52 protein-coding genes are annotated in these 49,456 nt (G+C 54.0%); 22 read left to right on the top strand and 30 right to left on the bottom strand.

The window, feature by feature from the left end:
- The 5 genes from NAZ64_RS21370 to rplU form a co-directional block, all read right to left on the bottom strand.
- On the bottom strand, window positions 1-196 hold a 196-nt coding region (locus NAZ64_RS21370; protein ID WP_483641030.1), incomplete at its 3' end, for a hypothetical protein.
- A gap of 12 nt (window positions 197-208) precedes the next feature.
- Complete coding sequence (gene cgtA / locus NAZ64_RS21365; protein WP_000673556.1) at window positions 209-1,381, bottom strand: Obg family GTPase CgtA; 1,173 nt, start codon at window positions 1,379-1,381, stop codon at window positions 209-211.
- Between the two features lie 15 nt (window positions 1,382-1,396).
- Window positions 1,397-2,362, bottom strand: coding sequence for a DMT family transporter (locus NAZ64_RS21360; RefSeq protein ID WP_000813052.1), 966 nt, complete (start codon window positions 2,360-2,362; stop codon window positions 1,397-1,399).
- A 129-nt stretch (window positions 2,363-2,491) separates the two neighbouring features.
- Window positions 2,492-2,749 (bottom strand): 50S ribosomal protein L27, encoded by a 258-nt coding sequence (rpmA, locus tag NAZ64_RS21355; RefSeq protein ID WP_000940593.1) that lies wholly within the window; start codon window positions 2,747-2,749, stop codon window positions 2,492-2,494.
- A 19-nt stretch (window positions 2,750-2,768) separates the two neighbouring features.
- Window positions 2,769-3,080: a 50S ribosomal protein L21 gene (gene rplU, locus NAZ64_RS21350; protein ID WP_000271396.1), complete on the bottom strand. Its 312-nt coding sequence runs from the start codon at window positions 3,078-3,080 to the stop codon at window positions 2,769-2,771.
- 257 nt (window positions 3,081-3,337) lie between these two features.
- On the opposite strand from rplU, the gene ispB reads away from it, so the two are divergent.
- The gene (gene ispB / locus NAZ64_RS21345; protein ID WP_001047354.1) at window positions 3,338-4,309 is read left to right on the top strand and encodes an octaprenyl diphosphate synthase; all 972 of its coding nucleotides are present in this window, start codon (window positions 3,338-3,340) and stop codon (window positions 4,307-4,309) included.
- 232 nt (window positions 4,310-4,541) lie between these two features.
- A complete protein-coding gene (sfsB, locus tag NAZ64_RS21340) occupies window positions 4,542-4,829 on the top strand; it encodes a DNA-binding transcriptional regulator SfsB (protein WP_000444168.1) in 288 nt (95 codons plus the stop codon).
- Between the two features lie 57 nt (window positions 4,830-4,886).
- Here sfsB and murA read toward each other — a convergent pair whose 3' ends face one another.
- The 7 genes from murA to mlaF all read right to left on the bottom strand — a co-directional run bounded on the left by murA (window position 4,887) and on the right by mlaF (window position 9,750).
- Window positions 4,887-6,146 carry a UDP-N-acetylglucosamine 1-carboxyvinyltransferase gene (gene murA / locus NAZ64_RS21335; protein WP_000357288.1) on the bottom strand — a complete coding sequence of 420 codons (1,260 nt, stop codon included), beginning with the start codon at window positions 6,144-6,146 and terminating at the stop codon, window positions 4,887-4,889.
- 53 nt (window positions 6,147-6,199) lie between these two features.
- A complete protein-coding gene (gene ibaG, locus NAZ64_RS21330) occupies window positions 6,200-6,454 on the bottom strand; it encodes a BolA family iron metabolism protein IbaG (protein ID WP_001518349.1) in 255 nt (84 codons plus the stop codon).
- Window positions 6,455-6,641: 187 nt separating this feature from the next.
- A complete protein-coding gene (gene mlaB, locus NAZ64_RS21325) occupies window positions 6,642-6,938 on the bottom strand; it encodes a lipid asymmetry maintenance protein MlaB (RefSeq protein WP_000188844.1) in 297 nt (98 codons plus the stop codon).
- Window positions 6,938-7,573 carry a phospholipid-binding protein MlaC gene (mlaC, locus tag NAZ64_RS21320; RefSeq protein ID WP_000476475.1) on the bottom strand — a complete coding sequence of 212 codons (636 nt, stop codon included), beginning with the start codon at window positions 7,571-7,573 and terminating at the stop codon, window positions 6,938-6,940. The genes mlaB and mlaC overlap by 1 nt, the downstream gene beginning before the upstream one ends.
- Window positions 7,574-7,591: 18 nt before the next feature.
- The gene (mlaD, locus tag NAZ64_RS21315) at window positions 7,592-8,143 is read right to left on the bottom strand and encodes an outer membrane lipid asymmetry maintenance protein MlaD (protein ID WP_001193591.1); all 552 of its coding nucleotides are present in this window, start codon (window positions 8,141-8,143) and stop codon (window positions 7,592-7,594) included.
- A 4-nt stretch (window positions 8,144-8,147) separates the two neighbouring features.
- On the bottom strand, window positions 8,148-8,930 hold the full coding sequence (gene mlaE / locus NAZ64_RS21310; protein WP_000925786.1) for a lipid asymmetry maintenance ABC transporter permease subunit MlaE: 783 nt from the start codon (window positions 8,928-8,930) through the stop codon (window positions 8,148-8,150).
- A gap of 7 nt (window positions 8,931-8,937) precedes the next feature.
- A complete protein-coding gene (mlaF, locus tag NAZ64_RS21305) occupies window positions 8,938-9,750 on the bottom strand; it encodes a phospholipid ABC transporter ATP-binding protein MlaF (RefSeq protein ID WP_000531566.1) in 813 nt (270 codons plus the stop codon).
- A gap of 212 nt (window positions 9,751-9,962) precedes the next feature.
- Here mlaF and NAZ64_RS21300 point away from each other — a divergent pair, with 212 nt between their 5' ends.
- The 12 genes from NAZ64_RS21300 (at window position 9,963) to yrbL (ending at window position 18,804) form a co-directional block, all read left to right on the top strand.
- Window positions 9,963-10,940 carry a calcium/sodium antiporter gene (locus NAZ64_RS21300; protein WP_000922742.1) on the top strand — a complete coding sequence of 326 codons (978 nt, stop codon included), beginning with the start codon at window positions 9,963-9,965 and terminating at the stop codon, window positions 10,938-10,940.
- Between the two features lie 13 nt (window positions 10,941-10,953).
- Window positions 10,954-11,940 (top strand): arabinose-5-phosphate isomerase KdsD, encoded by a 987-nt coding sequence (kdsD, locus tag NAZ64_RS21295; RefSeq protein ID WP_000018619.1) that lies wholly within the window; start codon window positions 10,954-10,956, stop codon window positions 11,938-11,940.
- A gap of 20 nt (window positions 11,941-11,960) precedes the next feature.
- On the top strand, window positions 11,961-12,527 hold the full coding sequence (kdsC, locus tag NAZ64_RS21290) for a 3-deoxy-manno-octulosonate-8-phosphatase KdsC (RefSeq protein WP_000030029.1): 567 nt from the start codon (window positions 11,961-11,963) through the stop codon (window positions 12,525-12,527).
- Window positions 12,524-13,099: an LPS export ABC transporter periplasmic protein LptC gene (gene lptC / locus NAZ64_RS21285; RefSeq protein WP_000047845.1), complete on the top strand. Its 576-nt coding sequence runs from the start codon at window positions 12,524-12,526 to the stop codon at window positions 13,097-13,099. Before kdsC ends, lptC begins: the two co-directional genes overlap by 4 nt.
- Window positions 13,068-13,622 (top strand): lipopolysaccharide ABC transporter substrate-binding protein LptA, encoded by a 555-nt coding sequence (gene lptA / locus NAZ64_RS21280; RefSeq protein WP_000669770.1) that lies wholly within the window; start codon window positions 13,068-13,070, stop codon window positions 13,620-13,622. Before lptC ends, lptA begins: the two co-directional genes overlap by 32 nt.
- Window positions 13,623-13,628: 6 nt before the next feature.
- Window positions 13,629-14,354: an LPS export ABC transporter ATP-binding protein gene (lptB, locus tag NAZ64_RS21275; protein ID WP_000224104.1), complete on the top strand. Its 726-nt coding sequence runs from the start codon at window positions 13,629-13,631 to the stop codon at window positions 14,352-14,354.
- Between the two features lie 47 nt (window positions 14,355-14,401).
- Window positions 14,402-15,835: an RNA polymerase factor sigma-54 gene (gene rpoN, locus NAZ64_RS21270; protein ID WP_000809020.1), complete on the top strand. Its 1,434-nt coding sequence runs from the start codon at window positions 14,402-14,404 to the stop codon at window positions 15,833-15,835.
- A gap of 22 nt (window positions 15,836-15,857) precedes the next feature.
- A complete protein-coding gene (gene hpf, locus NAZ64_RS21265) occupies window positions 15,858-16,145 on the top strand; it encodes a ribosome hibernation promoting factor (protein WP_001176589.1) in 288 nt (95 codons plus the stop codon).
- A 117-nt stretch (window positions 16,146-16,262) separates the two neighbouring features.
- Window positions 16,263-16,754, top strand: coding sequence for a PTS IIA-like nitrogen regulatory protein PtsN (gene ptsN, locus NAZ64_RS21260; RefSeq protein WP_000609332.1), 492 nt, complete (start codon window positions 16,263-16,265; stop codon window positions 16,752-16,754).
- A gap of 45 nt (window positions 16,755-16,799) precedes the next feature.
- Window positions 16,800-17,654: an RNase adapter RapZ gene (gene rapZ / locus NAZ64_RS21255; protein ID WP_000243749.1), complete on the top strand. Its 855-nt coding sequence runs from the start codon at window positions 16,800-16,802 to the stop codon at window positions 17,652-17,654.
- A complete protein-coding gene (gene npr / locus NAZ64_RS21250) occupies window positions 17,651-17,923 on the top strand; it encodes a PTS phosphocarrier protein NPr (RefSeq protein WP_000216797.1) in 273 nt (90 codons plus the stop codon). Before rapZ ends, npr begins: the two co-directional genes overlap by 4 nt.
- Window positions 17,924-18,171: 248 nt before the next feature.
- Window positions 18,172-18,804: a PhoP regulatory network protein YrbL gene (gene yrbL / locus NAZ64_RS21245; protein ID WP_220569608.1), complete on the top strand. Its 633-nt coding sequence runs from the start codon at window positions 18,172-18,174 to the stop codon at window positions 18,802-18,804.
- Window positions 18,805-18,878: 74 nt separating this feature from the next.
- Here the strand turns inward: yrbL and mtgA are convergent, their stop codons facing one another.
- From mtgA to mnmL, 4 genes are all read right to left on the bottom strand, one after another.
- Window positions 18,879-19,607, bottom strand: coding sequence for a monofunctional biosynthetic peptidoglycan transglycosylase (gene mtgA / locus NAZ64_RS21240; RefSeq protein ID WP_220569607.1), 729 nt, complete (start codon window positions 19,605-19,607; stop codon window positions 18,879-18,881).
- Window positions 19,604-20,257 carry an isoprenoid biosynthesis glyoxalase ElbB gene (gene elbB / locus NAZ64_RS21235; protein ID WP_000719811.1) on the bottom strand — a complete coding sequence of 218 codons (654 nt, stop codon included), beginning with the start codon at window positions 20,255-20,257 and terminating at the stop codon, window positions 19,604-19,606. Before elbB ends, mtgA begins: the two co-directional genes overlap by 4 nt.
- A gap of 226 nt (window positions 20,258-20,483) precedes the next feature.
- Entirely contained in the window at window positions 20,484-22,820 is a 2,337-nt protein-coding gene (arcB, locus tag NAZ64_RS21230; protein ID WP_000809819.1) for an aerobic respiration two-component sensor histidine kinase ArcB, read from the bottom strand.
- A gap of 93 nt (window positions 22,821-22,913) precedes the next feature.
- Window positions 22,914-23,843 (bottom strand): tRNA modification radical SAM protein MnmL/YtqA, encoded by a 930-nt coding sequence (gene mnmL, locus NAZ64_RS21225; protein ID WP_220569606.1) that lies wholly within the window; start codon window positions 23,841-23,843, stop codon window positions 22,914-22,916.
- A 671-nt stretch (window positions 23,844-24,514) separates the two neighbouring features.
- Between mnmL and gltB the strand changes: the two genes are divergently transcribed.
- From gltB to NAZ64_RS21200, 5 genes are all read left to right on the top strand, one after another.
- Window positions 24,515-28,975: a glutamate synthase large subunit gene (gene gltB, locus NAZ64_RS21220; protein ID WP_023214002.1), complete on the top strand. Its 4,461-nt coding sequence runs from the start codon at window positions 24,515-24,517 to the stop codon at window positions 28,973-28,975.
- Window positions 28,976-28,984: 9 nt separating this feature from the next.
- The gene (gltD, locus tag NAZ64_RS21215) at window positions 28,985-30,403 is read left to right on the top strand and encodes a glutamate synthase subunit GltD (protein ID WP_000081633.1); all 1,419 of its coding nucleotides are present in this window, start codon (window positions 28,985-28,987) and stop codon (window positions 30,401-30,403) included.
- A gap of 207 nt (window positions 30,404-30,610) precedes the next feature.
- On the top strand, window positions 30,611-31,714 hold the full coding sequence (locus NAZ64_RS21210; protein WP_115285636.1) for a PDDEXK nuclease domain-containing protein: 1,104 nt from the start codon (window positions 30,611-30,613) through the stop codon (window positions 31,712-31,714).
- A 115-nt stretch (window positions 31,715-31,829) separates the two neighbouring features.
- A complete protein-coding gene (gene codB / locus NAZ64_RS21205; RefSeq protein WP_000076263.1) occupies window positions 31,830-33,083 on the top strand; it encodes a cytosine permease in 1,254 nt (417 codons plus the stop codon).
- Complete coding sequence (locus NAZ64_RS21200) at window positions 33,070-34,350, top strand: cytosine deaminase (RefSeq protein WP_483641029.1); 1,281 nt, start codon at window positions 33,070-33,072, stop codon at window positions 34,348-34,350. Before codB ends, NAZ64_RS21200 begins: the two co-directional genes overlap by 14 nt.
- An 81-nt stretch (window positions 34,351-34,431) precedes the next feature.
- Here NAZ64_RS21200 and nanQ read toward each other — a convergent pair whose 3' ends face one another.
- From nanQ to zapE, 12 genes are all read right to left on the bottom strand, one after another.
- Window positions 34,432-34,899, bottom strand: a complete 468-nt coding sequence (nanQ, locus tag NAZ64_RS21195; protein WP_115285635.1) for an N-acetylneuraminate anomerase — start codon at window positions 34,897-34,899, stop codon at window positions 34,432-34,434.
- Complete coding sequence (nanK, locus tag NAZ64_RS21190; RefSeq protein WP_079826531.1) at window positions 34,896-35,771, bottom strand: N-acetylmannosamine kinase; 876 nt, start codon at window positions 35,769-35,771, stop codon at window positions 34,896-34,898. The genes nanQ and nanK overlap by 4 nt, the downstream gene beginning before the upstream one ends.
- Window positions 35,768-36,457: an N-acetylmannosamine-6-phosphate 2-epimerase gene (locus tag NAZ64_RS21185; protein ID WP_115285633.1), complete on the bottom strand. Its 690-nt coding sequence runs from the start codon at window positions 36,455-36,457 to the stop codon at window positions 35,768-35,770. The genes nanK and NAZ64_RS21185 overlap by 4 nt, the downstream gene beginning before the upstream one ends.
- 46 nt (window positions 36,458-36,503) lie before the next feature.
- A complete protein-coding gene (nanT, locus tag NAZ64_RS21180) occupies window positions 36,504-37,994 on the bottom strand; it encodes a sialic acid transporter NanT (protein ID WP_000108071.1) in 1,491 nt (496 codons plus the stop codon).
- 115 nt (window positions 37,995-38,109) lie between these two features.
- A complete protein-coding gene (nanA, locus tag NAZ64_RS21175) occupies window positions 38,110-39,003 on the bottom strand; it encodes an N-acetylneuraminate lyase (RefSeq protein WP_001029667.1) in 894 nt (297 codons plus the stop codon).
- 134 nt (window positions 39,004-39,137) lie between these two features.
- Window positions 39,138-39,929 carry a transcriptional regulator NanR gene (gene nanR, locus NAZ64_RS21170; RefSeq protein ID WP_000382926.1) on the bottom strand — a complete coding sequence of 264 codons (792 nt, stop codon included), beginning with the start codon at window positions 39,927-39,929 and terminating at the stop codon, window positions 39,138-39,140.
- 108 nt (window positions 39,930-40,037) lie between these two features.
- Window positions 40,038-40,538, bottom strand: a complete 501-nt coding sequence (sspB, locus tag NAZ64_RS21165; RefSeq protein WP_000366112.1) for a ClpXP protease specificity-enhancing factor — start codon at window positions 40,536-40,538, stop codon at window positions 40,038-40,040.
- A 5-nt stretch (window positions 40,539-40,543) separates the two neighbouring features.
- On the bottom strand, window positions 40,544-41,182 hold the full coding sequence (gene sspA, locus NAZ64_RS21160; RefSeq protein ID WP_000257298.1) for a stringent starvation protein SspA: 639 nt from the start codon (window positions 41,180-41,182) through the stop codon (window positions 40,544-40,546).
- A 262-nt stretch (window positions 41,183-41,444) separates the two neighbouring features.
- Window positions 41,445-42,197 carry a DUF695 domain-containing protein gene (locus NAZ64_RS21155; protein ID WP_077948637.1) on the bottom strand — a complete coding sequence of 251 codons (753 nt, stop codon included), beginning with the start codon at window positions 42,195-42,197 and terminating at the stop codon, window positions 41,445-41,447.
- A 199-nt stretch (window positions 42,198-42,396) separates the two neighbouring features.
- Window positions 42,397-42,789, bottom strand: a complete 393-nt coding sequence (gene rpsI / locus NAZ64_RS21150; protein ID WP_000829815.1) for a 30S ribosomal protein S9 — start codon at window positions 42,787-42,789, stop codon at window positions 42,397-42,399.
- A gap of 15 nt (window positions 42,790-42,804) precedes the next feature.
- Window positions 42,805-43,233 (bottom strand): 50S ribosomal protein L13, encoded by a 429-nt coding sequence (gene rplM, locus NAZ64_RS21145; protein ID WP_000847559.1) that lies wholly within the window; start codon window positions 43,231-43,233, stop codon window positions 42,805-42,807.
- Between the two features lie 301 nt (window positions 43,234-43,534).
- Window positions 43,535-44,659, bottom strand: a complete 1,125-nt coding sequence (gene zapE / locus NAZ64_RS21140; RefSeq protein ID WP_024797488.1) for a cell division protein ZapE — start codon at window positions 44,657-44,659, stop codon at window positions 43,535-43,537.
- A gap of 192 nt (window positions 44,660-44,851) precedes the next feature.
- Here zapE and zapG point away from each other — a divergent pair, with 192 nt between their 5' ends.
- The 3 genes from zapG (at window position 44,852) to degS (ending at window position 47,937) form a co-directional block, all read left to right on the top strand.
- Entirely contained in the window at window positions 44,852-45,250 is a 399-nt protein-coding gene (zapG, locus tag NAZ64_RS21135) for a Z-ring associated protein ZapG (RefSeq protein WP_001519074.1), read from the top strand.
- 156 nt (window positions 45,251-45,406) lie between these two features.
- Window positions 45,407-46,774 (top strand): serine endoprotease DegQ, encoded by a 1,368-nt coding sequence (gene degQ / locus NAZ64_RS21130; RefSeq protein WP_023217459.1) that lies wholly within the window; start codon window positions 45,407-45,409, stop codon window positions 46,772-46,774.
- A 92-nt stretch (window positions 46,775-46,866) separates the two neighbouring features.
- Window positions 46,867-47,937, top strand: coding sequence for an outer membrane-stress sensor serine endopeptidase DegS (degS, locus tag NAZ64_RS21125; RefSeq protein ID WP_000497705.1), 1,071 nt, complete (start codon window positions 46,867-46,869; stop codon window positions 47,935-47,937).
- A 33-nt stretch (window positions 47,938-47,970) separates the two neighbouring features.
- On the opposite strand, the gene NAZ64_RS21120 is transcribed toward degS, so the two are convergent.
- Both NAZ64_RS21120 and NAZ64_RS21115 read right to left on the bottom strand, forming a co-directional pair.
- The gene (locus NAZ64_RS21120) at window positions 47,971-48,702 is read right to left on the bottom strand and encodes a triphosphoribosyl-dephospho-CoA synthase (RefSeq protein ID WP_220569605.1); all 732 of its coding nucleotides are present in this window, start codon (window positions 48,700-48,702) and stop codon (window positions 47,971-47,973) included.
- 19 nt (window positions 48,703-48,721) lie between these two features.
- On the bottom strand, window positions 48,722-49,456 hold a 735-nt coding region (locus NAZ64_RS21115), incomplete at its 5' end, for a sodium ion-translocating decarboxylase subunit beta (protein ID WP_483641028.1).

Here is a 49,456-nt window from a genome sequence, read left to right as displayed (position 1 = left end):
CTTTTGATTTCTTGTTGAACTTTTGCAGTTGCCAGACCGCAAGATGTTTTAACAAATCAAAAGGGGTTTTAATAACTAGCTTAAAGCTGAAAGCTTTCCGGAACCCCCAGCCTAGCTGGGGGTTTTCCATAGACAATAAAACGGGCCGCAAATGCGGCCCGTTGGCTTTTGTAGGCCGGATAAGCGTAAGCGCCATCCGACTACGAGATTAACGTTTGTAGATGAACTCGACGCCTTCTTCGTCGTCTTCATCCCAGTCGTCATCCCAGTCATCGTCTGCGTCTTCTTCCACTTCAGCCAACTGCTGGCGATGATAATCGTCCCACATGAACTCGACTTTTTCCGGCTGTTTTGCTTCTTCAGCCTGCGCGATCGGATTCTCGATGATAAAGGTCATCACATCCCAGCAGAGATCTTTCACCCCCAGCTGACTGGCGGCGGAAATCAGATAGTATTTCCCTTCCCAGCCCAACGCTTCGGCGATCGCTTTCGCTTTCTCTTCCGCTTCGGTTTTATCCATCAGATCGATCTTGTTGAACACTAACCAGCGCGGTTTAGCCGCCAGATCCTGGCTGTATTTTTCCAGTTCGCCAATAATGATACGGGCGTTTTCCACCGGATCGGAACCGTCGATCGGATCGATATCAATGAGGTGCAGCAGTACGCGGCAACGTTCGAGGTGCTTCAGGAAGCGAATCCCCAGGCCCGCGCCTTCCGCCGCGCCTTCGATCAACCCCGGAATGTCAGCCACCACAAAACTCTTTTCGCTGTCCATACGTACCACGCCCAGGCTCGGCACCAGCGTGGTAAACGGATAGTCCGCGACTTTCGGTTTTGCTGCCGATACCGCGCGAATGAACGTTGATTTACCGGCGTTTGGCATCCCCAGCATCCCGACATCCGCCAGCAGCATCAGTTCCAGCAGCAGGTCGCGCTTATCGCCCGGCGTACCATTGGTTTTCTGGCGCGGCGTACGGTTAACCGAGGATTTAAAACGGGTATTGCCTAACCCATGCCAGCCGCCCTTCGCGACCAACAGACGCTGACCGTGTTTGGTCATGTCGCCCATCGTTTCACCGGTTCCCTGGTCGATAACGCGCGTACCGACCGGCACTTTAATGGTCACGTCTTTACCGCGTTTACCGGTACAGTCGCGGCTCGCGCCATTCTGACCACGTTCAGCGCGGAACGATTTTTCAAAGCGGTAATCGATCAGCGTATTCAGGTTTTCATCGGCTTCCATCCAGACGTCGCCGCCGTCGCCGCCATCACCGCCGTCCGGGCCGCCTTTCGGGATATATTTTTCGCGGCGGAAGCTCACACAGCCATTACCGCCATCGCCTGCAACGACCAGAATCGATGCTTCATCAACAAACTTCATTTTATTCTCCGTAAATCATTCGCCTGAGCGGGGTTGCGAAACCACCGTTTCATGCTTACGTAAACCGCCCCAAATACGATGACCAATGGCGGAATACATCGCGCCCGCAACCACGACAAACGCACCGAGATAACCTAAAAGGTTTAACATCGGTCTGGCGAAGAAATCGGGCCAGGCCATAGATAAAAGATCTGAAAACAGCAGGGTAAATAGCGGTGTAAGCGTGATTATCGCGCTCACCTGCGCCGCCTGCCAACGCGCCATCGCTTCCGCCAGGGCGCCATATCCTACCAGCGTATTTAGCCCGCAGAAAATCAAACAGGCGAGCTGCCAGTCGCTCAGTTGCGCTATCACCATCGGTTTTGCCAGCGGCAAGAGCGCTATCGTACATAAAGTGTACAGTAAAAACAGGATCTGCTGCGAGGCCAGACGTCGCAATAATACTTTTTGCGCCACGCCATAGCTCACCCACACCATCGCCGCGCCTACGCCAAAAATAACGCCCCAGGTGTAGTCGGTCAGTCGGGTAAAAATCTCGATCAGACTGGTGTTAAAAAACATCACCAGCCCGCTCAATAACATCAGCGCGCCAATCACCTGCGTACCGCGCATCTTTTCTTTCAGAATAAAGACGCTGGCGACCATCATGCCAACCGGCGAGAGCTGGCCGATAACCTGCGACGCGGTTGGGCTTAAATATTGCAGGGAAGAACTGAACAAAATGAAATTACCGAACAGTCCGCAGGTCGCTATCGCCAATAACACCAACCAGCGCGGCTTACGAAAAATACGCAGCGGCGGCAGCTTTCTTTTTACTGCCAGTATCGCCCCGAGGCCAATACTGGCCATTAAGAAGCGGTAGAAGACAATGGTTGAAGGCTCCATCACCTCCAGCACTTGCTTCATTGCTATTGGCAACGCTCCCCAGCACATCGCGGTAGTGAGCGCTAAAAGAATGCCAATGCCTGCCTGCTGCTTCATGCCGTGTTCCCTGCAAAGACCCGTTAACGGCATTCACACAGCCACACGGGTATATTTTAGTCGGCCATCGAATGTAAAAAGCCCCGCAACAGGTGCGGGGCTTTCATCCGTTACCGGACCACAAAAAACTTACTCAGCAACGATGCTGATGTATTTACGGTTTTTCGGGCCTTTAACTTCGAATTTCACTTTACCGTCTGCTTTAGCAAACAGAGTGTGGTCACGACCGCAACCAACGTTGGTGCCAGCGTGGAATTTAGTACCACGTTGACGAACGATGATGCTGCCTGCCAGAACTGCTTCACCGCCAAAGCGTTTTACGCCCAGACGTTTAGCTTCAGAATCGCGACCGTTACGAGTCGAGCCGCCAGCCTTTTTATGTGCCATTTAATCTGCTCCCCTAATCTTAAGCGCTGATGCCGGTAATTTTCACATCAGTGAACCACTGACGATGGCCCTGCTGCTTACGGTAGTGTTTACGGCGACGAAACTTAACGATTTTAACTTTCTCGCCACGACCGTGGGCAACAACTTCAGCTTTGATTACGCCGCCATCAACGAAAGGAACGCCGATTTTGACTTCTTCACCGTTTGCGATCATCAGAACTTCAGCGAACTCGATAGTTTCGCCAGTTGCGATGTCCAGCTTTTCCAGGCGAACGGTCTGACCTTCGCTTACTCGGTGTTGTTTACCACCACTTTGGAAAACCGCGTACATAAAAAACTCCGCTTCCGCGCACATCTTTCAATGATTCAGAGCGCGCTATAAATATTCACAATAGGGCGCGAATATTACGCAAATTGCACGGCTTTGACAAGTGCTACCATCAATACATGAAGAAAAAAAACACAACGCATACGGTAACGTTTATCTGCGGCGTTTTTTCAGTACAATCAGGGTATATTTCTAACCATAAACCCTACGTTACCTCATTCAGACATGGGATAATCGGGGCGATAAGCCCGGCTTTTGCGATGAATTTAGAAAAAATCAACGAGTTAACCGCGCAAGATATGGCGGGTGTCAATGCGACAATCCTTGAACAGCTTAATTCCGACGTTCAACTGATTAATCAGCTAGGATATTACATTATTAGCGGCGGCGGAAAACGCATTCGTCCGATGATTGCCGTTCTTGCCGCGCGTGCGGTGGGTTATCAGGGTAACGCGCACGTGACTATCGCCGCTCTGATCGAGTTTATCCACACGGCGACGCTGCTACATGATGATGTGGTGGATGAATCCGATATGCGTCGCGGCAAAGCGACGGCAAATGCCGCTTTCGGTAATGCCGCCAGCGTGCTGGTCGGCGACTTTATCTATACCCGCGCCTTCCAGATGATGACCAGCCTCGGCTCGTTAAAAGTGCTGGAAGTGATGTCGGAAGCGGTCAACGTGATTGCAGAAGGTGAAGTGCTGCAATTGATGAACGTGAATGACCCGGACATTACCGAAGAAAATTACATGCGGGTGATTTACAGTAAAACGGCGCGTCTGTTCGAAGCCGCCGCCCAGTGCTCCGGTATTCTTGCCGGTTGTACGCCTGAGCAAGAGAAAGGGTTGCAGGACTATGGCCGCTACCTTGGTACGGCTTTCCAGCTCATTGACGATCTGCTGGATTACAGCGCCGACGGCGAGCATCTCGGTAAAAATGTGGGTGATGACCTCAATGAGGGCAAACCCACCTTACCGTTGCTTCACGCCATGCGCCACGGTACGCCAGAACAGTCAGCGATGATCCGTACCGCTATTGAACAAGGTAATGGCCGTCATCTTCTGGAACCGGTTCTGGAAGCGATGACCACCTGCGGCTCGCTGGAATGGACGCGTCAGCGAGCGGAAGAAGAAGCCGACAAAGCGATATCCGCGTTGCAGATATTGCCGGATACCCCATGGCGTGAGGCGCTAATCGGTCTCGCACACATCGCGGTGCAGCGCGATCGTTAATGCCGTTCTCTTATCCCGCGTACTACGCGGGATATCCCATTAAGTTCCAATAAACTCCAGATACTTTGTTCCCTGTCTTTTCATATAGCCATATAGGGCTTCCCCTGGCATATTCTGAATATTGCTGCCACTTACATGAACTTTTTAGAACATTCTTTCACGAAGCGTTATAGTATCGAACGTCGTCGGGTTGTTAAAACCGTAAGTGATTAACCTAAGGAGTGATGGATGTATGGAAAGCAAGCTTATTGACTGGCATCCGGCCGATATCATTGCCGGACTACGTAAAAAAGGGACTTCAATGGCCGCTGAGTCACGTCGGAATGGATTGAGTTCATCCACGCTGGCCAATGCATTAACGCGCCCGTGGCCGAAAGGAGAGTTGATTATCGCGAAAGCATTGGGAACGGAACCCTGGGTTATTTGGCCATCGCGTTATCACGATCCGCGCACGCATGAGTTTATCGACAGAACGCGGCTTATGAGAGCGCGTAATAAAAACAAACAGAATGTAGAGTAAGTGCCTGTAAAACAACCCCCGCATCGCGTTCGCGGGGGTTATTCAGCGTACAGAAGGTTATTCGCCTTTCACGCGTTCAATATTCGCGCCTAGCGCGCGCAGTTTGTCTTCGATGCGCTCATAACCGCGATCGATGTGATAAATGCGATCCACAATCGTCGTGCCTTCCGCAATACAGCCCGCCAGCACCAGGCTCGCAGATGCCCGCAGATCTGTCGCCATGACCTGGGCGCCAGAGAGCGTTTCTACGCCATGGCATATGACGGTATTGCTTTCAATTTCCGCACGCGCGCCCATGCGACTGAGTTCAGGCACGTGCATAAAACGGTTTTCAAAGACGGTTTCAGTGATAAAGCCCGTCCCTTCCGCCACCAGGTTCAGCAACGTGAACTGCGCCTGCATATCGGTCGGGAATGCCGGGTGCGGCGCGGTACGGACATTGACCGCCTTCGGTCGTTTGCCGTGCATGTCCAGACTAATCCAGTCCTCGCCCACTTCGATATCCGCGCCAGCATCGCGCAGTTTCGCCAGTACCGCGTCCAGAGTGTCCGGTTGCGCGTTACGGCAGAGGATTTTGCCGCGAGAGATCGCTGCCGCCACCAGGAAAGTCCCCGTTTCGATACGATCCGGCAGCACACGATAAACGCCGCCGCCCAGACGCTCTACGCCCTCGATCGTAATACGATCGGTGCCCTGCCCGGCGATCTTCGCCCCCAGCGTAACCAGGAAGTTAGCGGTGTCGACAATTTCCGGCTCGCGCGCGGCGTTTTCAATGATGGTCGTCCCTTCCGCCAGCGTGGCGGCGCACATAATGGTGACGGTCGCGCCGACGCTGACCTTATCCATCACGATATGCGCCCCTTTAAGACGCCCTTCGACGGAGGCCTTTACGTAGCCCTCTTCCAGCTTGATGGTCGCACCCAGTTGTTCCAGACCGGTAATATGCAGATCAACCGGACGCGCGCCGATAGTACAGCCCCCCGGCAGAGAGACTTGTCCCTGACCAAAACGGGCAACCAGCGGCCCCAGCGCCCATATCGAGGCGCGCATGGTCTTAACCAGATCATAAGGCGCGCAGAACACGTTCACCTGGCTGGCGTCAATGTGTACCGATCCATTGCGTTCCACTTTCGCGCCTAATTGGCTCAGGAGCTTCATCGACGTATCCACGTCTTTCAGTTTTGGGACGTTTTGGATCTCTACCGGTTCTTCTGCCAGCAGAGCGGCGAACAGGATCGGCAGCGCGGCGTTTTTGGCGCCGGAAATTGTGACTTCGCCCTGGAGCGTCGTTGGCCCCTGTACACGAAATTTATCCATTATTGTATTCTCAGTTAAGCATTCATCTCCGCTACCGGCAGGTTACCCGTAGCTTAAAATCCGTTAAGTTTACGATCGCGCGCCCATTCCGCCGGGGTATATGCTTTGATCGATACGGCATGGATACGGTTGTCCGCAATGTACTCCATTAGCGGCCCATAGACCGTTTGCTGTTTCTTGACCCGGCTCATGCCGTCAAACATCTCGCCCACGGCAATAACCTGAAAGTGACTGCCATCGCCGGAGACGTGGACTTCCTGGAGGGAGAGGGCATTCATCAGCACACTCTGAATTTCATGATTTTCCATGGGTTCTTTATTCGTCAAATAGTGAAAACAGCCCAACATCTTAGAGCAAAGTCGCGCCGTCTTAAATAAGCAAAAGATTACGCTGATAAATCAGCGCGGTAAAAGTGCCGGATGGTGCTGCTAACGCAACTTATCCGGCCTACGGGGATCATGCGAAGTGTAGGCCGGATAAACCATCCGGCATTCATTACATACGGGGAAGTACGTCTTCGGGCAAGTTATATAATTGCGCCAGCGCGTAAACCTTGTCGTTAACGCCAGACAGCGACACGGCATTGCCCTGCTTTTTTGCCTGGTTCACAAGGTGCGCCAGCAGCGCCAGTCCCCCCGTATCCACCCTGGAGATCTGGCTCAGGTCGATACGGGTAACGCCAGTCATCGCTTCTACGCGCGCGTCCCATAGCGGCGCCAACACGTCCTGATCCAGCTCTCCCGCCAGCACCAGAGTGTCCGCCTCACGCGTCCAGGTGAGTTGCGGCGTCATTACTGTTTCTCGTCCAAAGTAATTTTCTGTTGAGAGATAGATTTCAGTTGTGCGGTCAGGCCGTCGATGCCTTTAGTACGCAGCAGATCGCTCCACTCATTTTGCTTGGTAGTGATCATGCTGACGCCTTCCGCAATCATGTCATACGCCTGCCAGTTGCCGGTCTGAGTGTTTTTGCGCCACTGGAAATCCAGGCGTACCGGCGGACGACCGTTGGGATCGATAATCGTTACACGGATAGGCACAATGGTCGCATCGCCCAGCGGTTGCTCAGGCGCTATCTGGTAAGTCTGACCGTGGTACATCGCCAGCGCCTGACCGTAGGCCTGTTTCAGGTATTCGCGAAACGCTGCAAAATAGGCTTCACGCTGCGCCGGGGTCGCCTCTTTGTAGTAGCGGCCCAGCACCAGCGCGCCGGCATATTTTACCTGCACGTACGGTAGAAGTTCCTGATCAACAACGTCGCGCAGGTAATCCGGGTTGGCACGAATTTTCGGCTGTTCGTTTTTCAGGCGATCAAAAGTTTTCTGCGCCGCCTCGTTCATCAGTTTATAAGGATTGCTCTGATCCGCTGCCGTTGCTGCGCTTAATGGCGCAATGACCAGCAGGGCCACCATCATCAGTCGTTTAAACATGCCTCAATTCTCCTGAGATTATTTCGTTTCGCCCGCGGGCGTTGTGGCTTCAGTATGGCCTTCCGTTGCGGCTGGCGCATCGCCAGAATTCTTATTGTCGTCGCCTTTGCTGTTATAAAGGAACTGACCAATCATATCTTCCAGCACCATTGCAGACTTGGTGTCCTGAATCGTACTCCCATCTTTGAGGATAGACGTTCCCAGCTCAGGATCTTCAAAACCGACGTTTAATGCCAGATATTGCTCCCCCAGCAGCCCGGAAGTACGAATACTCAACGAGCTGGTATCGGGAATATGGTTATAACGCTCTTCGATGTCGAGCGTTACGCGCGGCAGGTATGTTTTCGGATCAAGCGAGATATCTTCAACCCGCCCGACAACCACCCCGCCGATGCGTACCGGGGAACGCACTTTCAGACCGCCGATGTTATCGAAGGTCGCATAAACCTTATAGGTCGGCTCCGTGCGCATAGAGGTCACATTTGCCGCCTTCAGGCAAACAAACAGCGCCGCCAGCAACGCTACCAGCAAAAAAACGCCTACCCAAATTTCATTTTTTTTCGTTTGCATGAACTCAATTCCCAAACATCAGTGCGGTCAGCACAAAATCCAGCCCCAGAACGGCCAACGATGCGTGAACCACGGTACGCGTCGTTGCCCGGCTAATCCCGGCAGAAGTCGGTATTGCGTCATAACCGTTGAATAACGCAATCCATGTTACCGTAATGGCGAACACCACGCTCTTTATCAGACAGTTCACCAGATCCATACGCCAGTCGACGGCATTCTGCATCGCGGACCAGAAGAACCCGGCGTCGATTCCCTTCCAGCTTACGCCGACCAGCGAGCCGCCCCAGATACCGACCGCCACAAAGATAATGGTCAGTAGCGGCAACGAAATCACGCCCGCCCAGAAGCGCGGCGAAATCACCCGGCGCAATGGATCGACCGCCATCATCTCCATACTGGAGAGCTGCTCCGTCGCCCGCATCAGGCCGATTTCCGCCGTCAACGCCGACCCGGCCCGCCCGGCAAACAGCAACGCCGCGACCACCGGCCCCAGCTCGCGCAGCAGCGAAAGCGCCACTAACATGCCAAGACTGGTCTCCGCGCTGTAAGTGGTCAGAACCAGATAGCCTTGCAGCCCCAGCACCATACCGATGAATACGCCGGAGACAATAATGATAAGCATCGACAAGACGCCCACATTATAAAGCTGGCGCACCAGCAGCGGCGCATGTTTGCGAAACTCCGGCTTACCGATAATCGCATTGAATAACATTAACCCGGCGCGCCCGAACGTCCTGACGGTTTTGATCCCGCTGTGTCCGAGTGCTGCCAGCGCATTTAACAGCATGAGTGGCTTAACTCCCTGTTTCGAGTAAATCAAGGTGATAGTCGCCCGCCGGATAGCGGAACGGAACCGGCCCGTCGGCAATACCGTCAAGGAACTGACGCACGCGCGGGTCCGTATTCTCCTGCAACGCCTGAGCGCTACCGTGAGCGACGATTTTTTTGTCCGCCATGATCCAGGCGTGATCCGCAATACTGAGCACCTCTGGCACATCATGCGAGACCACCACGCAGGTCACGCCCAGCGCGCTGTTCAATTCTGAAATCAGCTTCACCAGAACGCCCATGGTAATCGGGTCCTGGCCGACAAACGGCTCATCGAACATGATGAGATCCGGTTCCAGAGCGATGGCGCGCGCCAACGCGGCGCGGCGCGCCATTCCACCGGAGAGCTCGGAAGGCATCAGTTTTGCCGCACCGCGCAGCCCGACAGCTTCCAGTTTCATCATCACAACGCTTTTTAGCAGCGGCGCGGGTAAATTGGTGTGCTCCCGTAGCGGATAGGCCACATTGTCAAACACGTTCATGTCGGTAAACAGCGCTCCCGACTGAAACAGCATACTCATACGTTTGCGGACGGTGTAGAGCCGCGAACGGGACATGGCCGGCACATTCTCGCCATCAAATAAGATCTCGCCCTTATCCGGCGGGATCTGTCCGCCAATCAGGCGCAACAGCGTGGTTTTACCGATGCCCGACGGCCCCATGATCGCCGTGATCTTCCCGCGCGGCACCGTCAGGGAAATATTATCGAAAATGCAGCGTTCGCCACGGGAAAAGCTGACGTCGCGCATATCGACTAAATTGGCCGCAGACTGACCCATTGATTCATCCTTCGTATTGCCTTGTTGAGGTAACCATGGCGCTGAATTTAACCATGGGTTCGACATAATTACAGAATATTAACTGACAGGGTTAGCGAAAGCTGGCATTCGTTTTACTTTTTAGCCGCATAAAGTCAAAATTAGGACTTCGTTACGGCTTCCAGATATCCCTTCCAGGGGACCGGCGAGTATACCTGAAGAAAGGACTTTAGATGCTTTTAGCGATGGCGCTACTCATAATTGGTTTGCTTCTGGTGGCCTACGGCGCCGATCGTCTGGTGTTTGCGGCCTCTATTTTATGCCGTACATTCGGTATTCCCCCGCTGATCATCGGGATGACGGTCGTGAGTATCGGCACCTCGCTGCCGGAAATTATTGTGTCGGTCGCCGCATCGCTACACGGTCAGCTCGATTTGGCCGTCGGCGCGGCGCTCGGTTCTAACATCACCAATATTTTGCTGATCTTAGGGCTGGCGGCGCTGGTTCGTCCATTTACCGTGCATTCCGATGTTTTACGTCGCGAATTGCCATTAATGTTATTTGTTAGCGTGGTAGCCGGTTCCGTACTGCATGACGGACAGTTAAGCCGCAGTGATGGTATCTTTCTCCTGCTTCTGGCTGTGCTATGGCTGTTATTCATTGTTAAAATCGCGCGTCTGGCCGAACGCCAGGGGAATGACAGCCTCACCCGCGAACAACTGGCGGAGCTGCCGCGCGAAGGCGGGCTCCCCGTCGCGTTCTTATGGCTGGGCATTGCGCTGGTCATCATGCCGATGGCGACGCGCATGGTAATCGATAACGCTACGGTGCTGGCGAACTATTTCGCCATGAGTGAATTAACGCTCGGTCTGACAGTCATCGCCGTCGGCACCAGTCTGCCAGAGCTGGCGACGGCGATTGCCGGCGTGCGAAAAGGCGAAAATGATATTGCCGTTGGTAATCTCATTGGCGCCAATATTTTTAATCTCGCCATCGTGCTGGGACTGCCTGCGCTGATCGCGCCGGGGGAGATCAACCCGCTGGCATTTGGGCGTGATTATAGCGTGATGTTGCTGGTTAGCGTGGTTTTCGCTTTACTTTGCTGGCGGCATCCGCGTCAGATTGGTCGGGGCGCAGGTATACTGCTGACCGGCGGGTTTATCGTATGGCTGGCGATGCTCTATTGGCTATCGCCACTTCTTGTTGGATAACTGGAAACGGATTATGTCGCATTTAGCGTTGCAACCGGGGTTTGACTTTCAGCAGGCAGGCAAAGAGGTCCTGGAAATTGAACGTGAAGGCCTGGCGGAGCTTGATCAATATATCAACCAGCATTTCACGCTGGCCTGTGAAAAAATGTTCAACTGCACCGGAAAAGTGGTGGTCATGGGGATGGGAAAATCCGGTCATATCGGACGGAAAATGGCCGCCACGTTCGCCAGTACCGGCACCTCTTCCTTTTTTGTACATCCAGGCGAAGCCGCGCACGGCGATTTGGGGATGGTTACGCCGCAGGATGTGGTTATCGCTATCTCCAACTCCGGCGAATCCAGCGAGATCGCGGCGCTAATACCGGTGCTTAAACGGCTGCACGTACCGTTAATTTGCATTACCGGGCGACCGGAAAGCAGCATGGCGCGTGCGGCAGATGTGCATCTGTGTGTTAAAGTGCCCAAAGAAGCGTGTCCGTTAGGCCTGGCGCCTACCACTAGTACCACCGCAACGCTGGTGATGGGCGACGCGCTCGCCGTGGCGTTGTTAAAAGCGCGCGGCTTTACCGCCGAGGATTTCGCTCTGTCGCATCCTGGCGGCGCGCTGGGACGTAAGCTACTGCTGCGCGTAAGCGATATTATGCATACTGGCGATGAGATCCCGCATGTTAATAAACATGCCACCCTGCGTGATGCGCTGCTAGAAATTACGCGTAAAAATCTCGGTATGACCGTCATTTGCGATGAATCCATGAAGATCGACGGTATCTTCACCGACGGCGATTTACGTCGCGTGTTCGATATGGGCGGCGATATGCGCCAGTTGGGGATCGCCGAGGTGATGACGCCAGGGGGCATTCGCGTGCGTCCCGGTATTCTCGCTGTCGATGCGCTGAATTTAATGCAGTCCCGCCATATCACCTCCGTACTGGTTGCTGATGGCGACCAGTTACTCGGTGTGTTACATATGCATGATCTCCTGCGTGCAGGCGTCGTGTAGAAACTCAAGGATAATTAACGATGAGTAAAGCAGGTGCGTCGCTTGCGACCTGTTATGGCCCCGTCAGCACCCATGTCATGACCAAAGCGGAGAATATCCGCCTGCTCATCCTGGACGTGGATGGCGTATTGTCTGACGGCCTGATTTATATGGGCAATAACGGCGAAGAGCTGAAGGCTTTCAACGTTCGTGACGGCTATGGTATTCGCTGTGCTTTGACCTCCAATATCGAGGTTGCCATTATTACCGGACGAAAGGCTAAACTTGTAGAAGATCGCTGCGCCACGCTGGGGATTGTCCATCTTTATCAGGGACAGTCGAATAAGCTGATCGCCTTTAGCGATCTGCTGGAAAAACTGGCCATTGCGCCGGAAAATGTTGCCTATGTCGGCGATGATCTGATTGACTGGCCAGTGATGGAAAAAGTGGGGTTAAGCGTTGCCGTTGCGGATGCGCATCCGCTGCTGATCCCCCGCGCTGACTATGTGACGCACATTGCCGGCGGGCGCGGCGCGGTACGTGAGGTGTGCGATTTGCTGCTGCTGGCGCAGGGCAAGCTGGATGAGGCCAAAGGGCAATCGATATGAGTAAAACCAGACGTTGGGTTATCATTCTACTGTCACTGGCCATTCTGGTACTGATTGGTATCAATCTGGCGGATAAAGACGATCCTGCTGCCGTGATGGTCAACAGCAACGATCCCACGTATAAAAGCGAGCATACGGATACCGTCGTGTACAGTCCGGAAGGCGCGTTGAGCTATCGTCTGATCGCGCAGCACGTTGAATATTTTTCCGATCAGGCGGTCTCATGGTTTACGCAACCGGTATTAACCACCTTTGATAAGGATAAAGTGCCGACATGGTCGATCAAGGCCGATAAAGCCAAATTGACTAACGATCGGATGCTCTATCTGTATGGCCATGTTGAAGTCAACGCCCTGGTGCCTGACGCTCAATTACGCAGAATTACCACCGATAACGCGCAGATTAATCTGGTGACGCAGGATGTTACCTCGAACGATCTGGTGACGTTATACGGCACAACATTTAACTCCAGCGGACTGAAAATGCGCGGTAACTTACGCAGCAAGAACGCCGAGCTGATTGAAAAGGTTAGAACCTCTTATGAAATTCAAAACAAACAAACTCAGCCTTAATCTTATGCTTGCCGGCTCGCTGCTGGCCGCCAGCATTCCGGCCTTCGCCGTCACGGGCGATACCGAACAGCCTATTCATATTGACTCGGATCAACAGTCGCTGGATATGCAAGGCAACGTCGTGACCTTTACGGGCAACGTGGTGATGACCCAGGGCACGATTAAGATCAACGCCGATAAAGTCGTGGTTACCCGCCCTGGCGGCGAACAGGGGAAAGAGGTGATCGACGGTTACGGCAATCCGGCCACCTTCTACCAGATGCAGGACAACGGTAAGCCGGTGAAAGGCCACGCTTCCCATATGCACTACGAGCTGGCGAAAGATTTTGTGGTGCTGACCGGCAACGCTTATCTGGAGCAGCTTGACAGCAACATTACCGGCGACAAAATCACCTACCTGGTGAAAGAGCAGAAAATGCAGGCCTTCAGCGAGAAAGGCAAACGCGTCACCACCGTTCTGGTGCCGTCGCAGTTGCAAGACAAAAACAAAGGCCAGACTCCGGCGCAAAAGAAGAGTAACTAATTCGTTATGGCAACATTAACTGCAAAGAATCTGGCGAAGGCCTATAAAGGCCGTCGCGTAGTGGAAGATGTCAGTCTGACCGTTAACTCCGGGGAGATTGTCGGGCTGCTCGGCCCAAACGGCGCGGGTAAAACCACCACCTTTTATATGGTCGTCGGTATCGTGCCGCGTGACGCGGGCAATATCATCATCGATGATGAAGATATCAGTCTGCTGCCGCTGCACGCGCGTGCGCGCCGCGGTATCGGCTATTTGCCGCAGGAAGCCTCTATTTTCCGCCGTCTCAGCGTATTTGATAACCTGATGGCGGTACTGCAAATTCGTGACGATTTGACCGCAGAACAGCGAGAAGACCGCGCCAACGAGCTGATGGAAGAGTTTCATATCGAGCATCTGCGCGACAGCATGGGACAGGCGCTGTCCGGTGGTGAACGCCGTCGTGTAGAAATAGCCCGCGCGTTGGCCGCTAATCCCAAATTTATCCTGCTGGATGAACCCTTTGCCGGCGTTGACCCGATTTCCGTTATCGACATCAAACGCATTATCGAGCATCTGCGCGATAGCGGGCTCGGCGTGCTGATCACCGACCATAACGTCCGTGAGACGCTGGCAGTCTGTGAACGTGCCTATATCGTGAGCCAGGGCCACCTTATTGCCCACGGTACGCCGACAGAAATCCTGCAAGACGAACACGTTAAGCGTGTATATCTTGGGGAAGACTTCAGACTCTGATAGGGTAGAGGGCTATGCTGCTCTAGCGGGAGAAAACGACTCTGAATATGAAGCAAGGTTTGCAACTCAGGCTTAGCCAACAACTGGCGATGACGCCTCAGCTACAACAGGCTATCCGTCTGTTGCAGTTGTCTACGCTGGAACTTCAGCAGGAACTCCAGCAAGCGCTGGAAAATAACCCGCTGCTTGAGCAAACCGATCTTCATGACGAAATCGACACTCAGCAACCTCAGGATAACGATCCTCTCGATACCGCCGACGCGCTCGAACAAAAAGAGATGCCGGAAGAGCTGCCGCTTGACGCCAGTTGGGATGAAATTTACACCGCCGGGACGCCGTCCGGCCCCAGCGGCGATTATATCGACGATGAGCTGCCCGTCTATCAGGGTGAAACGACGCAGTCGTTGCAGGATTATCTGATGTGGCAGGTTGAGCTAACGCCCTTCTCGGACACCGATCGCGCTATTGCGACATCCATTGTCGACGCGGTAGATGATACCGGCTATCTCACCGTATCCCTGGATGAAATTCGCGAAAGCATGGGCGATGTAGAGGTGGATCTCGATGAGGTCGAAGCCGTCCTGAAGCGTATTCAGCGTTTTGATCCGGTGGGCGTCGCGGCAAAAGATCTTCGCGACTGTCTGCTGATCCAGCTTTCACAATTCGACAAATCCACGCCGTGGCTGGAAGAGGCGCGGCTCATTATCTGCGATCACCTTGATCTGCTGGCCAACCACGATTTCCGCACGTTGATGCGCGTTACCCGACTAAAAGAAGAGGTGCTGAAAGAGGCGGTAAACCTGATTCAGTCGCTCGATCCCAGACCCGGCCAATCGATCCAGACCGGCGAGCCGGAGTACGTTATCCCGGATGTGCTGGTACGCAAGCATAACGGTCGCTGGACGGTGGAGCTTAATAGCGACAGTATTCCCCGTTTACAGATTAACCAGCACTATGCCGCCATGTGCAATAGCGCGCGCAACGATGCCGACAGCCAGTTCATCCGCAGTAATTTACAGGATGCGAAATGGCTGATAAAAAGCCTTGAAAGCCGCAACGACACGCTGCTGCGCGTCAGTCGCTGCATCGTCGAGCAACAGCAAGCCTTTTTTGAACAGGGCGAAGAATATATGAAACCGATGGTACTGGCGGATATCGCCCAGGCCGTCGAGATGCACGAATCCACCATATCCCGCGTGACCACGCAGAAGTATTTGCACAGCCCGCGCGGTATTTTTGAACTCAAATATTTCTTTTCCAGCCACGTCAATACCGAAGGCGGAGGCGAAGCCTCTTCCACCGCGATTCGCGCGCTGGTGAAGAAGTTAATTGCGGCGGAAAACCCCGCGAAACCACTGAGCGACAGCAAGTTAACCTCTCTGCTGTCAGAACAAGGTATCATGGTGGCGCGCCGCACTGTTGCGAAGTACCGAGAGTCTTTATCCATTCCGCCGTCAAACCAACGCAAACAGCTGGTTTGACCCAACCGATAAGGAAGACACTATGCAGCTCAATATCACCGGACATAATGTCGAAATTACTGAAGCCCTGCGTGAATTTGTGACGACAAAATTCGCCAAACTTGAACAGTATTTTGAGCGGATTAATCAGGTATACGTGGTGTTGAAAGTGGAGAAGGTCACGCATATCTCGGATGCGACGCTACACGTTAACGGCGGCGAAATTCACGCCAGCGCGGAAGGCCAGGATATGTATGCCGCCATTGACGGCTTGATTGATAAACTGGCAAGGCAGTTAACCAGGCATAAAGATAAACTGAAACAACACTAATTGTCCGGGCAGTTAGCCAGTGCAGGACGGCCTGTTGTGTGACACAACGGGCCATTTGTACAGTTAGCGCTCCGAACCTGGCCATCAACCTGACAGGACAGGTTCTTAGGTGAAATTATGATAAATAACGATACGACTCTACAACTGAGCAGTGTACTTAACCAGGAGTGTACGCGTAGCGGCGTTCATTGTCAGAGTAAGAAACGCGCGCTGGAAATCATCAGCGAACTGGCGGCAAAACAGCTCAGTTTACCTCCTCAGGTCGTGTTTGAAGCCATTCTGACACGCGAAAAAATGGGCAGTACCGGTATTGGTAATGGTATCGCCATCCCGCACGGGAAACTGGAAGAAGATACCTTACGCGCCGTCGGCGTGTTCGTTCAGCTCGAAACGCCGATCGCGTTCGACGCCATCGATAACCAGCCGGTCGATCTCCTCTTCGCCCTGCTGGTGCCCGCCGATCAAACTAAAACGCATCTGCACACGCTGTCGCTGGTAGCGAAACGTCTGGCGGATAAAACGATCTGCCGCCGCCTGCGCGCGGCGCTGAATGATGAAGAGCTGTATCAAATCATTACTGACACCGAAGGTGAGCAGAATGAGGCATAACAACTCAATGGCATTTCTTTCTGTCGTTGTGAGGAGAAACGGTACATGGTACTGATGATCGTCAGCGGGCGTTCCGGATCAGGTAAATCTGTCGCTCTGCGCGCGCTGGAAGATATGGGATTTTACTGCGTGGATAACCTCCCCGTCGTGCTGTTGCCCGATCTGGCGCGAACGCTGGCCGATCGCCAGATTTCCGCCGCCGTCAGCATTGATGTGCGCAATATGCCTGAATCACCTGAGATTTTTGAACAGGCGATGAATAATCTGCCTGGCGCTTTCTCGCCGCAATTGCTGTTTCTTGATGCCGACCGCAATACCTTGATTCGCCGCTACAGCGACACGCGCCGTTTGCATCCGCTTTCCAGCAAAAACCTTTCTTTAGAGAGTGCGATCGATAAAGAGAGTGACTTGCTGGAGCCGTTACGCTCACGTGCGGATCTGATCGTCGACACTTCAGAAATGTCCGTCCATGAGCTGGCGGAGATGCTGCGTACCCGGCTGTTGGGCAAACGCGAGCGCGAACTGACGATGGTATTTGAGTCCTTCGGCTTTAAACATGGTATCCCGATTGATGCGGACTATGTGTTTGATGTCCGCTTTCTGCCCAACCCGCACTGGGATCCAAAACTGCGCCCCATGACCGGGCTTGATAAGCCGGTAGCCGCGTTTCTTGACCGACACACAGAAGTTCACAATTTTATCTATCAGACTCGCAGCTATCTTGAGCTATGGTTACCGATGCTGGAGACCAACAACCGCAGCTACCTTACCGTCGCTATCGGTTGTACCGGCGGGAAACACCGTTCGGTGTATATTGCAGAACAGCTGGCAGACTACTTCCGCTCGCGCGGTAAAAATGTCCAGTCTCGCCATCGCACGCTGGAAAAACGCAAAACATGACCGTAAAGCAAACTGTTGAAGTCACCAATAAGCTGGGCATGCATGCCCGGCCTGCCATGAAGCTTTTCGAACTGATGCAGGGTTTTGACGCCGAGGTGCTATTACGCAATGACGAAGGCACCGAAGCGGAAGCAAACAGCGTCATCGCGCTGTTAATGCTCGACTCCGCCAAAGGGCGTCAGATAGAAATTGAAGCCACCGGCCCGCAAGAAGTTGAAGCGCTGGCGGCGGTTATCGCGCTGTTCAATTCCGGCTTTGACGAAGACTAAACCTCCCCCTCTATACCCTATTTCCCCCAACGCCGTCCCGGTATTTGATGACAATCATCCCAAAACCGGGCGTGTTACGCCTGCCTGCCACTTATCCCGCAGCCCCACCCTTTCGTAAGATTTGTACATTTCGTGCGCTTTACCTATGCATAAAAACATTAAGAAAACCTTAAAAAATTTCGTTTAGGTTTTATTTAAGTTCTTTGTCCATACTAAATTTATGTGAATAAATTTTTCCAGGACTTGCCATGATCTTCTTATCCAAACAGACTCCGCTGGGCACCGGTCGACATCGTAAATGCTATACGCATCCGGATAATGCCCGGCGTTGCATAAAAGTCATTTACAACCGTAACCACGGCGGTGATAAAGAGATTCGGCGTGAACTGAACTACTATGCGCATCTGTCCCGCTACCTGACGGACTGGAGCGCTATCCCCCGTTATTACGGCACGGTAGAAACCGATTGCGGCACCGGCTATGTCTACGACATGATTACCGATTTCAACGGCGCGCCCTCTATGACCCTGACCGAGTTCGCCGCGCAATGCCGTTATGAAGAGGATGTCGCTGTCCTGCGGCGGCTACTGAAAAAACTGAAACGTTACCTGCTGGATAACCATATTGTGACGATGTCGCTGAAGCCGCAAAATATCCTGTGCCAGCATATCAGCGAGTCAGAAGTGGTTCCGGTGGTTTGCGACAATCTGGGGGAAAGTACCTTTATCCCGCTGGCGACCTGGTCAACATGGTGCTGTGAACGCAAACTGGAGAGAGTGTGGCAGCGGTTTATCGCCCAGCCTGCGCTGGCCGTTGCCCTGGAGAGGGACGCGCAGCCAAAAGACAAGAAACGGCTGGCGCTTACTTCTCACGAAGCTTAATGGCCTGTTCTTATCAGGCCTGGACGACACAGATCGCAGGCCGGATAAGGCGTTCGCGCCGCCAATCGGCAAAATTAATTAAGCTGGTTGCGCGTCATAAAAGATTCCCCGCCCAGTTGGCGCATCTGGCGCATAATCCACGCCTGCCGGCTACGCACATAGCCAGAAGGCGCATTCGCCTTATAGCGTAACGGATTTGGCAATACCGCCGCCAGCAACGCGGCTTCAGACACACTCAAGCGACTGGCAGGTTTATGAAAATACCGTTGTGCCGCAGCCTCCACGCCAAAAATACCATCGCCAAACTCCGCGATATTCAGATAAACCGTGAGAATGCGCTTTTTGCTCCAGACAGTTTCAATGCCCAGCGTTAGCCCAGCCTCCAGACCTTTGCGCAGCCAACTGCGTCCATCCCATAAAAAGAGATTTTTCGCCGTTTGCTGCGAAAGCGTAGAGGCGCCGCGAATACGGCTCTCATTCCGCTCATTATGCGCCAGCGCTTTTTCAATCGCCGGAACATCAAAGCCCCAGTGCTCAGGGAACTTCTGGTCTTCCGCCGCAATTACCGCCAGCCCCATCCACGGCGAGATATCCGCCATACTGACCCAGTCAGATTGCGCCACATAACCGAACTCTCCACTCAGCCAGGCGCTAATCTGCCGTTCCGCCATCACCGCCGAAAAAGGCACCGGAACCACGCTAAACAGCGCAATGCCGCCGCCCCAAAAGACGGCGAGCGCAGCAAGGATACGTAAAAGTAGACGGCGCAAAAACGTTAACGGCGCGATGCGTCGTTTGCTCATTCCGCCAGAACCAGCACGCGCGACACTAATTTATCAATGCCGCTTGCCGCCTGGGCGATATCCTGCGCCAGCATATAGGCAGGGGTGGTCACGACCTTGTTATCCTCGTCCACAACGATATCATCAACCGGGCAAGGTACGTGTTCGGCGCCCATCTCTTCAAGTACTTCAGCGGTATCAATATCCGTCCCTATTGTCAGACGTAGCGGGAAGTCAAAGATTTTCGGCAACATTGCGGGCGCGATACAGATGAAGCCCAGCGGCTTGCCGGACTGGTGCATGGCCTTCGCCAGCGCGACGACATCGCTATCCACCCGGCATTCGCTCCCCTGGCTGGCGAAATTACTCAGGTTCTTCGCCGCGCCGAAACCACCAGGCACAATGAGCGCATCCAGCTCCTCTGGCTGAGCCTGGGACAGGGGACGAATATCGCCCCGCGTAATACGCGCCGCCTCAATCAGAACGTTACGCGTTTCCGCCATCGCTTCGCCGGTCAGGTGATTAATAACATCCGCTTGTGGTTTATCCGGCGCGAAGCAGACAGCCTGCGCGCCGCTGCGGGCAATGGCCAACAGCGTCAGAACGGCCTCATGAATTTCGGCGCCGTCATAGACGCCGCATCCGCTGAGCACTACGCCAATTTTTTTCATGGTGAACATCCTCCTGCAACCGACTCAAGCCCATTAATAATTTTGATTAAAATGCTACGCTTCACACATTTAAATGATTCATGTAACAAATCATTTAGGATTTGCTATCTTAACTGCGTGCGGCCTGAAAACAGGACTGCGCCTTTGACATCATCATAATAAGCACGGCGCAGCCACGATTTCCCTGGTGTTGGCGCAGTATTCGCGCACCCCGGTCAAACCGGGGTCATTTTTTTTCCGCGTTTGCCACCCAGGCTTTCAGCACCGCGACATCGTGCTGCCACTCCTGCTTCATCTCTTCAATCCATTCCGCGACATTATCTTCCCAGGCGGGAAGATCCGGCGACTGGATTTGCTGGCCAAGCTGTTGCAGATGACGCAGCCCTACCGAACCGGCGGCGCCTTTAATCTTATGCCCTTCCTCAACGACGCCTTTTTTGTCACGCGCCGTCAGATTGGACTCCAGCACGCTTAAATAGCCAGGCATCATTTTTTCAAACACCGCGAGACCGTCGGTGATCAATTTAGGCCCAACCAACTCGATGTATTGTTCCAGCATCGGGATATCCAGCAGCGCTTGCGCTTTATCGCTCTCTTCAGGCGTCACGGTACTCTCCTCTTTATCGGTGGCATCCCAGAATTTTTTAATCATCGCGGTTAAGGCCGGTACCGACAGCGGCTTACTCAGCACATCGTCCATACCAGCGTCCAGATACTCTTTTTTATCTTTCAGAACGTTAGCCGTAAGCGCTACCAGCGGCGGTAAATCTTCCCGCGTGTGGCGACGGGTCAGTTCTCTGGCGATATCCAGACCCGTCATATCCGGTAGCTGAATATCCAGTAAGACCAGGTCATATTCGCCCGGCGCGAACATCTCCAGCGCCGCCTTGCCGGTCATCGCGACATCCACGCTGTTACCCAGTTTTTCCAGTACCGAACGCGCTACGATCACGTTCAGTTCAATATCTTCGACCAGCAGAACATGCAGCGCGGGCAGCGGCATGTCGTCTTCATCAAAGGCGTCCTCCACCTCTTCCGCCACCGCTGGCGCATGAACCGTTAGCGTAAAGGTCGATCCTTTGCCCGGCAGACTGGAAACAGTAATATCGCCGCCCATATTTTTCGCCAGCCGACGGGAGACCGCCAGCCCGATACCGGTCCCCGTCGCCGGTTTACCGCCATGACTGTCTTTTACCTGATAATACATGGCGAAAATTTTATCCTGCTCATCCTGCGGAATGCCGATCCCGGAATCTTCCACTTCAAAGTGCAGCATGTCGCCTTCATCATAGCGCGCCCGCACCGTCACCTGGCCCTGCTGAGTAAACTTCACCGCATTGCTGATCAAATTCCATAAAATCTGGCGCAGACGCGTTCCGTCGGTAATGACTTTGTGCGGCAGCGGCAGCGTCGGCTCAAGCACAAAACGTAGCCCTTTTTGCTGCGCCTGCAAACCGGAAAGGTTTTCCAGATCGGCCATAAAGCTGGTGAAATCAACCGGTTGGTTATCAAGCTGAACCTTACGCCGCTCCATCTTATCCATATCAATGATATCATTGAAAATATTGCCTAACGTCACGGCGGAGACATGGATTGTCTTAAGGTATTTTTCCTGTTCGGCGGTGAGATCGGTATCCAGCAGGATGCGGCTTAAACCGACGATGCCGTTAAGCGGGGTGCGCAGCTCATGACTGATGGTAGAGATAAACGTGGTCTTGTCGCGGCTGGCGCGTTCCAGCGCGTCCTGATAACGCTTACGTTCGGTAATATCACGACCAAATCCCATCAGGCCATGACGTTTACCGACACGGTCGTAATAAGGCACTTTACGAATTTCAAAGCAGGCTTTTCGTCCGTCCGGGTAATCCAGCCACTGTTCGTAGGTCAGGGAGACGTTATGGCGGAATACTTTTTCATCGGTTTCAATGACTTTCTCCGCCGCTTCGGGAGAGTACACATCTTCCGGCTTCAAATGCACCAGCTGTTTTTCGCTCTTGCCGGTTAGCAATTCCATTGCGCGGTTACAGCCGGAAAATTCTTTATCCTCATTACGATAAAAAACCAAATCCGGCGAGGCGTCCAGAAAGGAGCGCAGAAAAGAGGATTGCTGTTCTAGCTGGATTTGCGCCTCTTCACGCTCTTTAATTTCTACTTTTAGCTGTTCAAATGTCTCTTGCAGCTCCGCTTCCGCTTTTTCGCGATCGGCAATTTCCTGATTAAGCTGGGCAATATTGTCCTTCAACTGTACGTTAAGCTTGAGATCGCGCTCGCGCATCTCCTCCAGCTTTTGCACCAGACGCGACAGTCGCTGCCTTGATTCTTCCAGTTGTTCAACAACAACGGATAAGAAATAGACCGCCCAGGGCGTAATTAACAGGCCAAAAAAGATGGAACGAATAACGTCGATACTTTCAACCTGACCATGCAGCACCATGGTCACCGCCATCTGCACGACAATCGCCAGCACCACCAATGCCAACGCCAGGAGCATGGAAAAGCGCACCAGACCCAATTTCATCATCAGGTCGACATAGTATTGCGCCAGCATACGAATTTGCTTCATAGAGGATTCCTTCACCACAACTTCGCACATAATACCCAATTATGGGAACCGCGTTGAATATTGTGCGAAATATGCGTAGCGCCCCTCATCACGCTACGCTACAGGTGGTATCCAGGGACGGGCCAGCGCAGAGCCCTGTACGCCATGCTCATTCAGGTATTTGTCCAGCTCAACCATCCCCGTCCAGCGATTCTCGCACCACAGCGGGGCAAGCAGCGTCGGACGGCGAGCGCTGGCTGAAATTCGGTGATAAATTACCTCCGGCGGCGTATGACGAATCATCTCACCTGCCGTTAGCGTGTAGTCGTCCAGTTCGATGCCGTTCAGCCGCCCCGCTTCCCAGGCGTTGGCCATCGTACTGCCTTTCACAATATGCAGCGGATGCAGTTTAATACCGTCAACGCCCGTCTCCACCACACGCTCCATGGTTTGCAGGCATTCTGCCTGCCCTTCTCCCGGCAGCCCCACAATCAGATGCGCACACACTTTCAGCCCGCGCTCCCGGGCAATCCGGGTGGTACGCTGATAGCAGGCGAAGTCATGCCCGCGGTTAATTCGGCGCAGGGTTTTATCGTGCGCGGTTTGCAATCCCAGTTCCAGCCACACCTCGTAGCCTTGATCTTTATATTCACACAGTAAATCTACTACTGCCTGCGGGACGCAATCCGGACGCGTACCGACACATAACCCGACGATACTGGCCTGGCTGACCGCCTGTTGATACATGGAACGCAGCACCTGCACTTCTGCAAAGGTGCTGGTGTAGGCCTGGAAATAGGCCAGATAGCGTTTAGCGCGGTTCACCAGATGCGCCTGATGCGCAAGCTGCTCGGCAATGGAATGATGCTGCTGCGCCTCATCGGCAAAAGAGGCGACATTACAGAAGGTGCAACCGCCGCGCCCGATGGTGCCGTCGCGATTAGGGCAGCTAAAACCGCCATGAAGCGTCAGCTTATGAACCTTTTGCCCATACCGACGTAAAAGATCCCCACCAAACATATTGACTAATTTCTGTAACTGCATAATCTGATAGACCGCCTCTTAAAAAGAGGCCAAAGCCTGCCATTTTTAGTCTCCTTTGGCGATGACCTGGATCAATCGTCCCGGAAGGCTTTTATCCATTGCATAATCAAGCAAAATAAACGATATTTCATTCATAATCCCGCTGATGATTTTTCCTGATATTCCCCTCTTTTTTCAGCGTTTGCTGGGTCATCGATAAAAACAGTATCATTCAATACTGCTCACGCTTAAAACAGCATAAAATGCTAAGATTTTTGAAAAAACAAGGTCAGATAACGCCTGGCGAGCGGCTCTTATAGTGAGACAGATCACAGGCTTTCTGCCGCTCCGTATTAGCGGCCACTCTATAAAAAACCTTTTAATTTCAATATATTCAAAAAGTTATCTGTGCTACAGCACACTTTTTCATAAATCAGTTTGCCATTTGACCTGGGTGTGGATTCCCGATAAGTTGGGGATCCGCTGGAAGCTTTCTGGATGAGCCGTCTGCTCATCATATTTATGCAGTAATTGAGATTCCCTCTTAACCGTATTTACCAATGCGCAAAGGACACAAAGAGGGCGAATGCGAGGTAAGCGTATGATGCGCCAGCCCCGTCGCCATGCTCTTGCTGTGCCCGCGCGCCGTCGGTTGGGAGAGCGTCCCGTAGAGCCTGGGGAGGTTCACTGATATGTTGTACGATAAATCCCTTGAGAAGGATAACTGTGGTTTCGGCCTGATCGCCCACATAGAAGGCGAACCTAGCCACAAGGTAGTGCGTACCGCCATACACGCGCTGGCCCGGATGCAGCACCGTGGCGCGATCCTTGCCGACGGTAAAACCGGCGACGGTTGCGGCTTGCTGTTACAAAAACCTGACCGTTTCTTTCGCATCGTGGCCGAAGAGCGCGGCTGGCGCTTAGCCAAAAACTACGCCGTCGGGATGATCTTTTTGAATAAAGATCCTGAACTGGCCGCCGCGTCACGCCATATTGTCGAAGAAGAATTACAGCAGGAAACCCTGTCGATTGTCGGCTGGCGCGATGTGCCAACCAATGAAGGCGTGCTCGGTGAAATCGCCCTCTCCTCCCTGCCGCGTATTGAGCAGATTTTTGTCAACGCTCCGGCGGGCTGGCGTCCGCGCGATATGGAGCGCCGTCTGTTTATCGCCCGCCGACGTATTGAAAAACGCCTGCAGGACGACAAAGATTTCTACGTATGCAGCCTGTCGAACCTGGTCAACATTTATAAAGGTCTGTGTATGCCGGCGGATCTGCCGCGCTTCTACCTGGATCTTGCGGATCTGCGTCTGGAATCGGCCATCTGCCTGTTCCACCAGCGCTTTTCCACTAACACCGTGCCGCGTTGGCCGCTGGCGCAGCCGTTCCGCTACCTGGCGCATAACGGCGAGATTAACACTATCACCGGCAACCGCCAGTGGGCGCGCGCCCGTACCTATAAATTCCAGACGCCGCTGATCCCGGATTTACAGTCCGCTGCGCCGTTTGTTAACGAAACCGGTTCGGATTCCAGCTCGCTGGACAACATGCTGGAACTGCTGCTGGCAGGCGGGATGGACATCATCCGCGCCATGCGACTGTTGGTGCCGCCCGCCTGGCAGAACAACCCCGATATGGACCAGGATCTGCGCGCCTTCTTTGACTTTAACTCCATGCATATGGAACCGTGGGACGGTCCGGCAGGCATCGTGATGTCCGACGGGCGCTTCGCCGCCTGTAACCTTGACCGTAACGGCCTGCGCCCGGCACGCTACGTCATCACCAAAGACAAGCTGATTACCTGCGCCTCCGAAGTCGGTATCTGGGACTATCAGCCGGATGAAGTGGTCGAGAAAGGCCGCGTCGGCCCAGGCGAACTGATGGTGATCGACACCCGCGGCGGACGTATTCTGCATTCCGCGGAAACCGATGACGATCTGAAAAGCCGCCATCCGTATAAAGCGTGGATGGAAAAGAATGTTCGCCGTCTGGTGCCGTTTGAAGAGTTGCCAGATGAAGAAGTCGGTAGCCGCGAACTGGACGATGACCTGCTCGCCAGCTATCAGAAACAGTTTAACTACAGCGCCGAAGAGCTGGACTCGGTTATCCGCGTGTTGGGCGAAAACGGCCAGGAAGCCGTCGGCTCAATGGGCGACGACACCCCCTTTGCCGTGCTCTCCAGCCAGCCGCGTATTATTTACGACTACTTCCGCCAACAGTTCGCGCAGGTCACTAACCCGCCTATCGACCCGCTGCGTGAAGCGCACGTCATGTCGCTCGCCACCAGCATCGGTCGCGAAATGAACGTCTTCTGCGAAGCGGAAGGTCAGGCCCATCGCCTGAGTTTTAAATCGCCAATTCTGCTGTACTCCGATTTCAAACAGCTCACTACCATGAGCGAGCATCACTACCGCGCCGACTGGCTTGACATTACCTTTGATGTCACCGAAACCACACTGGACGCGACGGTTAAGGCGCTGTGCGATAAAGCGGAACAGATGGTGCGTAACGGCACCGTGCTGCTGGTCCTCTCGGATCGCAATATCGGTAAGAATCGCCTGCCGGTGCCCGCGCCGATGGCGGTGGGCGCGGTGCAAACGCGTCTGGTGGAACAAAGCCTGCGCTGCGACGCCAACATCATCGTAGAAACCGGAAGCGCCCGCGATCCGCATCACTTTGCGGTACTGCTCGGCTTTGGCGCAACGGCCATCTATCCGTACCTGGCCTACGAAACGCTGGGGCGTCTGATTGATACCCAGGCCATCGCTAAAAACTACCGTACCGTGATGCAGAACTACCGCAACGGCATCAACAAGGGGCTGTACAAGATTATGTCCAAAATGGGCATTTCGACCATTGCCTCTTACCGTTGCTCCAAACTGTTTGAAGCGGTCGGGCTGCACGATGATGTGGTAAACCTGTGCTTCCAGGGCGTGGTCAGCCGTATCGGCGGCGCGAGCTTTGATGACTTCCAGCAGGATCTGCTGAATCTCTCCAAACGCGCCTGGCTGGCGCGCAAACCCATTAGCCCTGGCGGCCTGTTGAAGTACGTCCACGGCGGCGAATATCATGCCTATAACCCGGATGTCGTGCGTACCCTGCAACAGGCGGTACAGAGCGGCGAATACAGCGATTATCAGGAATACGCCAAACTGGTCAATGAGCGTCCGGCGGCAACGCTGCGCGATCTGCTGGCGATACATCCAGACGGCGAGGCGGTGACTATTGACGAGGTTGAACCCGCCAGTGAGCTGTTTAAACGCTTTGATACCGCAGCCATGTCTATCGGCGCATTAAGTCCGGAAGCGCACGAAGCGCTGGCGGAAGCGATGAACAGCCTCGGCGGCAACTCCAACTCCGGCGAAGGCGGTGAAGACCCGGCGCGCTATGGCACCAATAAAGTGTCGCGTATCAAACAGGTGGCCTCCGGTCGCTTTGGCGTGACGCCGGCGTACCTGGTCAATGCCGATGTGATCCAGATTAAAGTCGCGCAGGGCGCGAAACCGGGCGAAGGCGGTCAGTTGCCGGGGGATAAAGTCACTCCGTATATCGCTAAACTGCGCTATTCAGTGCCGGGCGTGACGCTGATCTCCCCGCCGCCGCACCACGATATCTACTCTATCGAGGACTTAGCGCAGCTGATTTTCGACCTCAAACAGGTCAACCCGAAGGCGATGATCTCCGTGAAGCTGGTGTCCGAACCGGGCGTTGGCACCATCGCGACCGGCGTGGCGAAAGCCTATGCGGATCTGATCACTATCGCCGGCTACGACGGCGGTACCGGCGCCAGCCCGCTCTCTTCGGTGAAATACGCTGGCTGCCCGTGGGAACTCGGACTTGTTGAAACCCAGCAGGCGCTGGTCGCTAACGGTCTGCGTCACAAGATTCGTCTGCAGGTGGACGGCGGTCTGAAAACCGGCGTCGATATCATTAAAGCGGCGATTCTCGGTGCGGAAAGTTTCGGCTTCGGCACCGGCCCGATGGTGGCGCTGGGCTGTAAATACCTGCGCATTTGCCATCTGAACAACTGCGCAACCGGCGTAGCAACTCAGGATGACAAGCTGCGTAAGAACCACTATCACGGCCTGCCGTTCAAAGTGACTAACTACTTTGAATTTATCGCCCGCGAAGTGCGCGAGCTAATGGCTTCACTTGGCGTGACCCGCCTGGTGGATTTGATTGGCCGCACCGACCTGCTTAAAGAGCTGGAGGGCTTCACCGCTAAACAGCAGAAGCTGGCGCTGTCTCGTCTACTGGAAACCGCTGAACCTCATCCGGGTAAAGCGCTGTACTGCACCGAGAATAACCCGCCGTTTGATAACGGCGTGCTGAATGCGCAACTGTTGCAGCAGGCGAAGCCATTTGTCGATGCGCGCCAGAGCAAAACCTTCTGGTTCGACATCCGCAACACCGATCGTTCCGTCGGCGCGTCGCTTTCCGGCTACATCGCACAGACCCACGGCGATCAGGGGCTGGCTTCCGATCCGATTAAAGCGCACTTCAGCGGTACCGCAGGCCAGAGCTTTGGCGTGTGGAACGCGGGCGGTGTGGAGTTATATCTGACTGGCGATGCCAACGACTATGTCGGTAAAGGTATGGCAGGCGGTTTGATCGCCATCAGACCACCGGTAGGTTCCGCCTTCCTCAGTCATAAAGCCAGCATTATCGGCAACACCTGCCTGTATGGAGCGACCGGTGGCCGTCTGTACGCGGCGGGCCGCGCGGGCGAACGTTTCGGCGTGCGTAACTCCGGGGCGATTACCGTGGTAGAGGGCATCGGCGACAACGGCTGTGAATACATGACCGGCGGCATCGTCTGCGTGCTGGGTAAAACCGGCGTTAACTTCGGCGCGGGGATGACCGGCGGCTTCGCCTATGTGCTGGACGAAGATGGCGAATTCCGTAAACGCGTGAACCCGGAACTGGTAGAAGTACTGGACGTTGATTCGCTGGCTATCCACGAAGAGCATCTGCGCGGCCTGATCACCGAGCACGTGCAACATACTGGTTCGCAACGCGGCGAAGAGATCCTGTCCAGGTGGTCAAGCTTCTCAACCCAATTCGCGTTAGTTAAGCCCAAGTCCAGCGATGTCAAAGCCCTGTTGGGCCACCGTAGTCGTAGTGCGGCAGAATTGCGCGTGCAGGCGCAGTAAGGAATTGAAATGAGCCAGAATGTTTATCAATTTATCGACCTGCAGCGCGTTGATCCGCCGAAGAAACCGCTGAAGATCCGTAAGATCGAGTTTGTTGAAATCTACGAACCGTTTTCTGAAGGTCAGGCGAAAGCCCAGGCGGATCGCTGTTTGTCCTGCGGGAACCCCTACTGCGAGTGGAAATGTCCGGTACATAACTACATCCCGAACTGGCTGAAACTGGCTAACGAAGGGCGTATTTTTGAGGCGGCTGAGCTATCGCACCAGACCAACACCCTGCCGGAAGTGTGTGGCCGCGTCTGCCCGCAGGACCGCCTGTGTGAAGGCTCCTGTACGCTGCACGACGAGTTCGGTGCAGTAACCATCGGTAACATTGAGCGCTATATCAACGATAAAGCGTTTGAGATGGGCTGGCGCCCGGATATGACCGGCGTGCGCCAGACGGACAAACGGGTAGCGATTATCGGCGCAGGTCCGGCAGGGCTGGCGTGCGCCGACGTGCTGACCCGCAACGGCGTGAAGGCGGTAGTCTTTGATCGCCATCCGGAAATCGGCGGCCTGCTGACCTTCGGTATTCCAGCTTTCAAACTGGAAAAAGAGGTGATGACCCGCCGTCGCGAGATCTTCACCGGCATGGGTATTGAGTTCAAACTTAATACCGAAGTGGGCCGCGACGTCGAGCTTGACGAGCTGTTGAAAGAGTACGACGCGGTGTTCCTTGGTGTCGGAACCTATCAGTCAATGCGCGGCGGGCTGGAAAATGAAAATGCGGACGGCGTATTCGACGCTCTGCCGTTCCTGATCGCCAATACGAAGCAGATCATGGGGTTTGGCGAAACCAGCGACGAACCATATGTCAGCATGGAAGGCAAACGCGTGGTGGTGCTGGGCGGCGGCGATACCGCAATGGACTGCGTACGTACCTCCATTCGTCAGGGCGCAACGCACGTAACCTGTGCTTATCGTCGTGATGAAGAGAACATGCCGGGTTCCAGACGCGAAGTGAAAAACGCGCGCGAGGAAGGTGTCGAATTTCAGTTTAACGTTCAACCGCTGGGCATTGAAGTCAATGCCAACGGCAAAGTGAGCGGCGTAAAAATGGTGCGCACTGAAATGGGCGAACCGGATGCCAAAGGCCGTCGGCGGGCGGAGATCGTCGCCGGTTCCGAGCATGTGGTTCCGGCTGATGCGGTGGTGATGGCGTTTGGTTTTCGTCCACACAGCATGGAATGGCTGGCGAAACACAGCGTGGAACTGGACTCGCAGGGACGAATTATCGCGCCGGAACGCAGCGATAATGCTTTCCAGACCAGCAACCCGAAAATCTTCGCCGGTGGCGACATCGTGCGCGGTTCCGATCTGGTGGTGACGGCGATTGCCGAAGGCCGTAAGGCGGCTGACGGGATTATGAACTACCTCGAAGTGTAACCCTTCCGGCTCCCCGGTTGATGCCTTGTGCTGATGGCTGGGGAGCCGATATTCCTCTCCTCAATATCTCTCCTGCCGATTCTGGAAACCCGCTCGTAAATCGAGATGTAATGCCATGTAAAATCCGTTCATGGATTGATCCGTTTACGCCTGAAGCGTATTGATAGCGTTCTAATTTCACAATGAAACTATCACGTAAGGGATGACATGACGAATCCAACTTTAGCGCCACAGTCTGATGAATATCAGCAAATTCATAACGGAATTGTTCAACTGCTGGATACAGCGCGGACACAAACCGTTCGCAGCATCAACACCATCATGACAGCAACCTATTGGGAAATGGGTCGACGCATTGTTGAATTTGAACAAGGCGGTGAAGCCAGAGCTGCTTATGGTGAACAGCTAATTGATCGTTTATCACAGGATTTAAGCCAAAGATATAAACGAGGTTTTTCTGCCAGTAATCTATGGCAATTTAAAAAGTTTTATCTTTATTTTCAAAAAATTGAGATTCTCCAGACAGTGTCTGGAGAATCTCTCCATTTGGCGCAACTGGCTAAATCTTTCCCACTCCCCTGGTCGGCGTATGTCCGCCTCTTGTCGGTAAAAAATCCCGATGCCCGCACTTTTTACGAGAAAGAGACGCTACGTAACGGCTGGTCCGTACGGCAGCTCGACAGGCAAATCGCCACTCAATTTTACGAACGAACGCTACTGTCCCACGACAAATCCGCCATGTTGCAGCAGCCTGCACCCGCCGAGCCAAACGTTTTGCCGGAGCAAGCCATACGCGACCCGTTCATTCTGGAATTTCTTAACCTGAAGGACGAGTATTCCGAATCAGATCTCGAAGACGCGCTGCTCAGCCACCTGATGGACTTTATGCTGGAGCTCGGTGACGATTTTGCTTTTGTTGGCCGCCAACGCCGACTACGCATAGACGACAGCTGGTTCCGCGTCGATCTGCTGTTCTTCCATCGTCGCTTGCGCTGCCTGTTGCTCGTTGACCTGAAGGTAGGCAAATTCAGCTATAGCGATGCCGGGCAGATGAATATGTACCTGAACTATGCCAAAGAGCACTGGACAATGCCCGGAGAAAACCCGCCAGTCGGCCTGGTTTTGTGCGCAGGGAAAGGCGCGGGGGAAGCGCATTACGCGCTGACTGGCCTGCCAAACACCATCATGGCGAGCGAGTACAAAGTGCAGTTGCCCGACGAAAAATTACTCACAGACGAACTTATTCGTTCGCAAACCATGCTGGAAACTCAACTCACACGCGGTGGTTCACTGACAACGGAGAAAAACTAGCGAACCATTAATTCCATGAATAATTATCAAGAAAATATCACACGAAAACGTTTGCTTTATTCTGAGAACTGTATATTATGCGGCGGATTTTTTGGGCAAAATTCATGGAGGCGTTGTGTCGCAGGACAACAATTATAGCCAGGGCCCCGTCCCTCTGGCGGCGCGGAAGGGCGTGATTCCACTGACGTTTGTCATGTTGGGTTTAACGTTTTTTTCCGCCAGTATGTGGACCGGAGGGACACTCGGCACCGGTCTTTCTTATAATGATTTCTTCCTCGCAGTTCTCTTCGGTAATCTCCTCCTCGGTATCTACACTGCATTTCTTGGTTACATCGGCGCAAAAACCGGACTCTCCACCCACCTCCTTGCACGTTACTCCTTTGGCGTTAAAGGCTCATGGCTTCCCTCCTTGCTGCTTGGCGGCACACAGGTAGGCTGGTTTGGCGTTGGCGTAGCGATGTTCGCTATTCCGGTCAGTAAAGCGACGGGCATTGATGCCAATATTCTGATTGCCGTTTCGGGTCTGCTGATGACCCTGACCATTTTTTTCGGCATCTCGGCGTTGACCATTTTGTCTATCATTGCCGTACCCGCGATCGTGATTCTGGGCAGCTACTCCGTCTGGCTGGCGGTCAGCGGCGTGGGTGGGCTGGAGCATTTAAAAACGATAGTGCCGCAGACGCCGCTGGATTTTTCCAGCGCGCTGGCGCTGGTGGTGGGCTCGTTTGTCAGCGCCGGTACATTAACCGCCGACTTCGTCCGCTTCGGGCGTCATGCCAAAAGCGCCGTACTGATTGCGATGGTCGCTTTTTTCCTCGGCAACTCGCTGATGTTTATCTTTGGCGCGGCAGGCGCTGCCGCTGTCGGTCAGGCGGATATCTCTGACGTGATGATAGCGCAGGGGCTGCTGCTGCCCGCGATTGTGGTGCTCGGCCTGAATATCTGGACCACCAACGATAACGCGCTGTACGCATCGGGTCTGGGCTTCGCCAATATTACCGGTCTTTCCAGCCGCACGCTGTCGGTGGTGAACGGGATTATCGGTACCGTGTGCGCGCTGTGGCTTTACAATAATTTTGTCGGCTGGCTGACGTTCCTGTCATCGGCCATCCCACCGATTGGCGGAGTGATTATTGCCGACTATCTGTTGAACCGCCGCCGCTATGCCGACTTCAACACCGTGCGCTTTATTCCCGTTAACTGGATTGCTATTCTTTCCGTCGCGCTGGGCATCGCCGCCGGACATTATGTTCCTGGTATTGTGCCCGTCAACGCCGTACTCGGCGGCGTCTTCAGCTATATCCTGCTGAATCCACTTTTCAACCGCAGCCTTGCTAAATCACCAGAGGTCAGCCATGCAGAACAATAACATCACCATTCGTCAGGCGCGTCTGCAGGGACACGAAGGATTATGGCAGATTACGATTGAAAACGGGCGCTTTAGCCGGATTGAGCCTCAGGAAGCCGCATCGTTACCGCAGGGCGAAGTGCTTGATGCCGAAGGCGGTCTGGCTATTCCACCGTTTGTTGAGCCACATATCCACCTGGATACCACGCAAACGGCGGGTGAACCGAGCTGGAACCAGTCCGGCACACTGTTTGAAGGGATTGAGCGCTGGGCAGAACGTAAAGCAATGCTCACGCATGAAGATGTGAAAGCGCGCGCGATGCAGACCCTGAAATGGCAGATGGCTAACGGCATCCAGTACGTTCGTACTCACGTTGACGTTTCAGATCCTACGCTCACCGCGCTGAAAGCCATGCTGGAAGTGAAGCAAGAGGTTGCGCCGTGGGTAGACCTGCAAATCGTCGCCTTTCCGCAAGAAGGTATTCTGTCTTATCCCAACGGTGAAGCGCTGTTAGAGGAAGCCGTGCGTTTGGGCGCTGACGTTATTGGTGCCATTCCGCACTTTGAGTTCACGCGGGAATATGGCGTTGAATCGCTGCACAAAATCTTTGCACTGGCGCAGAAATACGATCGCTTGATCGATGTGCACTGCGACGAAATTGATGACGAGCAGTCTCGCTTTGTCGAAACGGTCGCGGCGCTGGCGCATCGTGATGGCATGGGGGGGCGCGTGACCGCCAGCCACACCACGGCTATGCACTCGTACAACGGCGCGTATGCGTCACGCCTGTTCCGCCTGTTGAAAATGTCGGGGATTAACTTCGTCGCCAACCCGCTGGTGAATATTCATCTGCAAGGGCGGTTTGACACTTACCCGAAACGTCGTGGCGTCACGCGGGTGAAAGAGATGCTGGAAGCGGGGATCAACGTCTGCTTTGGCCATGATGACGTCTTCGATCCGTGGTATCCATTAGGCACCGCAAATATGCTGCAGGTGCTGCATATGGGGTTACACGTTTGCCAGTTGATGGGGTATGGGCAAATCAACGATGGGTTAAATCTGATCACTACCCACAGCGCAAAAACCCTGCATTTACAGGACTACGGTCTGAGCGTCGGCAATGCCGCGAATCTGGTTATCTTACCCGCTGAGAATGGATTTGATGCGGTACGTCGCCAGACGCCTGCCCGTTACTCGATTCGCCACGGGCGGGTTATTGCCGAAACGGTGCCGAGCCAGACGACGCTGCACCTGACCCAGCCGGAAGCCGTGACGTTTAAGCGTTAACCCGTCATACCCGCGCTCTCCGGCACATTCACCACGCAGCCCGTAAGGGGCTGCGTTCGGAAGACTGCTGCGGCAAGAGATTCAGGCCGCCAGCAGACTGGCGCGTACTTTCACTACCACTTTTTTGATGTCATCTGGCTCACCCACTGCACATCCCGGTTTATGTGGTTCTCCCGGCATAAACACAGCAAACATCCCCGCTTGCAGCGTAATAGTCTGCTCGTCGGCAATTTGACTACAAAGCTGGTAATCCTCTTCAACGTGCATCTCCTCGCACTGGCGAGCGGCACCGGACATCCCAAACGCAATACGCTCGACGCCGGTTAGTAGTAGCTGAATATCAATGTATTGTTCATGCAATTCCGCTTTCTTCTCTGCCAGCATTTGCGTCGTTAACTGCATTACATTCATAAAGATATTGTCGCCCTGCAATTCATAGCGCCCCGGCGCTTTCTCCTGCGGTCTTGCCGCCAGCGCAAGAGTCAAGGCATCCAGCAGTCGCGGATGCAACCCGCAAGAAGGCAGCGACTGTACTTCCCCCATCATCATAATGTGTCTCCTTGAGCTAACAAAGCAGCGCCTAATAATCCTGCGTCATGCCGATAGTGAGCGGCGCTCAGTGCCACGTGATAAGGCGCAGGCTCTTGCATCAAAAACGCGCGAACCTGCTCCAGGTATCCCTCAGCTAACCCTACACTGCCGCCAATAACCACACACTGGCAGCCGGTAATCGCTTTCACATCGGCGATCATCCGCGCTATTACCTGCGCGGATTGGCTTACCAGATGTCGCGCCTGCTGATGACCTTCGCCAGCGCGAATAAATAGGGTTTTGGCATCGCATCCCGCCAGATCGTCCCGCGCCGCCGCGGCCAGCCCTCGTCCGGAGGCGATAGCCTCTACGCAGCCAACGCGTCCACAGCCGCATACGGGACCGTGTGGGTCCGCCAGGGTGTGTCCCAGGTGCCCGGCCAGACCGCCTTTTCCGGTAAGAAGCTTGCCGTCGCAGACAACGCCGCCGCCAACGCCGGTTGAAACGGTGATAAATACCATATCGCGGATATCATCAGGGAGCGCGTGATACTCCGCCCAGGCCGCCGCCTGCGCGTCGTTCACCGCCAGCGTCGGCAGGCCAGCGATCGTTTCCAGTGTTTGTACTAACGGAAAGTGTAGCAAGCCGCCCAGATTATGGGGGTTTAGCGCCAGCAGCATCCCTTCCTGAATGATCCCGGTAGAGGCTATCGCTACCTGACGCGCCTCTGCCCGTAGCGGTTCAACCAGCGCCTTTAATGCTTCACGTAACGCGTCCGGCGTTTTGCTCGCAGGGGTCGGCAGCTCGCGACGCTGGCTAATGCGCAAGTTGTTGTCGATGAGCGCGGCGGCAAGTTTAGTACCGCCAATATCGATTGCTAACGTAGTCATGACGCCACCTTTTTTAATGCATCGTTATACCATCCACAGATATGTTCCAGACGGGTAATGGCGGACCCTACCGTCACCGCCCATGCGCCATAACGGATCGCCTCCGCCGCCAGTGCTGGCGAGTTATAGCGCCCTTCGGCTATCACCCGGCATCCGGCGTCATGCAACGCTTTGACTAAGGGCAGATCGGGTTCCTCCGGCGTATCGGGGGTGGTGTAGCCAGACATTGTCGTGCCGATAATGTCCGCGCCCAACCGTTGACAGGCGAGACCATCGTCCACGGATGAGCAGTCGGCCATCGCCAGTAGATGGTGGTGATGAATGCGCGTCAACAACGCCTCAACGGCTACCGGCCGTTGCCGAGCGGTTCCATCAACGGCGATAATATTTGCGCCGGCCTGCGCCAGCGCATCTACATCGTCGAGAAAAGGGGTAATGCGCACTGGAGAGTCGTCCAGATCGCGTTTGATAATGCCGATAATGGGTACCGAAACGAGCGAGCGGGCCACGCGCAGGTTGTCTATGCCTTCAATACGCACCGCAACCGCGCCCGCCTGTTCCGCCGCCAACGCCATTGCCGCTACAATCTCCGGCTTATCCAGCGGGCTGCCCGGAACGGGTTGGCAGGAGACAATCAGGCCGCCAGAAGCGGCAATATTTTTATCCAGTTGTTCAAGTAACGACATACTACTCCCTTACAAATATTGCCCGGTTTAAAACCGGGCAAGCGGATTAACTTTTCGTTTTTACAAAGGCACCTTTACCACTGCCAAGCGGTACGGCTCCGCTGAACGGTTTGTCGTCGATAGCATCGTGGGTACGTAACGCTTCCGGACGTAGCCAACGCTGTACGCGAGACGGCATATCAAGCCCAATAAGCAGGATCACGACAAACGTCAGGCTGAAAGAGAGCGATGCCAGCGCAGTGCCCAGATCCAGACGTTGAGCGATCAGTGCTCCCAGGATCGGCGCCAGCGCGCCGCCGAGCGCGCCGACGTTATAAGTAAAGCCCAGCCCCGCCGCGCGCTGATCGGTATCGAAGTAACCGCCGATCAGTTTCGGCAGAATCCCGGCAATCCCCTGCCCCAACATCTGTTGGAAAAACAGTAGCAGACCCAGAACCCAGACGTTTGTGCCGCCAATCGCAAAGACCGGAATAATGAGGATTTGCGAGGCCAGCAGGCTACAGACATAGGCTTTACGCGTTCCCAGCCAGTCGCCAAGAAAACCGCCTACGCAGCAACCAACCGCCGCGCCAAATCCGCTAAAGAACAGGACATTCGCCACCGTATGCGGATCGTAGGCCAGCTCGGTTTTCAGATAAGTGGGTAATAGCGCCTGAATCGGCCAGGAATAGAGGAAAGCAAACAGTACCACCAGCATCAGCATGACGCCAGTGGGCCAGCGTTTACCGCTGCTCTGCACCATAAAGCTGATAAAGATAACCGCGCACAGTAGTCCCAGCCCCGCCACAATCGCAGCATTTTGTAGGTTACCGGCAAAACAGAACCACAGCGCAGCGGCGGCGGCGAAGGTCATTAAAATGTTGATGATGCGATGTTCGCCCCGATAAAGAATGTCAACCATCGTGCGTACCGGCGCTTTACCCGCGTGTTTCTCTTTCCAGTCTTCCGCTTCTGGAATGTTTTTCCGCAGCCAGAGGGCGAAGATAATTGGCAAAATGCCAATGAAAAACAGCGCGCGCCAGCCCCAGACAGGCACCACCAGGCTGTACACCTGCGCGGCAACGACCGCGCCGACGGAGAAGCCGGAAATCAGAAAACCGCTGGCTTTATTGCGTAAATGTTTTGGCCAGCTTTCAATCACATAGGTCGCGCTGGAACCATATTCGCCCGCCATGCCCATACCAATCACCAGTCGGGCGATGAACATGGTGGTGTAACCGGGCGCAAACCCGCAGGCCAGGGTTCCCACCGAAAACAGAATGATGCTGCTGACCATCGCCAGACGACGCCCATAGCGATCGCCCATCGCGCCCAGTAATAACCCGCCGAACCAGCGAGAGATAAAAGCCGCAGAAATCAGGCTTGCCGCCTGTACCGTCGTCAGCCCAAATTCGCTTTGTACCTCAGTCAGTACAAGAGCAATCAACACAAAATCAAAACCATCAAGCAGATATCCCAGCCAGGCAGCGGAAAATGCCCGCCATTGCGCCCGGTTGAGATGGCGATACCACGGGATGTTCTGGGTAGAAGTACTCATTTTACTCTCCCGACGATTTTTGTTGTCGTTATGCCGAATGGCGGCTCCGCCTTATCCGGCCTACCGCTCACACTGTTGTAGGCCGGGCAAGCGTAGCGCCCCCGGCATTATGCTGTTACGCCTTTTCTTCCATCAGTTGTTGAGCCAGCGCCTTGAGCGCCGGCAGGTATTTTTCATCAACAGGCGCAAACGGTTTACGACACAGCGGCACCGATACCACGTCCATATAATGCAGGACCGTTTTCAGGCCGCGGAATACGCCGGTTTTAATCAGTAAATCAATAACCTTATTGCACTCGGTTTGCAGGCGCTGCGCTTTCGCCACATCGCCCTCACGTAATGCCTGCACAATCCCCTGATAACGCCAGCCCATAATGTTGTATGTGCTGCCGATACCGCCGTCCGCGCCCGCCAGCAGACCGGAAGCGAAGATTTCGTCATAACCGTTGTACAGCACCAGATCCGGATGCGCGCGGCGGATCTGCTCCATCTGGAAGAGATCGCCGGAGGTTTGCTTCAGCGCGCTCACGCCCGGTAATGTCACCAGCGTATTGATCTGATCGAGGGTAAGTTTTACGCCGCTTAACGCCGGAATGTTGTATACCACCATCGGCAATCCATCTGCGGAATCAATGATTGCCCGATAATGGTCACAGTGCTCTTCAAAACTGAAAGGGTAATAAAAAGGCGTCACCGCAGAGACCGCATCAAAACCGTAACGCTTTGCGGCGCTGGCAAGCTGCTGGCTTTCTGCGGTGCTTACCGTCCCGACATGGGCGATCAGCGTGATTTTTCCCTTCGCCTCCTCGGCGACAATCTCCAGTACCTGCTCTCTTTCAGCAAGGCTCTGTACGAATGCTTCCCCGGTGGAACCGCCAACGTACAGCCCGTCGATACCCTGCCCGATGTTAAAACGCACCAGACGGCGCAGGCTTTCGCTATCCAGTTGCTGCTGATGATCAAATGGGGTCAATAACGCCGCCATTACGCCTTGCAATGCTTTTGCCATACCTACCTCTACGGATGATGAATATATTAACTACCTACCTTTATACCTGTTATACCAGATCAAATAAGCAGCAAATAATACAGAACGCTTATAGTGCGATCTGCTTCACTAAACCGGGATCGGAGGTGCGATCGCTACCGCATTTTTTGACTTTTTTTACCGAGCGCGTGCCAGGTAGCGGAAACGCTATTGAGGTGGGTTTGCAGAGCGCGATCCGCTTTATCGGGATCTCGCTGGCGAATGGCATCAACAATCACAATATGCTGTTGATAACTCACGTTATTATGTTCATGCAGCTCACGATCGGGAACGCTTGGGCGAGCGGCGATTAGCCAGTCCAGCAGAGCAACATGAATAGCCATAAAGATCGGATTGCCGGGAATTTCAGCCAGCACCCGGTGAAACTCGACATCCGAACGAATAAACAGCGCGTTGTCATCCAGCGACTGGCTATTAATTTCCAGCGCTTTCGTTAACAACGCGATCTGCTCGTCGGTGGCATGTTCCGCCGCATAGCGTACCAGGCTGGATTCAAAGAAAAGCCGTAGCTGTTCAAAGTGAGCGATGCCGCCAGGATGAGTAAGAAAATCTTTCGCCATACCCGACAGTTCGCTGATGATGGTATCAGCAGAGGGGCGCGAGACGCGGGCGCGTTCGCCGTTATTGATTTGCACCAGACCTTTACGCTTCAGCGCAGCTAACGCTTCACGCACGGAGGGACGCCCCACATTGAAGAAGGCCATTAATTCACGTTCAGACGGTAGCTGTTCTCCCTCGCCAAACTCATGACGGCGGATCATCTGCTCCAGCTCTTCCTCAACCATTTCAGACAGTTTTTTACGCGCCAGCGGGCGGCGGCGCAAACTACGCCCGAGGGATGTCGGTGAATCTTCTGCTTGCGAATCAAATGCGTTCATAACGTCCATTCATGAGTGGTCGGTGGCAAATAATAGCAAGCTTATCGTAACACAGCTTCAAAAGCAGGGTGAACCCGCGAGGAGACCAAACAAAACAGGCCCTTCCGGGCCTGTTGATTATTTTACTACACGCAGCGCCGGACGTCCGCCACGCGGCGGAGGCGGCTCGTCATCAGGGCTACTGTCGTCATCGTGGTCGGGCTTATCGCCATCAATGACGGACATCACGGTCTCGCTTTCCGCGCCTGCGGTATTGTCATCATCATTTAAGCTGACAACGTCTTCATCATAGGCGGCTTCAGGCTCAAACATGGTGCCTGCGCCGTTTTCACGGGCGTAAATCGCCAGCACCGCAGCCAAAGGCACAGAAACCTGACGGGGAACGCCGCCGAAGCGCGCATTAAAACGCACTTCATCATTAGACAGCTCCAGATTACCTACCGCCCGTGGCGCAATATTAAGGACGATTTGCCCATCGCGCGCATATTCCATAGGGACATGCACGCCAGGCAGCATCACATCCACCACCAGATGCGGGGTCAACTGGTTATCCAGCAACCACTCGTAGAAAGCACGCAACAGGTAAGGACGACGCGGCGTCAACTGTGACAAATCCATACAGGTTAACCCCGACCGAGGCGCATTTCACGTTCAGCTTCGGTTAAAGAAGCCAGGAAAGAATCACGTTCAAAGACGCGGGTCATATAGCCTTTCAGCTCTTTCGCCCCTGCGCCGCTGAATTCGATACCCAACTGCGGTAAACGCCACAGGAGAGGCGCCAGGTAGCAATCAACCAGGCTGAATTCGTCGCTCAGGAAATACGGTTTCTGACCAAATACCGGCGCAATCGCCAGCAGCTCTTCACGCAGTTGTTTACGCGCAGAGTCGGCCTCGGAAGCAGACCCGTTTACGATGACGTTCATCAGCGTATACCAGTCTTTTTCAATACGGTGCATGTACAGACGGCTTTCACCGCGCGCGACCGGATAAACCGGCATCAGCGGCGGATGAGGGAAACGCTCATCCAGATATTCCATAATGATGCGAGATTCCCACAGGGTCAGCTCACGATCCACCAGTGTCGGAACGCTTTGATTCGGGTTGAGGTCAATCAGATCCTGAGGTGGATTGTCCTTTTCCACATGTTCGATCTCAAAACTAACACCCTTTTCAGCCAACACAATGCGGACCTGATGGCTATAGATGTCAGTAGGACCAGAAAACAGCGTCATTACCGAACGTTTGTTGGCAGCGACAGCCATGAAAACCTCCAGGTATATTCAGAATTTTTACTGCTACCAGCCACAATGTGACCAGCCAGATGTTATGTCACCCAGGGCGAAAAAAGCCATCATTGCTCAGAAACGAGACAAAAAATGAACATTCCCCGCTATTTGGGCAGAAAATTGGATGATAGTTTACCAGATTTTGTGACCTTTGTGGTGAGTCGATTCTGGAAATGAGGAAAAAGAGATATTCCTGGTCTGAAATGCTCGCCCCACCTGAGATATTGTCTTTCGCCTGTTATGCCTGTGCTACCGGTGCGCCCCAGCCATCAAAACTGCCGCCATGCTTTTCAGCCAGATCGGTAAGCTGGCAAGTGATTTCTGTCATATGCCATTGTTGCGGAGCATCGGTGCTGATAAAAGACGCTATAAACCCCTGTTGCGAGTCATTCATTCGAATACTGACCAGCGTTATGCCATACGGTAATGCAGCAATATCTTGCGCCAGGTCACGCGCTGCGACTTCTGTAGGCAATGTCGCATAATAATCAATAGCGCGCGGAAGCGTCAGATCATCACCTTGTTCCTGTAATCCCCGGCACACACGGGAATCGTGTATCCAGTTCCAGTCGTATCGGGTTGGATACAAGAACTGGCGGTAAAAGTTTCCTTTATCATTGTGACTCTCTCTATAACTAAAAGAGATTTCCGGGCCACCAGCGAGCAATTTATCCAGCGTCTTTTCCCAGTTAAGATCCTCTTCCGACATGAACACAAAATCGCGCCAGCCTTGTTGGGTAACCACACCCACCAGCCAGATCGGAAACGTCTTCCCCTTTTCATCAAGCCAGTCCTCTATACGATTTAAACGCTGTGTTTCATCGGGCTGCGGCAAACCATTTTCATAACAGTTGGTGTAATGAACACGTAAGAACCCGGTATGGATAAGGCGATCAAATTTTTCATCCTGGATGGCGCCGATATCCACACGTATCCCCGTAACATGGTCATCCACCGTTGTTATAAAGAATTCCCATTTATTCGACAGCATTAACGACTCTTTCTTAGTAAACAATGCGTTAAAAAATCCCACTGTGACTTCCTTTTCTCTGAGCGTGCATGAAAGATGAATAAGATGAGAATAATGCTAAAGATAGGGAGGAAAAGAGACTGGATTCGGACTTTAGCCATAAAAAAACCCGCCGAAGCGGGTTTTTTCGCTAACAGTTGTCTGCCGAAGCAGAAACCCATTAACGTTTGGAGAACTGCGGACGACGACGTGCTTTACGCAGGCCGACTTTCTTACGTTCAACCTGACGAGCGTCACGAGTAACGAAGCCAGCTTTACGCAGTTCGCCACGCAGGGACTCGTCGTACTCCATCAGAGCGCGGGTGATACCGTGACGGATCGCACCAGCCTGACCAGAGATACCACCACCTTTAACAGTGATGTACAGATCCAGTTTCTCAACCATGTCGACCAGTTCCAGCGGCTGACGAACTACCATGCGGGCAGTTTCACGACCGAAGTACTGTTCCAGAGAACGTTGGTTGATAACGATTTTACCGTTGCCCGGTTTGATGAACACGCGAGCTGCGGAACTTTTGCGGCGACCAGTGCCGTAGTATTGATTTTCAGCCATTGCCTATAATCCCGATTAGATGTCAAGAACTTGCGGTTGCTGTGCCGCGTGGTTGTGCTCGTTGCCCGCGTAAACTTTCAGTTTACGGAACATAGCACGACCCAGCGGGCCTTTTGGCAGCATGCCTTTAACCGCGATTTCAATCACACGCTCAGGACGGCGGGCAATCATCTCTTCAAAGGTCGCTTGTTTGATACCACCGATGTGGCCGGTGTGGTGATAGTACACTTTGTCAGTACGCTTGTTGCCGGTTACAGCAACTTTGTCAGCGTTCAGAACGATGATGTAATCACCGGTATCTACGTGCGGAGTGTATTCCGCTTTGTGCTTACCGCGCAGGCGACGAGCCAGTTCAGTAGCCAGACGGCCCAGAGTTTTACCGGTCGCGTCAACAACATACCAGTCGCGTTTTACGGTTTCTGGTTTAGCTGTAAAAGTTTTCATTAAAAGCTTACCCAAATAAATAAGTTACACGTTGGTGAACACCCAAACGTTTTAAATAGTTGAGGTTCACACGACAAAGTCCGGTAAACCTACCCCCTCGGATATGTTTGGCCGGCACAGAGAAAGTTTGGGAAAAAACTCTCTTGTAACGTGGGGTCGCAGGATTATAGAGAAGTCCAGGTCAAAGATCGACCCCTTTTTGCGATTTGCCGCGGGTTTTGTTCAGGCCTGGTTCACCCTCGGTCGCGGAGGTTGCACAGATATAATACCGCACAATGCCGGGACGCTGCGCTTGTCCGGCTTACGGCATATGCTCCCGCTTGAGGTACTCCGCACTCTGCATCTCTTGCAGGCGCGACAGACAGCGCTGAAATTCAAACTTGAGCCGCTCCCCCTGATAAATCTCATATAACGGCGCGGCGGCGCTGACCACCAGCTTAACGTGGCGCTCGTAAAACTCATCCACCAGAGCAATAAAGCGGCGCGCTTCGTTCTCCATCAGCGGCGTCATGACCGGCACGTCAAACAGCAGAACCGTGTGAAATAACCTTGAGAGCGCAATGTAATCATGCTGGCTGCGGGCCTCGACGCACAGCGTAGCGAAAGAGACCGCTAACGTTTGGTTTTCAACGCCCAGGGTGGATAAAGGGCGATGATTGATTTCCAGCGTCGGAGCGTGCTCGCGCGCGGCCCCCGCTAACGCCAACCATAGTTTATCCATTTGCCGCCGGGTTTCATCATTAAGCGGCGTTAGCCATAAATGGGCCTGCGTCAGCGTCCGCAGTCGGTAATCGACGCCGGCGTCCACATTCATAATATCGCAGTGCTGTTTAATGGCATCGATAGCCGGCAGGAAGCGGGCGCGTTGCAAACCGTTGCGGTAGAGTTCATCCGGCGGAATATTGGAGGTCGCGACCAGCGTAATGCCGCGTGCAAACAGCGCTTTCATTAAACCGCCCAACAGCATGGCGTCGGTAATATCGGTGACGAAAAACTCATCGAAACACAGTACGTCCGTCTCGGTTTTAAACCGATCGGCAATAATGTCTAACGGATCGATCTGCCCCTGTAGCGCGGTAAGTTCTTCATGCACGCGCAGCATAAACCGATGAAAATGCAGGCGTAGTTTTCGCTCGCCCGGCAGGCTGTGGTAGAAGAGATCCATGAGCCATGTTTTGCCGCGCCCCACGCCCCCCCACATATACAGCCCGCGAACCGGTATTTGCGTGTCCGGTTCGTTTTTGCCTAATAATTTCCCCAGTCGCGCTATCAGACCGCCGGGTGGCGTAGCCGACGATTTTTTCGCGGTGAGCGCCTGATAAAGGGTTTCCAGACGGTCGACCGCCTCTTTCTGTACGTCGTCAGGCTGATGGGTGCCTTCGTTGAGTGCCTGGAGATAACGCGATGTAGGGGAAAGGCTTTGCATAATGTTATTGTTATTCCTTGAAAATCGATGTGCCGTCGTTCACGGCTGACGAAAAAAAGGCCGTTCTACACTACGCGATATGCTGTCGGGATTCCACTTCTACGGAATTAGCGGTTATAGTGGCATAATCAGGCGCGGGCATGGAGCCTGGAGCCAACACCCTACGGAAACATAAGACAACGGGAGATGTTCATGACCTGGGAATATGCGCTAATTGGATTAGTCGTCGGTATCATCATTGGTGCCGTGGCCATGCGTTTTGGTAATCGTAAGTTACGTCAACAGCAGGCATTGCAGTACGAACTGGAAAAAAACAAAGCTGAGCTGGAAGAGTACCGTGAAGAGCTGGTTAGCCACTTCGCCCGCAGCGCGGAACTGCTGGATACCATGGCGCATGATTACCGCCAGCTGTATCAGCATATGGCGAAAAGCTCCAGCAGCCTGCTGCCGGAAATGTCTGCGGAGTCGAATCCGTTCCGTAACCGTCTGGCGGAGTCTGAGGCGAGCAACGATCAGGCACCAGTACAAATGCCACGTGATTATTCTGAAGGCGCGTCTGGCCTGTTACGTAGCGGCGCAAAGCGCGATTAATCGCACGCCGTTAAGAAATTTATCGGGCGCATCGCTTGCGCCCTCTCTCTATCTTTCCTGTCCCAGCTATTATCATTGTTACCAGGCTGAAAATTCAATAACATCAATCTGTTTTGAATTGTCTATCCGTTCATTCAAGGTACGAGAGCAGCATCCATGAAAAAACACACCCAGCTGTTAAGTGCATTAGCGTTAAGTGTCGGGTTAACTCTTTCGGCACCGTTTCCAGCCCTTGCATCGATACCAGGCCAGGTACCAGGCCAGGCGACGCTGCCAAGCCTTGCCCCTATGCTGGAGAAAGTGCTGCCTGCTGTCGTCAGCGTAAAAGTCGAGGGAACCGCCGCCCAGAGCCAAAAAGTGCCGGAGGAGTTTAAAAAATTCTTTGGCGAGGATCTGCCAGACCAGCCGTCCCAGCCGTTTGAAGGACTCGGTTCGGGGGTGATTATCGATGCCGCGAAAGGCTATGTATTAACCAATAATCATGTGATTAATCAGGCACAAAAGATCAGCATTCAACTGAATGACGGACGCGAATTCGACGCGAAGCTGATCGGCGGCGACGACCAGAGCGATATCGCTCTGTTACAAATTCAGAATCCCAGCAAGTTAACGCAAATTGCCATCGCCGATTCCGACAAACTCCGCGTCGGCGATTTCGCCGTGGCGGTCGGTAATCCGTTTGGTCTTGGGCAAACCGCCACCTCCGGGATTATTTCAGCGCTGGGACGCAGCGGGCTTAATCTGGAAGGGCTTGAGAACTTTATTCAAACCGATGCCTCTATTAACCGCGGCAACTCCGGCGGCGCGCTGCTTAACCTGAACGGCGAGCTGATCGGGATTAATACCGCGATCCTCGCGCCAGGTGGCGGGAGTATCGGCATTGGCTTTGCTATTCCTTCCAATATGGCGCAGACGCTGGCGCAGCAGTTGATTCAGTTCGGCGAAATCAAACGCGGATTGCTGGGAATTAAAGGCACTGAAATGACCGCTGATATCGCTAAGGCATTCAAACTGAACGTTCAGCGTGGTGCTTTTGTCAGCGAGGTTTTACCCAATTCAGGTTCGGCGAAGGCCGGGGTGAAATCCGGAGACGTGATTATCAGTCTTAACGGTAAGCCGCTGAATAGCTTTGCCGAACTGCGTTCACGTATCGCCACCACCGAACCGGGTACGAAAGTGAAGCTGGGCCTGCTGCGCGATGGTAAGCCGCTGGAGGTGGAAGTCACGCTGGATTCCAATACCTCTTCTTCCGCCAGCGCCGAAATGATCGCCCCGGCGTTGCAAGGCGCGACGTTGAGCGACGGCCAGCTGAAAGACGGGACGAAAGGCGTTAAGGTTGATAGCGTCGAAAAAAGCAGTCCTGCCGCGCAGGCCGGTTTGCAAAAAGATGATGTTATCACCGGCGTTAATCGCGATCGCATCAGTTCTATCGCCGAAATGCGCAAAGTGATGGCGGCAAAACCGTCCATCATTGCTCTTCAGGTAGTACGCGGCAACGAGAACATTTATCTATTGCTGCGCTAATCCTGTCTTAAACCGGGCATCAGCCTGCGATGTGATGTCCGGTTAACTCATGGTATGCTGCTGCCGTTCCCTTTTTTAACGACGCCTCCATCATGTTTGTGAAGCTCTTACGTTCGGTCGCAATAGGTTTAATTGTCGGCGCTATTCTGTTGGCCGTCATGCCTTCTTTGCGCAAAATTAATCCTATCGCCGTCCCGCAATTCGACAGTACCGATGAGACGCCAGCCAGTTATAATTTTGCGGTTCGCCGCGCCGCGCCTGCCGTCGTCAATGTCTATAACCGCAGTATGAACAGTACCGCGCATAATCAACTGGAGATCCGCACGCTGGGTTCCGGCGTGATCATGGATCAACGCGGTTATATTATTACTAACAAGCACGTGATTAACGATGCCGATCAGATTATCGTCGCGCTACAGGATGGCCGCGTCTTTGAAGCACTACTGGTTGGCTCCGATTCGCTTACCGATCTGGCGGTGCTGAAGATCAACGCCACTGGCGGGCTGCCTACCATCCCGATTAATACAAAGCGTACACCGCATATTGGCGACGTCGTACTGGCTATCGGCAACCCATATAATCTGGGACAGACCATCACCCAGGGGATCATCAGCGCAACGGGTCGTATCGGCCTGAACCCGACGGGGCGACAGAATTTTCTCCAGACCGACGCCTCGATTAACCACGGTAATTCCGGCGGCGCGCTGGTCAACTCGTTAGGCGAACTGATGGGGATCAACACCCTCTCTTTTGATAAGAGTAACGATGGCGAAACGCCGGAAGGCCTTGGTTTTGCGATTCCCTTCCAGCTAGCCACGAAAATTATGGATAAGCTTATCCGCGACGGTCGCGTGATTCGCGGCTATATCGGTATTGGCGGACGAGAAATCGCACCGCTGCACGCGCAGCAGGGTAGCGGCATGGACCCGATTCAGGGCATTGTCGTTAATGAAGTGACGCCAAACGGCCCCGCCGCGCTTGCCGGTATTCAGGTTAATGATTTGATTATTTCGGTCAATAATAAACCCGCTGTGTCCGCACTGGAGACGATGGATCAGGTGGCGGAAATCCGTCCGGGCTCCGTCATTCCGGTCGTGGTAATGCGGGATGATAAGCAGCTCACATTCCAGGTGACGGTGCAGGAATACCCGGCGTCGAACTAAAACGACGCGGCTTTTGCCCGCGTCGTTCGACGGCTAGTCAATAAAGACTGGCCCTGCCGGAAAATGTGCCAGGAAACTCGTGAAAATCAGCAGAGCGGGGAGACTTTTCTCCCCGACGGCCTCTTCACGCAGCGCCTTATCGAGTGCCAATAAGCCAGACTCGCCTCCTTCCCCCAGAATGCCGCCCATCCAGAGCAGTCGTTGCGCCTGTTGACGCGCATACTGCGATGCGCTTTTCCAGGCAACCAGATGCAGCAACGTTTGTAACAGCAGGATCCGAGACGCGTGACCATCGCGTTGTAATCGCCTGAATACGGGTAATGCAATACTACGTACCGTCGAGAAACCGCTCGCCGCCTCCTCCTCAATCGGCGATAAACCAACAGCCGCCTGTTTGACGAAATCGCATAACTGATTGTGTGTTAATGGCCGCTCGCCTGCGCTCATATACCCTGCGGCAAAACAGAGTAACCCGATACCCTGAGCCCAATCGGTCGATGGCAGAATCCCCTGCGGAACATTCGGTGCCGACGTCTGTGCGGCACAAAGCCCCTCGTCGTAACACTGTGCAAAACGTTGCTCATATATTGCTGAGTTGACGCCAGACCACGGCAGTAAATGCAGCGCTGGCTCAAGCTCAGTTATCTGATTCACCGTCTCAACAACATAATGCAAGATGGTTTCTCTGGATGGCATGGATGTACCTTGCCGAAACGCAACCATTTCACTCATTACTGTGTCCTCATTTGGCGGGAGCAGAATCACTGCTCCCGATTAGATTGGATTACATTGCCAGCACGTACTTGAGCATCACGCCCGCCGCAATGGCCGAACCGATAACCCCCGCCACGTTCGGGCCCATCGCGTGCATCAGCAGGAAGTTCTGCGCGTCCGACTCCAGGCCCACCTTGTTTGACACCCTGGCCGCCATCGGCACTGCCGACACGCCGGCGGAGCCAATCAGCGGGTTAATTTTGTTCTTACTGCACAGGTTCAGCAGCTTCGCCATCAGCACCCCGGCCGCCGTCCCAATCCCGAACGCAATCACACCCAGCAGCAGAATGCCCAGCGTCTGCGGCTGCAGGAACTTATCCGCCACCAGCTTGGCCCCCACCGACAGCCCGAGGAAAATGGTGACGATATTAATCAGCCCGTTCTGTACCGTGTCGCTCAGACGCTCCACCACGCCGCTTTCGCGCATCAAGTTGCCAAAGCAGAACATCCCCAGCAGCGGCGCCGCGTCCGGCAGCAGCAGCGCCACCAGCAGCAACAGCACCGCCGGGAACAGAATCTTCTCCCGCTTGCTCACCGTGCGCAGCTGCACCATGCGGATTTTGCGCTCCGTCTCCGTGGTCAGCGCCTTCATAATCGGCGGCTGGATTAATGGCACCAGCGCCATATACGAGTACGCCGCTACCGCAATGGCTCCCAGCAGCTCCGGCGCCAGTTTGCCCGACAGGTAAATCGCCGTCGGGCCGTCCGCGCCGCCGATAATGCCGATGGCCGCCGCCTGCGGCAG

Source organism: Salmonella sp. A1325, assembly GCF_056991255.1.
Note: the sequence above shows the minus strand (reverse complement) of the source record. Positions and strands in the feature narration are given on the sequence as shown.

Coding starts and splice junctions, on each gene's coding strand:
- lptB (WP_000224104.1), top strand. CDS start 13,629: ATGGCAACATTAACTGCAAAGAATCTGGCGAAGGCCTATAAAGGCCGT.
- degS (WP_000497705.1), top strand. CDS start 46,867: ATGTTTGTGAAGCTCTTACGTTCGGTCGCAATAGGTTTAATTGTCGGC.
- elbB (WP_000719811.1), bottom strand. CDS start 20,257: ATGAAAAAAATTGGCGTAGTGCTCAGCGGATGCGGCGTCTATGACGGC.
- rpmA (WP_000940593.1), bottom strand. CDS start 2,749: ATGGCACATAAAAAGGCTGGCGGCTCGACTCGTAACGGTCGCGATTCT.
- nanA (WP_001029667.1), bottom strand. CDS start 39,003: ATGGCAAAAGCATTGCAAGGCGTAATGGCGGCGTTATTGACCCCATTT.
- mlaF (WP_000531566.1), bottom strand. CDS start 9,750: ATGGGTCAGTCTGCGGCCAATTTAGTCGATATGCGCGACGTCAGCTTT.
- NAZ64_RS21300 (WP_000922742.1), top strand. CDS start 9,963: ATGCTTTTAGCGATGGCGCTACTCATAATTGGTTTGCTTCTGGTGGCC.
- nanQ (WP_115285635.1), bottom strand. CDS start 34,899: ATGATGATGGGGGAAGTACAGTCGCTGCCTTCTTGCGGGTTGCATCCG.
- mlaC (WP_000476475.1), bottom strand. CDS start 7,573: ATGTTTAAACGACTGATGATGGTGGCCCTGCTGGTCATTGCGCCATTA.
- cgtA (WP_000673556.1), bottom strand. CDS start 1,381: ATGAAGTTTGTTGATGAAGCATCGATTCTGGTCGTTGCAGGCGATGGC.
- kdsD (WP_000018619.1), top strand. CDS start 10,954: ATGTCGCATTTAGCGTTGCAACCGGGGTTTGACTTTCAGCAGGCAGGC.
- nanT (WP_000108071.1), bottom strand. CDS start 37,994: ATGAGTACTTCTACCCAGAACATCCCGTGGTATCGCCATCTCAACCGG.
- lptC (WP_000047845.1), top strand. CDS start 12,524: ATGAGTAAAACCAGACGTTGGGTTATCATTCTACTGTCACTGGCCATT.
- npr (WP_000216797.1), top strand. CDS start 17,651: ATGACCGTAAAGCAAACTGTTGAAGTCACCAATAAGCTGGGCATGCAT.
- NAZ64_RS21155 (WP_077948637.1), bottom strand. CDS start 42,197: ATGCTGTCGAATAAATGGGAATTCTTTATAACAACGGTGGATGACCAT.
- nanR (WP_000382926.1), bottom strand. CDS start 39,929: ATGGACGTTATGAACGCATTTGATTCGCAAGCAGAAGATTCACCGACA.
- mnmL (WP_220569606.1), bottom strand. CDS start 23,843: ATGCAGTTACAGAAATTAGTCAATATGTTTGGTGGGGATCTTTTACGT.
- zapE (WP_024797488.1), bottom strand. CDS start 44,659: ATGCAAAGCCTTTCCCCTACATCGCGTTATCTCCAGGCACTCAACGAA.
- sspA (WP_000257298.1), bottom strand. CDS start 41,182: ATGGCTGTCGCTGCCAACAAACGTTCGGTAATGACGCTGTTTTCTGGT.
- NAZ64_RS21360 (WP_000813052.1), bottom strand. CDS start 2,362: ATGAAGCAGCAGGCAGGCATTGGCATTCTTTTAGCGCTCACTACCGCG.
- rapZ (WP_000243749.1), top strand. CDS start 16,800: ATGGTACTGATGATCGTCAGCGGGCGTTCCGGATCAGGTAAATCTGTC.
- sspB (WP_000366112.1), bottom strand. CDS start 40,538: ATGGATTTGTCACAGTTGACGCCGCGTCGTCCTTACCTGTTGCGTGCT.
- rpoN (WP_000809020.1), top strand. CDS start 14,402: ATGAAGCAAGGTTTGCAACTCAGGCTTAGCCAACAACTGGCGATGACG.
- mlaB (WP_000188844.1), bottom strand. CDS start 6,938: ATGACGCCGCAACTCACCTGGACGCGTGAGGCGGACACTCTGGTGCTG.
- ptsN (WP_000609332.1), top strand. CDS start 16,263: ATGATAAATAACGATACGACTCTACAACTGAGCAGTGTACTTAACCAG.
- sfsB (WP_000444168.1), top strand. CDS start 4,542: ATGGAAAGCAAGCTTATTGACTGGCATCCGGCCGATATCATTGCCGGA.
- rplM (WP_000847559.1), bottom strand. CDS start 43,233: ATGAAAACTTTTACAGCTAAACCAGAAACCGTAAAACGCGACTGGTAT.
- rpsI (WP_000829815.1), bottom strand. CDS start 42,789: ATGGCTGAAAATCAATACTACGGCACTGGTCGCCGCAAAAGTTCCGCA.
- rplU (WP_000271396.1), bottom strand. CDS start 3,080: ATGTACGCGGTTTTCCAAAGTGGTGGTAAACAACACCGAGTAAGCGAA.
- hpf (WP_001176589.1), top strand. CDS start 15,858: ATGCAGCTCAATATCACCGGACATAATGTCGAAATTACTGAAGCCCTG.
- NAZ64_RS21210 (WP_115285636.1), top strand. CDS start 30,611: ATGACGAATCCAACTTTAGCGCCACAGTCTGATGAATATCAGCAAATT.
- mtgA (WP_220569607.1), bottom strand. CDS start 19,607: ATGAGCAAACGACGCATCGCGCCGTTAACGTTTTTGCGCCGTCTACTT.
- mlaD (WP_001193591.1), bottom strand. CDS start 8,143: ATGCAAACGAAAAAAAATGAAATTTGGGTAGGCGTTTTTTTGCTGGTA.
- kdsC (WP_000030029.1), top strand. CDS start 11,961: ATGAGTAAAGCAGGTGCGTCGCTTGCGACCTGTTATGGCCCCGTCAGC.
- lptA (WP_000669770.1), top strand. CDS start 13,068: ATGAAATTCAAAACAAACAAACTCAGCCTTAATCTTATGCTTGCCGGC.
- murA (WP_000357288.1), bottom strand. CDS start 6,146: ATGGATAAATTTCGTGTACAGGGGCCAACGACGCTCCAGGGCGAAGTC.
- ibaG (WP_001518349.1), bottom strand. CDS start 6,454: ATGGAAAATCATGAAATTCAGAGTGTGCTGATGAATGCCCTCTCCCTC.
- NAZ64_RS21200 (WP_483641029.1), top strand. CDS start 33,070: ATGCAGAACAATAACATCACCATTCGTCAGGCGCGTCTGCAGGGACAC.
- gltD (WP_000081633.1), top strand. CDS start 28,985: ATGAGCCAGAATGTTTATCAATTTATCGACCTGCAGCGCGTTGATCCG.
- gltB (WP_023214002.1), top strand. CDS start 24,515: ATGTTGTACGATAAATCCCTTGAGAAGGATAACTGTGGTTTCGGCCTG.
- nanK (WP_079826531.1), bottom strand. CDS start 35,771: ATGACTACGTTAGCAATCGATATTGGCGGTACTAAACTTGCCGCCGCG.
- yrbL (WP_220569608.1), top strand. CDS start 18,172: ATGATCTTCTTATCCAAACAGACTCCGCTGGGCACCGGTCGACATCGT.
- ispB (WP_001047354.1), top strand. CDS start 3,338: ATGAATTTAGAAAAAATCAACGAGTTAACCGCGCAAGATATGGCGGGT.
- degQ (WP_023217459.1), top strand. CDS start 45,407: ATGAAAAAACACACCCAGCTGTTAAGTGCATTAGCGTTAAGTGTCGGG.
- arcB (WP_000809819.1), bottom strand. CDS start 22,820: ATGAAGCAAATTCGTATGCTGGCGCAATACTATGTCGACCTGATGATG.
- NAZ64_RS21185 (WP_115285633.1), bottom strand. CDS start 36,457: ATGTCGTTACTTGAACAACTGGATAAAAATATTGCCGCTTCTGGCGGC.
- zapG (WP_001519074.1), top strand. CDS start 44,852: ATGACCTGGGAATATGCGCTAATTGGATTAGTCGTCGGTATCATCATT.
- mlaE (WP_000925786.1), bottom strand. CDS start 8,930: ATGCTGTTAAATGCGCTGGCAGCACTCGGACACAGCGGGATCAAAACC.